At 61.7% G+C, this 55,870-nt stretch carries 55 protein-coding genes (2 of these 55 running past the window's edge); 26 read left to right on the top strand and 29 right to left on the bottom strand.

Annotated features, from left to right (window positions below; translation table 11 throughout):
* On the bottom strand, window positions 1–739 hold the start of the coding sequence (locus OQE56_RS15465) for a beta strand repeat-containing protein (RefSeq protein WP_267225531.1). Its footprint begins 2,624 nt before the window's first position; the window shows 739 of its 3,363 coding nt (coding positions 1–739); it begins with the start codon at window positions 737–739; the stop codon falls past the left edge of the window.
* A gap of 536 nt (window positions 740–1,275) precedes the next feature.
* On the opposite strand from OQE56_RS15465, the gene OQE56_RS15460 reads away from it, so the two are divergent.
* Together OQE56_RS15460 and OQE56_RS15455 are read left to right on the top strand one after the other, a co-directional pair.
* Window positions 1,276–1,821, top strand: a complete 546-nt coding sequence (locus tag OQE56_RS15460) for a hypothetical protein (RefSeq protein ID WP_267225530.1) — start codon at window positions 1,276–1,278, stop codon at window positions 1,819–1,821.
* Between the two features lie 209 nt (window positions 1,822–2,030).
* On the top strand, window positions 2,031–2,987 hold the full coding sequence (locus OQE56_RS15455) for an alpha/beta fold hydrolase (protein ID WP_267225529.1): 957 nt from the start codon (window positions 2,031–2,033) through the stop codon (window positions 2,985–2,987).
* 176 nt (window positions 2,988–3,163) lie between these two features.
* Here the strand turns inward: OQE56_RS15455 and OQE56_RS15450 are convergent, their stop codons facing one another.
* The gene (locus OQE56_RS15450; RefSeq protein ID WP_267225528.1) at window positions 3,164–3,634 is read right to left on the bottom strand and encodes an OsmC family protein; all 471 of its coding nucleotides are present in this window, start codon (window positions 3,632–3,634) and stop codon (window positions 3,164–3,166) included.
* 75 nt (window positions 3,635–3,709) lie between these two features.
* On the opposite strand from OQE56_RS15450, the gene OQE56_RS15445 reads away from it, so the two are divergent.
* On the top strand, window positions 3,710–4,339 hold the full coding sequence (locus OQE56_RS15445) for a GntR family transcriptional regulator (protein ID WP_267225527.1): 630 nt from the start codon (window positions 3,710–3,712) through the stop codon (window positions 4,337–4,339).
* A gap of 40 nt (window positions 4,340–4,379) precedes the next feature.
* Here OQE56_RS15445 and OQE56_RS15440 read toward each other — a convergent pair whose 3' ends face one another.
* Window positions 4,380–5,015 carry a peroxiredoxin-like family protein gene (locus OQE56_RS15440; RefSeq protein WP_267225526.1) on the bottom strand — a complete coding sequence of 212 codons (636 nt, stop codon included), beginning with the start codon at window positions 5,013–5,015 and terminating at the stop codon, window positions 4,380–4,382.
* A gap of 163 nt (window positions 5,016–5,178) precedes the next feature.
* On the opposite strand from OQE56_RS15440, the gene OQE56_RS15435 reads away from it, so the two are divergent.
* From OQE56_RS15435 to OQE56_RS15420, 4 genes are all read left to right on the top strand, one after another.
* Window positions 5,179–5,778 (top strand): TetR/AcrR family transcriptional regulator, encoded by a 600-nt coding sequence (locus OQE56_RS15435; RefSeq protein ID WP_267225525.1) that lies wholly within the window; start codon window positions 5,179–5,181, stop codon window positions 5,776–5,778.
* A gap of 189 nt (window positions 5,779–5,967) precedes the next feature.
* Window positions 5,968–7,494 (top strand): copper-containing nitrite reductase, encoded by a 1,527-nt coding sequence (nirK, locus tag OQE56_RS15430; RefSeq protein WP_267225524.1) that lies wholly within the window; start codon window positions 5,968–5,970, stop codon window positions 7,492–7,494.
* Window positions 7,494–8,267, top strand: coding sequence for a formylglycine-generating enzyme family protein (locus OQE56_RS15425; protein WP_267225523.1), 774 nt, complete (start codon window positions 7,494–7,496; stop codon window positions 8,265–8,267). The genes nirK and OQE56_RS15425 overlap by 1 nt, the downstream gene beginning before the upstream one ends.
* 7 nt (window positions 8,268–8,274) lie before the next feature.
* On the top strand, window positions 8,275–8,841 hold the full coding sequence (locus tag OQE56_RS15420) for an SCO family protein (protein ID WP_267225522.1): 567 nt from the start codon (window positions 8,275–8,277) through the stop codon (window positions 8,839–8,841).
* 144 nt (window positions 8,842–8,985) lie between these two features.
* Here OQE56_RS15420 and OQE56_RS15415 read toward each other — a convergent pair whose 3' ends face one another.
* Window positions 8,986–9,297, bottom strand: a complete 312-nt coding sequence (locus tag OQE56_RS15415) for a DUF2249 domain-containing protein (RefSeq protein WP_267225521.1) — start codon at window positions 9,295–9,297, stop codon at window positions 8,986–8,988.
* A gap of 243 nt (window positions 9,298–9,540) precedes the next feature.
* On the opposite strand from OQE56_RS15415, the gene OQE56_RS15410 reads away from it, so the two are divergent.
* A complete protein-coding gene (locus OQE56_RS15410) occupies window positions 9,541–9,969 on the top strand; it encodes a DUF6326 family protein (protein WP_267225520.1) in 429 nt (142 codons plus the stop codon).
* A gap of 41 nt (window positions 9,970–10,010) precedes the next feature.
* Here OQE56_RS15410 and OQE56_RS15405 read toward each other — a convergent pair whose 3' ends face one another.
* Window positions 10,011–10,394 carry a hypothetical protein gene (locus tag OQE56_RS15405; RefSeq protein ID WP_267225519.1) on the bottom strand — a complete coding sequence of 128 codons (384 nt, stop codon included), beginning with the start codon at window positions 10,392–10,394 and terminating at the stop codon, window positions 10,011–10,013.
* Between the two features lie 284 nt (window positions 10,395–10,678).
* On the opposite strand from OQE56_RS15405, the gene OQE56_RS15400 reads away from it, so the two are divergent.
* Together OQE56_RS15400 and OQE56_RS15395 are read left to right on the top strand one after the other, a co-directional pair.
* Window positions 10,679–12,439 (top strand): aspartyl protease family protein, encoded by a 1,761-nt coding sequence (locus OQE56_RS15400; RefSeq protein WP_267225518.1) that lies wholly within the window; start codon window positions 10,679–10,681, stop codon window positions 12,437–12,439.
* A gap of 254 nt (window positions 12,440–12,693) precedes the next feature.
* Entirely contained in the window at window positions 12,694–13,776 is a 1,083-nt protein-coding gene (locus tag OQE56_RS15395; RefSeq protein ID WP_267225517.1) for a GGDEF domain-containing protein, read from the top strand.
* A 93-nt stretch (window positions 13,777–13,869) separates the two neighbouring features.
* Here OQE56_RS15395 and OQE56_RS15390 read toward each other — a convergent pair whose 3' ends face one another.
* A complete protein-coding gene (locus OQE56_RS15390; RefSeq protein WP_267225516.1) occupies window positions 13,870–14,400 on the bottom strand; it encodes a dihydrofolate reductase family protein in 531 nt (176 codons plus the stop codon).
* Between the two features lie 433 nt (window positions 14,401–14,833).
* On the opposite strand from OQE56_RS15390, the gene OQE56_RS15385 reads away from it, so the two are divergent.
* Window positions 14,834–15,634 (top strand): carbonic anhydrase, encoded by an 801-nt coding sequence (locus OQE56_RS15385; protein WP_267225515.1) that lies wholly within the window; start codon window positions 14,834–14,836, stop codon window positions 15,632–15,634.
* 66 nt (window positions 15,635–15,700) lie between these two features.
* On the opposite strand, the gene OQE56_RS15380 is transcribed toward OQE56_RS15385, so the two are convergent.
* Entirely contained in the window at window positions 15,701–16,882 is a 1,182-nt protein-coding gene (locus tag OQE56_RS15380) for a WD40/YVTN/BNR-like repeat-containing protein (protein ID WP_267225514.1), read from the bottom strand.
* A gap of 385 nt (window positions 16,883–17,267) precedes the next feature.
* Here OQE56_RS15380 and OQE56_RS15375 point away from each other — a divergent pair, with 385 nt between their 5' ends.
* Together OQE56_RS15375 and OQE56_RS15370 are read left to right on the top strand one after the other, a co-directional pair.
* A complete protein-coding gene (locus tag OQE56_RS15375) occupies window positions 17,268–17,675 on the top strand; it encodes a VOC family protein (RefSeq protein ID WP_267225513.1) in 408 nt (135 codons plus the stop codon).
* A 110-nt stretch (window positions 17,676–17,785) separates the two neighbouring features.
* Window positions 17,786–19,060, top strand: a complete 1,275-nt coding sequence (locus tag OQE56_RS15370; RefSeq protein ID WP_267225512.1) for a M24 family metallopeptidase — start codon at window positions 17,786–17,788, stop codon at window positions 19,058–19,060.
* Here OQE56_RS15370 and OQE56_RS15365 read toward each other — a convergent pair.
* Complete coding sequence (locus tag OQE56_RS15365; protein ID WP_267225511.1) at window positions 19,023–19,727, bottom strand: DUF1989 domain-containing protein; 705 nt, start codon at window positions 19,725–19,727, stop codon at window positions 19,023–19,025. The genes OQE56_RS15370 and OQE56_RS15365 overlap by 38 nt on opposite strands.
* Before the next feature lie 487 nt (window positions 19,728–20,214).
* Here OQE56_RS15365 and OQE56_RS15360 point away from each other — a divergent pair, with 487 nt between their 5' ends.
* From OQE56_RS15360 to OQE56_RS15345, 4 genes are all read left to right on the top strand, one after another.
* Window positions 20,215–20,589, top strand: a complete 375-nt coding sequence (locus OQE56_RS15360) for an antibiotic biosynthesis monooxygenase family protein (RefSeq protein ID WP_323748590.1) — start codon at window positions 20,215–20,217, stop codon at window positions 20,587–20,589.
* A gap of 108 nt (window positions 20,590–20,697) precedes the next feature.
* Window positions 20,698–21,555 (top strand): hypothetical protein, encoded by an 858-nt coding sequence (locus tag OQE56_RS15355; protein ID WP_267225509.1) that lies wholly within the window; start codon window positions 20,698–20,700, stop codon window positions 21,553–21,555.
* 346 nt (window positions 21,556–21,901) lie between these two features.
* Entirely contained in the window at window positions 21,902–22,291 is a 390-nt protein-coding gene (locus OQE56_RS15350; RefSeq protein WP_267225508.1) for a hypothetical protein, read from the top strand.
* Window positions 22,292–22,381: 90 nt separating this feature from the next.
* Window positions 22,382–24,340, top strand: a complete 1,959-nt coding sequence (locus tag OQE56_RS15345) for a M61 family metallopeptidase (RefSeq protein WP_267225507.1) — start codon at window positions 22,382–22,384, stop codon at window positions 24,338–24,340.
* Between the two features lie 47 nt (window positions 24,341–24,387).
* Here the strand turns inward: OQE56_RS15345 and OQE56_RS15340 are convergent, their stop codons facing one another.
* The 8 genes from OQE56_RS15340 to OQE56_RS15305 all read right to left on the bottom strand — a co-directional run bounded on the left by OQE56_RS15340 (window position 24,388) and on the right by OQE56_RS15305 (window position 32,813).
* Window positions 24,388–26,646 (bottom strand): nitric-oxide reductase large subunit, encoded by a 2,259-nt coding sequence (locus OQE56_RS15340; protein ID WP_267225506.1) that lies wholly within the window; start codon window positions 26,644–26,646, stop codon window positions 24,388–24,390.
* Window positions 26,647–26,764: 118 nt separating this feature from the next.
* Window positions 26,765–27,292, bottom strand: a complete 528-nt coding sequence (locus tag OQE56_RS15335; protein WP_323748589.1) for an RrF2 family transcriptional regulator — start codon at window positions 27,290–27,292, stop codon at window positions 26,765–26,767.
* Window positions 27,293–27,366: 74 nt separating this feature from the next.
* Window positions 27,367–28,023, bottom strand: a complete 657-nt coding sequence (locus OQE56_RS15330) for a DUF2894 domain-containing protein (protein ID WP_267225505.1) — start codon at window positions 28,021–28,023, stop codon at window positions 27,367–27,369.
* On the bottom strand, window positions 28,016–28,654 hold the full coding sequence (locus OQE56_RS15325) for an OmpA family protein (protein ID WP_267225504.1): 639 nt from the start codon (window positions 28,652–28,654) through the stop codon (window positions 28,016–28,018). Before OQE56_RS15325 ends, OQE56_RS15330 begins: the two co-directional genes overlap by 8 nt.
* Entirely contained in the window at window positions 28,651–30,747 is a 2,097-nt protein-coding gene (locus OQE56_RS15320; protein ID WP_267225503.1) for a DUF802 domain-containing protein, read from the bottom strand. The genes OQE56_RS15325 and OQE56_RS15320 overlap by 4 nt, the downstream gene beginning before the upstream one ends.
* Before the next feature lie 10 nt (window positions 30,748–30,757).
* On the bottom strand, window positions 30,758–31,456 hold the full coding sequence (locus tag OQE56_RS15315) for a DUF3348 domain-containing protein (RefSeq protein WP_267225502.1): 699 nt from the start codon (window positions 31,454–31,456) through the stop codon (window positions 30,758–30,760).
* A 138-nt stretch (window positions 31,457–31,594) separates the two neighbouring features.
* A complete protein-coding gene (locus tag OQE56_RS15310; protein ID WP_267225501.1) occupies window positions 31,595–31,984 on the bottom strand; it encodes a hypothetical protein in 390 nt (129 codons plus the stop codon).
* A 226-nt stretch (window positions 31,985–32,210) separates the two neighbouring features.
* The gene (locus OQE56_RS15305) at window positions 32,211–32,813 is read right to left on the bottom strand and encodes a GNAT family N-acetyltransferase (protein WP_267225500.1); all 603 of its coding nucleotides are present in this window, start codon (window positions 32,811–32,813) and stop codon (window positions 32,211–32,213) included.
* Between the two features lie 209 nt (window positions 32,814–33,022).
* Here OQE56_RS15305 and OQE56_RS15300 point away from each other — a divergent pair, with 209 nt between their 5' ends.
* The 4 genes from OQE56_RS15300 to OQE56_RS15285 all read left to right on the top strand — a co-directional run bounded on the left by OQE56_RS15300 (window position 33,023) and on the right by OQE56_RS15285 (window position 36,962).
* Window positions 33,023–33,475: a thioesterase family protein gene (locus tag OQE56_RS15300; protein WP_267225499.1), complete on the top strand. Its 453-nt coding sequence runs from the start codon at window positions 33,023–33,025 to the stop codon at window positions 33,473–33,475.
* Between the two features lie 276 nt (window positions 33,476–33,751).
* On the top strand, window positions 33,752–35,341 hold the full coding sequence (locus OQE56_RS15295) for a glycoside hydrolase family 30 protein (protein ID WP_425601635.1): 1,590 nt from the start codon (window positions 33,752–33,754) through the stop codon (window positions 35,339–35,341).
* A gap of 168 nt (window positions 35,342–35,509) precedes the next feature.
* Window positions 35,510–36,457, top strand: a complete 948-nt coding sequence (locus OQE56_RS15290; protein WP_267225498.1) for a hypothetical protein — start codon at window positions 35,510–35,512, stop codon at window positions 36,455–36,457.
* A 124-nt stretch (window positions 36,458–36,581) separates the two neighbouring features.
* Window positions 36,582–36,962, top strand: coding sequence for a VOC family protein (locus tag OQE56_RS15285; protein ID WP_267225497.1), 381 nt, complete (start codon window positions 36,582–36,584; stop codon window positions 36,960–36,962).
* A gap of 163 nt (window positions 36,963–37,125) precedes the next feature.
* On the opposite strand, the gene OQE56_RS15280 is transcribed toward OQE56_RS15285, so the two are convergent.
* From OQE56_RS15280 to OQE56_RS15250, 7 genes are all read right to left on the bottom strand, one after another.
* Window positions 37,126–37,878, bottom strand: coding sequence for a GntR family transcriptional regulator (locus tag OQE56_RS15280; RefSeq protein ID WP_267225496.1), 753 nt, complete (start codon window positions 37,876–37,878; stop codon window positions 37,126–37,128).
* Window positions 37,879–38,099: 221 nt separating this feature from the next.
* Window positions 38,100–38,621, bottom strand: a complete 522-nt coding sequence (locus OQE56_RS15275; RefSeq protein ID WP_267225495.1) for a fimbrial protein — start codon at window positions 38,619–38,621, stop codon at window positions 38,100–38,102.
* A 24-nt stretch (window positions 38,622–38,645) separates the two neighbouring features.
* Window positions 38,646–39,161, bottom strand: coding sequence for a fimbrial protein (locus OQE56_RS15270; protein ID WP_267225494.1), 516 nt, complete (start codon window positions 39,159–39,161; stop codon window positions 38,646–38,648).
* 10 nt (window positions 39,162–39,171) lie between these two features.
* The gene (locus OQE56_RS15265) at window positions 39,172–40,137 is read right to left on the bottom strand and encodes a fimbrial protein (RefSeq protein ID WP_267225493.1); all 966 of its coding nucleotides are present in this window, start codon (window positions 40,135–40,137) and stop codon (window positions 39,172–39,174) included.
* Between the two features lie 97 nt (window positions 40,138–40,234).
* Window positions 40,235–43,087 carry a fimbria/pilus outer membrane usher protein gene (locus OQE56_RS15260; RefSeq protein WP_267225492.1) on the bottom strand — a complete coding sequence of 951 codons (2,853 nt, stop codon included), beginning with the start codon at window positions 43,085–43,087 and terminating at the stop codon, window positions 40,235–40,237.
* Between the two features lie 85 nt (window positions 43,088–43,172).
* A complete protein-coding gene (locus OQE56_RS15255) occupies window positions 43,173–43,922 on the bottom strand; it encodes a fimbrial biogenesis chaperone (RefSeq protein WP_267225491.1) in 750 nt (249 codons plus the stop codon).
* Window positions 43,923–43,990: 68 nt separating this feature from the next.
* Window positions 43,991–44,566 (bottom strand): fimbrial protein, encoded by a 576-nt coding sequence (locus OQE56_RS15250; RefSeq protein ID WP_267225490.1) that lies wholly within the window; start codon window positions 44,564–44,566, stop codon window positions 43,991–43,993.
* 922 nt (window positions 44,567–45,488) lie between these two features.
* Here OQE56_RS15250 and zwf point away from each other — a divergent pair.
* The 4 genes from zwf to eda all read left to right on the top strand — a co-directional run bounded on the left by zwf (window position 45,489) and on the right by eda (window position 50,348).
* The gene (gene zwf, locus OQE56_RS15245; protein WP_267225489.1) at window positions 45,489–46,955 is read left to right on the top strand and encodes a glucose-6-phosphate dehydrogenase; all 1,467 of its coding nucleotides are present in this window, start codon (window positions 45,489–45,491) and stop codon (window positions 46,953–46,955) included.
* Window positions 46,956–47,074: 119 nt separating this feature from the next.
* A complete protein-coding gene (pgl, locus tag OQE56_RS15240) occupies window positions 47,075–47,788 on the top strand; it encodes a 6-phosphogluconolactonase (protein WP_267225488.1) in 714 nt (237 codons plus the stop codon).
* 66 nt (window positions 47,789–47,854) lie between these two features.
* A complete protein-coding gene (gene edd, locus OQE56_RS15235; protein WP_267225487.1) occupies window positions 47,855–49,672 on the top strand; it encodes a phosphogluconate dehydratase in 1,818 nt (605 codons plus the stop codon).
* A gap of 34 nt (window positions 49,673–49,706) precedes the next feature.
* Window positions 49,707–50,348: a bifunctional 4-hydroxy-2-oxoglutarate aldolase/2-dehydro-3-deoxy-phosphogluconate aldolase gene (eda, locus tag OQE56_RS15230; RefSeq protein WP_267225486.1), complete on the top strand. Its 642-nt coding sequence runs from the start codon at window positions 49,707–49,709 to the stop codon at window positions 50,346–50,348.
* 81 nt (window positions 50,349–50,429) lie between these two features.
* Here the strand turns inward: eda and OQE56_RS15225 are convergent, their stop codons facing one another.
* A complete protein-coding gene (locus OQE56_RS15225) occupies window positions 50,430–50,792 on the bottom strand; it encodes a putative periplasmic lipoprotein (protein WP_267225485.1) in 363 nt (120 codons plus the stop codon).
* Between the two features lie 171 nt (window positions 50,793–50,963).
* Between OQE56_RS15225 and OQE56_RS15220 the strand changes: the two genes are divergently transcribed.
* Complete coding sequence (locus tag OQE56_RS15220) at window positions 50,964–51,497, top strand: DUF2501 domain-containing protein (protein WP_267225484.1); 534 nt, start codon at window positions 50,964–50,966, stop codon at window positions 51,495–51,497.
* 45 nt (window positions 51,498–51,542) lie between these two features.
* Here OQE56_RS15220 and OQE56_RS15215 read toward each other — a convergent pair whose 3' ends face one another.
* The 5 genes in view from OQE56_RS15215 to cyoA are tightly spaced (at most 54 nt apart) and all read right to left on the bottom strand, a layout consistent with a single transcriptional unit that may run on beyond the window.
* Entirely contained in the window at window positions 51,543–52,310 is a 768-nt protein-coding gene (locus tag OQE56_RS15215; RefSeq protein WP_267225483.1) for an SURF1 family protein, read from the bottom strand.
* 34 nt (window positions 52,311–52,344) lie between these two features.
* Entirely contained in the window at window positions 52,345–52,731 is a 387-nt protein-coding gene (gene cyoD, locus OQE56_RS15210) for a cytochrome o ubiquinol oxidase subunit IV (RefSeq protein ID WP_267225482.1), read from the bottom strand.
* Window positions 52,728–53,366 (bottom strand): cytochrome o ubiquinol oxidase subunit III, encoded by a 639-nt coding sequence (gene cyoC, locus OQE56_RS15205; protein WP_425601634.1) that lies wholly within the window; start codon window positions 53,364–53,366, stop codon window positions 52,728–52,730. The genes cyoD and cyoC overlap by 4 nt, the downstream gene beginning before the upstream one ends.
* Window positions 53,359–55,332 carry a cytochrome o ubiquinol oxidase subunit I gene (gene cyoB, locus OQE56_RS15200; protein ID WP_267225556.1) on the bottom strand — a complete coding sequence of 658 codons (1,974 nt, stop codon included), beginning with the start codon at window positions 55,330–55,332 and terminating at the stop codon, window positions 53,359–53,361. The genes cyoC and cyoB overlap by 8 nt, the downstream gene beginning before the upstream one ends.
* A gap of 54 nt (window positions 55,333–55,386) precedes the next feature.
* Window positions 55,387–55,870: the end of a ubiquinol oxidase subunit II gene (gene cyoA / locus OQE56_RS15195; RefSeq protein WP_267225481.1), read on the bottom strand. Its footprint extends 500 nt past the window's final position; only the last 484 of its 984 coding nucleotides appear in the window; the start codon falls outside the window, past its right edge; it ends in the stop codon at window positions 55,387–55,389.

The raw sequence follows: 55,870 nt of genomic DNA, 5'->3' as shown, positions 1-55,870 counted from the left end.
CGCCACCTTCAAGTAACCCGGTGATTTGCGAACCCGTATAGAGCGTGACTTGATCGCTCGTGCCACGAAGGACCAGGTCGCCATCGACCAGGCCTCGATTTGTAAAGATGACAGTGGCCCCAGGGTCGCCGCTGACGGCGCCAAGGGGGGCCCGAATAATGCCGGTGGCGTTGTTGATCACCGTATTGGTGGTATTGCCGTTCTGGAAGTAGATCGCGTACGCCGAACTGGCCTGGATCAGGCCGTTGTTGATGATCGTGTTATTGGTGCCGGAGGGGTTGATCGCCTCTCCGGTCTGGGACGTTCCGTTGTTCCATACCGTGGCGCCGATCCCGACCGTCACTGTCGAATCGTTGGCAAAAACGATGGTGTTGCTCTTGGAGCCCCCGCCACTTTTGCCGCTACTGATGACCGATGCGTAGTCGCCAATGTTGATGGTGGCGTTATTGTCGAGAGCGATCGCATTTCTGTTCCCCACGGAAATCTGCGCAGCGTTCGCCGTGCTCGTCCCACCATTGATAGTGACCGTGTAGTTATCCTGCTTGCCGTTACCGATGCCGGAAAGGTAGGGATTGGGCGCGGAGTTGTCGCAAGTGGTGGTCGAACCTCGGGTCGCGCAATTGGCATGCGCTGTGGGCGACGCACAGGCAAAGCAGACGGCAAGAAGCACCCATGAATCGAGCACGGACGGACGGAGCGTTGGCAACGCCTTGCGGATAATCTCGCCCAGAGACCTCATGCGCGGATGCCCGGTGTTGTCCCCTGAACGGACAGGTTTAGCGCAAGCTGCATCAAGAAAAGGCGAACTGGCGCGGCATGGGCGACGGGAGCCCGGGCCAGCTTCAATCTCCACCCAACCTTGCCCGGCCACCTGAAAAAAGCAGCGCTGATGCGTCGGAAGGGGTGGCACGAGCTATGCCCAAGCCACCAGGCCAGTTGCCGGCGCTGCCCGGCGCCGATCTGGCATAGTGTTTGTGGCAACAGGGGAGAGGGGCGATGAGAGGGGCAGTGGCCAGCGCAATGTGCGCCGCCGGCCGCTCTGCGAGGTCGAGTCAGTGCAAGTGGCCAGGCACCATGCAGGTACCAGGCACTGGAGTTCTGGTGGCTGCTCCAGCCTCGCCTCGCTCGAGCAACACATGGCGCCTGAACCAAGCTGCCGTACGCGACAGGTCTGCTTCCGATTCGAAGCGGACATCCTGAGCGCATGCCGAGACATGGCCCCAAGGCGCTACATTGAGCGGCGATCGAAAGGCGTTAAAGACGGGAGCTGGATTGATGGATCAATCGAAGAGTCGCCGGGAAGAAGATTCTGACCCTATGGGTTCATCATGGAAGGCCTATGTCTATCACTATCTGATAGCCAGCATGCTTCTGGCTGTGGCTGCACACGCGACGGTAGAGCTTGTGCCTGGTATCCGCACCTGGGTGGAAAGCCCACTATTCGAACAAGACAGTGCGAGCGACACGCACCGGCTTCGTTCTTTGATCTATTTGATCCTGGGATACATATCCATCGTGCCGGTCTACCTCTTCAGGTTCGACAGGCTCCTTCGTGCCTCACCTCAGCCAAAAAAAGGTCTTTCTGACAGGATCTTCCTGACGGTGTTTGGCGCGATCTTTCTGGGGGCGCTCGTACTCTTCCCATTCTTCTTTGTGTTGACGACAAACGTGGCAAGTGGTCGTGCGGGTTTGTTTGTGGCCTCGTTCACCGACTCATTCTTTGGCTTGGTGATCTACGGGGCCTTCCTCCTGTACGCCGTCACTTTTGCGCTATGGCTGTTACTGCGTGGCATTCCTCGGCTTTGGATTGGCCAATCCTGAGCCATGCGCTTAGCAAAGTGCCGCTTAGCTCGCAGCCGCTTTCGACCTAAAAGATAAGAATCAAAGATGGTTAAAAGCCCGGGTCGGATGGCGCTTTCCCCGGGCGAGTCGACAGTGAGGGCGCTGAGACGAAGTGCACTCGGCGCCGGAATTTACGCCCAACCTGCAGGGATAATGAGATGAAGCGTAGACAGTTTCTCGGTTTCGGTATGAGTGCATTGGCTGCCGGAGTAGTTGCCGGCTGTGCATCTCGCGTTACGGCGCATGACGCGGCCTTCGCAGGATCAGGTGGAGTGAGGGAGGAGGCGAAGAACTGGAATGCACAGCGACGCTTTCTCACCACGCGGTTCGGCAATATCGCCTATACCGATCGTGGCAGCGGACAGGTTGCCCTATTCCTCCACGGCTTCCCGCTGAACAGCTTTCAATGGCGAGGCGCGATAGAACGGTTGTCGCCTTATCGCCGTTGCATAGCACCCGACTCGCTCGGCCTGGGTTACACCCAGGTCGCCGAGGGCGTCCACATAACGCCTGCAACTCAGGTTCAGATGCTCATCGCACTGCTGGACGCGCTTTCCATCCGTGACGTCGACATCGTCGCCAATGACAGTGGCGGTGCCATCGCGCAGCTCTTCTTTACGCTTCACCCTGATCGAGTGCGCACCGTGCTCCTCACCAACTGCGATGTAGAAAATAACTGTCCGCCTCCGGCAGTCATCCCCGTCATCGACCTGGCAAGGAAGGGGCGCTTTGCAGAGGAATGGCTTGCTCCATGGGTCGCCGACAAGCATCTGGCACGCTCAGACAAGGGGCTCGGTGGCATGACCTTCACCTACCCGGAGAAGCTCGCCGACGAGACCATCGACATGTATCTCGGGCCACTGGTCGAGTCACCAGCGCGCAGAGCACTCACCAACGCTTACGCCATGGGCCTCGCACCGAATCCACTGGCCGGCACGGAACCGTTGCTCAGGCAGAGTCAAAAACCGGTGCGCATCGTATGGGGCACGGGCGACACCATCTTTTCGCCGAACGATGCTGCCTATCTGGACCACGCGCTGCCGCGGTCACAAGGTGTGCGATGGATGGAAGGCGCAAAGCTGTTTTTTCCTGAGGAGTTTCCGGACGTTATCGCCGAGGAAGCACGCAGGCTTTGGGCTGTGTGAATCGGATGATTGAGAAAACGAAGTGTGAAGCCAGAGCGCACTTCTTGAACTTCGTCGGCGTCGATTCCGCGACTAGCGCATCATGGCTCTGCACCGCCTGAGCGGTGCAGCAACCAGAAGCCGGGTGGAGTCCATGGACGGACGTTGCACTTCGGCGATGCATTCCCGTTTGAGGATCAAACTTCGATAAAGGTCGGCTCATAGCTGATCGGAAAATTGACCGATCGCGCGATGAAGCAAAACTGATGGACCTCATGATGCAGCGCATCGGCCTTTACGAGATCCGCGCCGCGTTCCACGGCAATCTTCGGCCGAAGCACCGCGCTGATGAATCGTCCCTCGCCGCGCGATCCGGTCTCGCCAACCCCAAGTGGCGCGTCCTCATACTGCTTCACGACGATCCCCGCGTTACTCGCCAGATGTAAATACCAAAGCATGTGGCAGGCCGAGAGGCTCGCGAGAAGCAGGTCTTCCGGATTGGGTTTGGAGGGGTCGCCTCCGAGCATTGGATCGTTAGAGCAGGCAATGGGTGCCTTGCCCGGCGTCTCTATGCGCCAGGTGCGGTCGTAGCCCCGATAGGTCTTTGTTCCCTCGCCACGATCGCCCGTCCAGACGATCTGTGCAGTGAAATCATGATGCTTGGTCATCGATCACCCTTGAAGCGTTTGTGTATACATGTATACACTTTGCCTTGGGCGAGGGCAATGACGAGGTGCGCGACGATGACGCCGGAAACGATAGCCAGCGAATTGCGAGGCGAACTGATGGCAGGCGTTCTGCGCCCCGGGACGGATCTTTCCCAGGTCGAGCTTGCCCAGCGATTCGGCGTCAGCCGAATTCCCATTCGGGATGCGTTGCGCATCCTGTCCGCTGAGGGGCTGGTGGAAATCGAGGCCAATCGTGGCGCTAAAACCATCAGCCTGACGCCGGACGAAGTTCGCGAGATATATGACCTGCGCATTCTGTTGGAGTGTGACTGCCTTCAGCGAGCCGCGGCGGCTATGACGCCGGCAGCTCTCGAGGAGATCGACCGCGTGCGCCTCAAGTCCGATCTCGATGCCGGCGGCCCTGACTGGGCGGATGGCGACTGGGCGTTTCACCGGGCGATTTATCAACTCGCAGGCCGGCGGCGGCAGCTTGCCATGATCGAAGCGCTGCGCCGCACGTGTGTTCTGTTCGTCAGCGCTTACGCCACCATGCCCACAAAGAAACCTCGGTGGCTGGGTGACCACGACGCTATCGTGAAGCATCTGCGCCGGGGCGAAACAGAGCAGGCTGTCCGGAAGCTGCAAGGGCATCTGGAAGGAGCAGCGACTCATCTCATTGCGCAGATGACGGCGTCGCTGGGCTAGCCAGAACCGGAAAGCCGGGGTCTTTTAATCCTCGTCTGCATCAATTCCGCGAGAGAGTGCGCGCTGACTCCGTAGTTACGGGTTCTGGAGTCTGTGTTGCCTCGGATGTATGGATGTCTAAAGCAAGCGCACGGGATCGCTCAAGTATCTCGTCGACGGACCAGTGATCGTCCGCATGTTCGCCGTACTTTAGGTCGAGAATGTTTCCGCCACGGCTGATGAGGAAGTCGGCCGGCAACCCCATCGCTGACTCGCCCGCCTTGCGCCCTGCCCCGAAGCGTGCCAATCCTTGAACGATGGCCTTCCATGCGCGTGGATCAAGCACTGATCGCAACGACGCTTCCACGCCAAATTCGCGATAAAGGATTCTGTCCGGATCGGCGACCAGAGCGAAGGGGAGCGCATGGCCGTGTTCGCGCAAGACTTCCGCAGTCGAGTGAAAAACCGCTACCTCGACAATGTTTGCCTTCACCAACTCCTGATGTCGTTGGGCGATGTCGTGCAGATGGAGCTTGCAGATCGGACATCCCGCGAAGCGGCGAAATTGCAAATGTATGGTGCGGTATCCATCGGGTAGGTTGATGCAGTCACCGTGGATCGTGATCAAGTTGCGGAAAGGCAAAGACGCGCCCTTCCGCAGGCGAGGGCTATTGCTGCTTCTTTTCATTGAAGACATGATCGGAGGCATCCGTTGGACATGGAGCAAAACGCTTGCGCTCGAAGTACCGTGTGCTGGCGGGCATAGTGTTTCGCGCCTGGCCAAAGAAGCCAGTACGGTAAGGGTCTAATGTTCAAAGCCGAACAAAACAGGCCGTTTTGTTCGGTATAGAGGGCCTGTTATGGGTATGCCGAAGGACCGAAGGATTCAGCGCACGCGGGCGCTGCTGCGCACGGCCCTTCTGGAGCTGGTGCAGGAGAAAGGGTTCGAGAGCCTTTCGGTGCAGGAGATCACCGATCGGGCCAATGTCGGGCGTACGACGTTTTATGCACATTTTGACGGCAAGGAAGCGCTGCTACTGGCCGGGTTCGATGATCTGCATGAGCAGCTCCACCGCCAGTATCGCGAGGTGCGTGCCAGGTCGCCTGATCGGCGCACCGGATCGTTCGGCTTCGGCAGGGACATGTTCGAACATGTGGCTGCCTATCGCGACGTCTTTCAATACATGGCTGGCAAGCCCAGTGGTGACGCAGTTCTTGTACGACTGAAGCGTCTTCTCGTCGAGCTGGTACGCGACGAAGTGAAGCGAGCTTCATCATCCGTGCGTACCGGGGATGCGTGGCGGGAAGTGTCGGTGCAGTTCATCGCCGGTGCGCTCTTCAACCTGCTGGAATGGTGGCTGCATGAAAGGCCGCCGCTTACCTCGGTGGAGATGGATCGCGTGTTCAGGCAGATGGCCGAGTCGGTACTGCGCGCTGGTCAACTATCCGAGTCCCTATAGCGAGATAAAAACGGGGTAGAGCGAGATGGACCGGGCTTGATCCAGGGCCCGGCGACCCGCGTTGACGGGGCGCACACACCGCCGGGCGCAAGGTTCCCGAAATTTTTATTCACTGCGTTCCTGTGGCCGGAGTCGCTGGGCGGTGGGTATGCCGGGCTGCATGACGTGAATCCAAAGGGGAGCATCACGATGAAGCAGCAGTTGAAGACCATGCTGGTAGCCGGCTGCGTGCTGGCCTTGGCAGCTTGCTCCGGCAAGCCGGCGAGCGATACCGCCGGGAGTACCCCTGCTGCGGCACCGGGCGAACATGCCGCGTCGTCGGTACCCGGGGACTTCGGTCCGCCGCAGGGCGATCCCATCCATGCCGAACTGGGCGTGCCACCGAACGTGCCGCCGCCGATCCATCGCGATCATCCGGCCAAGGTGATCGTGGAGCTTGAAGTGATCGAGAAGGAGATGCCGATTTCAGAAGGCGTCACCTACACCTACTGGACGTTCGGCGGTACGGTGCCCGGCAGCTTCATCCGCGTGCGTCAGGGCGACACGGTGGAGTTCCATCTGAAGAACTCGCCGGACAGCAAGATGCCGCACAACATCGACCTGCACGGTGTCACCGGCCCGGGCGGCGGTGCAGCGTCGAGCTTTACTGCACCGGGCCATGAAAGCCAGTTCACCTTCAAGGCGCTCAACGCCGGCATCTTCGTCTACCACTGCGCGACGGCACCGGTGGGCATGCACATCGGCAATGGCATGTACGGCCTTATCCTGGTCGAGCCGCCGGAAGGCATGCCCAAGGTGGATCACGAGTACTACGTGATGCAGGGCGATTTCTACACCACCGGCAAATATCGGGAGAAGGGTCACCAGCCGTTCGACATGGACAAGGCCATCGACGAGCGCCCGACCTATGTGCTCTTCAACGGCCACGAAGGCGCGCTCACCGGCGACCATGCGTTGAACGCCAAGGTGGGCGAGACGGTACGCCTGTTCGTCGGCAATGGCGGTCCGAACCTGGTGTCGAGCTTTCACGTGATCGGTGAGATCTTCGACAAGGTTTACTACGAAGGCGGTAAGCACGCGCAGGAAAATGTGCAGACCACCTTGATTCCCGCCGGCGGCGCGATGATGGCCGAGTTCCACGTCGACGTGCCGGGCAGTTACGTGCTGGTCGACCACTCGATCCTGCGTGCCTTCAACAAGGGCGCGATGGGCATCCTCAAGGTGGAAGGGCCGGAGAACAAGGCGATCTATTCGGGCAAGGAAGTGGATTCGGTGTACCTGGGTGATCGCGCCGAACCGAACCTGCAGGCCGTGGCCGTCGCCGCCCAGGCCCACGCAAGCGGCACTCTCAGCAAAGACGAGCAGATCGCTGCGGGCAAGCAGTTGTTCACCGGCACTTGCTCGGTGTGTCATCAGGCCAACGGTGAAGGTCTGGAAGGCGTGTTCCCGCCGCTGGCCAAATCCGATTTCCTGGCCAAGTTGAGCAAGGACGATCTGATCGCCATTCCGCTGCAGGGCCACACCGGCAAGCTCACGGTCAACGGCAAGGACTACGACTCGGTGATGCCGCCGATGAGCCAGCTCACCGACGACGAGGTGGCCAACATCCTGACCTTCGTGCTCAACAGCTGGAGCAACCCGGGCGGGCAGATCACCAAGGAAGAGGTGGCCAAGGTACGCGCCAACCCTGCGCCGGCTCCGGCGGCAGGCCATTGATGGGTTCGATCGGTATGCGTTGGGTGTGGCTGATCATCGGCATAGGTGCGACGACGGCGTCGTTGGCGGCGGAGTATGTACCGTTGCCCGGCGGCAGCTTCGCCAGTGTGCTTGCTGCCGACAACAAGAGTGCGCCTGCGCAGATCAAGCCGTTCCACTTGCGTACCGAGCCGGTGACGAATGCCGAGTTCCTGGCGTTCGTCACCGCCCATCCCCAATGGGCGCGCGATCGCGTGGCCACGGTCTTCGCCGACAAGCAGTACCTCTCGCAATGGGCCAGCGCCGACGCGCTCGGCCCTGATGCGCTGCCGCGCCAGCCGGTGATCCGGGTGAGCTGGTTCGCCGCACAGGCGTTCTGCGAAAGCGAACAGGCACGTCTGCCCACGTGGTACGAGTGGGAATACGCTGCGGCCGCCGACACCCATCGCGCCGACGCCCGCAGCGATCCCGCGTGGCGCAACCGCGTGCTGGACTGGTACGGCCGCCCGTCGGGCACCGCGTTGCCCCTGGTGGGCGGCGAAGCGGACGTGCACGGCGTGCGCGACCTTAATGGCCTGGTATGGGAATGGGTGGACGACTTCAACGCCTTGCTGGTGAGTGGCGATGGTCGTGAGCAGGATGGCGCCGACAAGGTGCGTTTCTGCGGCGCGGGTGCCGCCAACATGCAGCAGAAGGAAAACTACGCCACGCTCATGCGCGTGGCCATGCTCTCGGCACTCAAGGCGTCCGACACCACCAACAACATGGGCTTCCGTTGCGCCCGGCCCGAGTGAGGAACCCATGAAGCGTCTGCTGATGTTGTGGTTGTGCCTGCTGGCCGCCGGTCCGTTGCTTGCGGCGACGCCGTTGCCCGGCGACTCGATCTACCAGCTCGGCGCGAAGCTTACCGATCAGGATGGACACAGCTGGCCGCTTTCCGCGCGCCGGGGCCGCGTACAACTGGTAACGATGTTCTATACGTCCTGCACGATGGTCTGCCCGATGACGGTGGACACCATGAAGGCGACCCGCAAAGCAGTGGAAGAACCGGCGCGCGATAAGCTGGATCTTCTTGCCGTGAGCTTCGACCCGGCACGCGACAACGTGGCGGCCCTCCACCAGTACGCGCAGAAGCGCCAGCTCGATGCGCCCCACTGGACGCTGGCACGCGCTGAGCCTCAGGACGTGCGCGCACTTTCGGCACTGCTCGGCCTGCAGTACCGACAATTGCCTGACGGCGATTTCAATCACTCCAGCGAATTGATCCTGCTCGATCCCGACGGGCGCATCATCGCGCGCACCACCATCATCGGACGACTCGACCCGGCCTTCGTGGACGCCGTGCGCAAGGCGCTCGCGTCGGGTTGATGCGCTTCTGGTGCGCATCCTTCGGCGGGAAATCCATCCCATCGAGCGGTGCAGGAAGACTGCGCATTCGAATTGGCCACTTTCCTGCACCGCGCAGGGCACCCGCCGAAAACCAGGTTCAGCGGACCCCTGATCGTCATCGTGTTAACCACAACTCCCGCAACAGCCACCCTCCGCATGCTTGTTCCGACTCGTGGCCGACTCGTCGGTAACGCTGATGTCGATCACGGTGAGCTCAGGATGGGTCTGTCGATAGGTAAACGTCAGCTTGTCGCCAAAACGGTCACGCAGTTGGGCAATGAGCGGCAGCGGGTTATGGTCGTTGAAGAAGCGCATGGTTTCGCCTGGCTGCAAGGCGTCAAGGGCGCCAAAAATGGCTGCGTGACGAAAGCGGCGGGCTACACCTCGGGCATCAAAGGCATGAATGCTGGTATCGAGGGGAGTATCTGTGGGCATGGAAGTACGGTGAGGCCTGTTGACTACGGGAGTTTCAACGTACGCTACCGGCTCGCTCGATGTCGCTGACTTAGGTCAGCACAATCACCCGGCGGGCTGCCGGGATCGTGCAGATTGAAGCGAAATAAGGGATCAACGCGCTTCTTCTGTTCGATGGCTATGGCTCGGTCCACCTGAGATCACTCTGACCCCTTTTTCGGAGAGCTGAACTGGGGGCGCAGCATGGGCAAGCATGGAGAGCACATGAACACCAAGAAGATGGCGCCACCGCTGGAAGATCCGAAAGTCCACGTCAAGCTGAAGCTTGCCGCGCTGTGGACGAGTCTGATGTTCTGCTACATCTATGGTGACTACTTCGGCCTGTATAAGCCGGGGACGTTGCAAAGCATCTTGCAAGGACAGATGGGCCCGTTAGGCCCCGTGACCGAGGGCGTGTTGTTGGGAACTGCGGCGCTGCTGGCAGTTCCGGGCCTCATGATCTTTCTGTCGTTGGTGCTGAAGCCTGTACTGAATCGTCTTGTGAATATGGTGCTCGGCGCGTTCTATGCGGCCATCATGTTGGTTTCCATGCCGGGCGCCTGGATGTTCTACATCTTCCTCGGCGTCATCGAGATCGCGCTCTCGCTGCTTATCGTCTGGTATGCGTGGCGGTGGCCCAGGCAAGCCAGTTGATGGCGTGGCCTCGCGCGTTCGCTGGCGACCCCTGGCCGACATCAGCGGTTGGCGTCTCTGAGGGCAACTTCAGTGCGCGCAAGCGTGCGCACCGCCTGGGCGGCCGTGTGGAGCATGGCGGTAGCGAGGTGTGGCGCGTTCTTCTGAGTCAGGTTGTAACTCACGGCCAGTCCCGCCAGTTCGGCGAGGGTTTCCAGGTCGGCGACGCTCTCCCGTACCGCGGTGAGCAGTTCAGGCGAAAACCGATGACCGGCGTTGGCGATGACGTTCCGCACGAGCGCCGCGCCTTCGGTAGCGGCTTTCCCCATGGTGACCGCCTGCACCCGTGGTAAGGCGCCATCACTGACTGCTTCTCTCGCCAGCTCCCAATACGCCTTGGCCGTACTGAGAGCGCTCGCGATTGCGCTATCCAAATCTGTCTGCATAGGTCCGGCCCCTTTGGGTAGACCTTACTTTCGGGCGCGTCTCCCCGGCCCCCACTTTGTTGGGGGGATGGGCCGGCCCTTAACCACTGCGCTCATTGGAAGAGGCCCCGAGGGCCTGCTTGATGCGCCGCCAGTGCAAAGGCGAGGTGCTATCGGTTGCCGGGGCGTGGGTGTTGCCAGAAGATTCACCAGGTCCGCAGATCTGTTAGGGAACTATGATCCTTGCGCCACTCATTGCTAAACGACTATCTCGCGGCCATGGAAAGCAGGGATTGATGATGCGCATGTCGCGGCTTGTCTCTATCGGTATGGGTCTCTTGATCGCAGGTCAGGCCATGGCTGACGGCTGCCATCTGCAGAGCTACGGCACCCTGCCCGTGGAAATGGCCGGCAGTCGAGCGACGACCATGGTCAAAGTGAATGGGAACAACGCGCGCTTCATCATCGATACCGGGGCGTTCTTCAACATCATGTCGAGCGCCAACGCGGCCTCGCTAGGGCTCAAGCTGGAACCTGCGCCGTTTGGCTTTCGCGTTCACGGTATTGGTGGCTTTGCCGACGTCCAGCAGGCACATGTCAAGCAATTCGGCATACTCGATACGACGCTGAAAAACGTTGATTTCATCGTTGGCGGTACCGATGCCGGCGATGGATTTCTCGGCGCCAACTTGCTCGATATCGCCGATCTGGAAATCGATCTCGCGCATGGCAAGCTGACCTTGTTCAAGGTGGAACACTGCGAAAACACGTCGCTGGCGTACTGGGTACAAGACGACAAGTACAACCTTGCCGAGATCGAGCCGTCACACAATGCGTTCGACCGGCGCACGTTTATCAGCGTGATGGTGAACGGCAAGAAGGTGCATGCGCTGCTCGATTCGGGGGCGTCGGCCACGGTGCTGAGCCGCAACGCCGCGGAGCGAGCCGGCATCGACCTGCATGGGCCAGATGCCATCCCCGGCAGCATCAGCATTGGCGTTGGCGCCAAGCCGGTCAAAACATGGACGGTGAAAGTAGATTCGTTTTCGGTCGGTACGGAAACGATTGAGCACAGTCAGATGCAGGTGCTCGATGGAATGATTGGCGACAACACTGACATGTTGCTGGGCATCGATTTTCTCCTCGCCCATCGCATGTTCATCGCCAACAGCAAGAAGAAAGTCTATTTCACTTATAACGGCGGACGCGTTTTTACCTTTGCCAACGCACCGGAAGACGGCGGCAAACGAAATGACGCCGATGTCTCAAACGACAACCGTGCCGCACACAAAACAGCGGGCGATTACGCTCTGTCGGGCCAGGCACACTTGTCGCGCGGTGAACCGGTCGCTGCGATAGCCGATCTGGATGAGGCCATCCACATGGCACCCGATCAGGCGGCTTACTATGTCGCCCGCGCGGGAGCCCATGAGGCAAACAAACAGGCCGATGCCGCGCTTGCTGATCTGGACAAGTCGCTGAGCCTGGATCCGAACAACGCCGATGCGCTGCTGATGCGCGCCGGGCTTCGCATCAGGGCGAAGGACCATGCCGGCGCCGTTTCCGATGTGGCAGCGGCAAGCGTTTTGGTCCCTGCGGGATCCACGCGAGCACGGTCGGTGGCCATTCTTTATATCGAACTCGATCAGCCGGCTGCGGCATTGCCCTTGCTCGACGAGTGGATTCGCTTGCATGGTGACGACGCCATGCTTGGCTCCGTACTCAACGAGCGCTGTTGGGCGCGTGGATTGAGCAATCAGTTGCTTGATGATGCTTTGAAGGATTGTCGCAAGGCGATACGGCGCGACGGCGCCAACCCGGCGTACCTCGACAGTCTGGGTCTGGTCGAACTGCGGCTGGGTCACTATCCCGAGTCGATCAAGGCCTATGAGCAAGCCGTGGCGCAACGGCCGCATTCCGCATGGTCGCGCTATGGACTTGGGCTGGCGAAAATTCGGGGTGGGCAGCCGGATGCCGGCCATGCCGATCTGGCGGCCGCGCGCGCCCTTGATCCGCAAATCGAAGCCCGCGCTGCCAGGTACGGGCTGACGGCGGCGGAGCCCTAGGGCGAGCCCCATGAAGGACGATCCCCCTCGCCCATGCTTTCGACAGAAAGGCTGCGAGTGGGCGAGTGGGTCCACGTTCGACCCCGGAATGACGGTGCCCCAAGGCGTCGATGCTTGCCCTTCTGGGTAAGGTGGTAGCCCCGTCTCAACCGCATGGCTACCCCATGAAGCGGCAACAGTCCTTAGTTTGAGGCGCGTGGCATCCATCTTGCTGCATAGCAGTAGCCGTTCGAATTCCGCGCCCCGGGGCCAGCATGGATAACTGGTTAGCCAAGCAGCAGCGAACTGACGATCTGAGCCATCGACGTGAGTACACGCAGTACCTGGCGCACCGCATGGCGCCGGCCATTCATGCGCTGACGTTGTTGGCCGTACTTGCCTATTTGTTGGCGGCCGGAGGGCGTGCGCTTGTCACCGCTTCGCCGGTGCCTCTGCTGGTGCGCTTTGCTCCCTCGGTGCCGCTGGCCCTGTTGGCCCTGGTCGCTCGCCGCGAGAAGCGGCCAGTGCAGCTCAGCCTGCTGGCGCTGTCGTGCGTGCTGTTACTGGAAGTGGGCGTCAATCTGAATGGCATCGGGCAGGCGCCCGGTCAGCGGCTGGTGTTGCCAGGGCTGCTGCTGCCAGTGGCTTCATCGGTTATCTGGATTGGGCGTTGGGATTTCATCGTTGCGATGATCTTGTGCGCGCTCGGTCCGCTGCCATTGCTGTTGGTCGACGCCACCGATGGCGTGCCGATTTTCCAGTACGCGGTCTACATGATCATCGCCATCTCGGTAGCAACGGTGTTGCGCGCGTTCATGACGCGCACACTGTTTGAACAGTTCAGGCTGGAAAAGAAACTGCGAGAGCAGGCCCATACCGACGGCCTCACCGGGCTGCTGCAGCGCAACCGTTTTCTTGAGCTGGCGCGCTACGCGTTGAACGACATCTATCTGCAGCAGCTTCCCGCAGCGGTGCTCTATCTGGATGCCGACCACTTCAAGCAGCTCAACGATGCGTTCGGTCACGCCGCCGGCGATGAGGTACTCATCAAGCTGGCGCAGGGTCTGCGCGCGCAGATGCGCGATTCGGATCTGATAGGAAGGATTGGTGGCGAAGAATTTGTCGTACTGCTGCCTGGTCTCAGTCTCCAGCACGCGCACTGGCGGGCGGAGCAGCTACGCGAGGCGATGCGTGTCGTACACCGTCCGGATCGGCTTTTGACCGTTAGCATCGGCATCGCGCAATGTGATCGTCCGGGCGAAAGTATTGAAAGCCTGATGTCGCGCGCCGATCAGGCCATGCGTCAGGCCAAGAGCAACGGCCGCAACCAGGTGGCTATCGACTATTCCCCTGCGTAGCCGCTTGCATGTTTCATCTTGCAGGGCCAGCGTCGCCTTCCGATCCAGTCGTGTACTGATGTTTCAGCGTCGTTCGTAGGACACACCGCGCCTTTAAGCGGGAACGTACGTCAATCGGATCACGTCATCGCCCATCAATTCGCTGGCCACGAGGTGGAGCGGCGGCGGAGGACCTGCAAAGAAGGGTTTGCCGTGACCAAGCACTACGGGGTGGAGGTAGAGCCGATACTCATCGATGAGACCAAGGTCGGTCAGGCTTTGCGCCAGCGCCGGTCCAGCGACTTCAATCTCGCCTGCAAGCTCGGCCTTCAACCGCCGTATCACCGCTTCAATGTCATCGGCGACGAGGGTGGCGTTCGGGCCGACTGACTTCAGTGTGCGCGACACGACCCATTTCGGCTGGTCCCGCCACACCGCGGCGAAGTCGTGTTCCTCGGTACCCCATTCCGGAGAGTCTTCGTCCCAATAACGCATGACCTCGTACATGCGGCGACCGTACACACTGCCAGTCAGGTCTCGCGCGTGTTCTATGAAGTGACGAAAGAGCGACACGCTGGGCGAAAATTTCTGGTGGTCGATGTAGCCATCCAGAGACACGTTCAATCCGAAGACAAGCTTAGCCATGGAACATCCCCACGCCAGAGTCTTGCGGATAGCGTGAGCTGCCAGTGTGAAGATGTAAAGTTGGATCGGGTCTGCGCAACGATTTGTCGGTGTGATCGATGAGGCGTGATCTGCTTTTGATCTGCCGCTTCAGCCAGTCGACGCAACACGCTTCAGACGCGCAAATGGAAGAGGTGTTGCGTTAACCGGCTGAGCCGAAGTTATCGGCCCCTGACGGACGTCAAACCGTCCTTCACAAAAGCGCGAGGGTCAGCGCGCGAAGATCCCCACACTAAGCCGGTTTTCAACGGACCGCGGGTATGCGGCGCAGGGCACTCGCGGCTCAATGTTGAAGCGGATATCGGGGAGCTGGCGACATCAAGCGCAGCACCGATGCCCGGGTAGTCATGGGCGCAAGGCCATGGTGGCGTTCCATAATCATTGGGGAATGATCATGCATAGCTTCAAGCGGCACCTCACCGGTTTGACCGGGTTGTCGGTCATGGTGGCCTCCGTTGGCGTTCTGGCCTTGCCGCTGTCATCGGACAACTGGGCGTCGCCGCCACACTGGTCGTACGCGGGAGAAAGCGGTCCATCGCATTGGTCAGCCATGGACCCGCGGTTCGTGGCGTGTGGCCAGGGCAAGGCTCAGTCACCCATCGACCTCGAGTCGCGCGATGCAAAAAGCGGAAAGGCCGGCGAGTTTCATATCGACTATGAGAAGGGCGCGGTTGCCCTGGTAAACAATGGCCATACCGTCCAGGCCAATGTCAGCGATGCCAAGGACACCGTGGTTTTCGATGGCGACACGTATCGCCTCTCCCAGTTCCATTTTCATGCGCCCAGTGAGCACGTCACGGACGGAACGCGCTTCCCCCTGGAAATCCATTTCGTCAATGAAGATGGAAAAAAGCGCGTCGCTGTCGTTGGCGTCATGGTGAAGTTGGGCAAGCCGAACGAGAGCCTCGCACCGGTGCTCAAGAGCCTTCCGGCCACGGAGACAGAGAAATCGACCAACGCCAGCCCACCGGTCACGGTGGACCTCGCCTCCGTGCTTCCCCACAATCACAAGGCTTACGTCTATACCGGGTCGCTGACCACGCCTCCTTGCACGGAGGGCGTGCATTGGATTGTGCTGACGGAGCCGATTCAAATGTCCAGCGATCAGATCGCGACTTTCACCCGGCTTTTCCCCGACAACCATCGGCCTCTGCAGAAGGCCAATGGACGGGAGATCGACAACGAGTCCGATTGAGCGGCGTGGAACATCGCCGTCGCTGAATCAGGAGCCCGATCAGGTGCGGCGTTATCGCCCTGCACGCTACGGCTTGTCGACCTTGACCGGTACCGGTGCCGCTGGCACAGCGGGCAGCGCCTCACTGGTGTACTCGTAGACATCCGAGCCGATGGCATAGGCGGTGAAGTGCTGGTCATCGGGCAGAACGCGGATCTTGTTGACGACGCGCCCCATCTCCACGGGTTCCCAGTGTTTGCCACCATCTTTGGTTTCGAAGCCGCCCTTGGTGGTGCCGACCCAGCCAAGATCGGCATTGGCAAAGCCAACGCCGAACTCAGTGACTTCTTTGTCGTCCACCAACGGCAGCTCTTTCCATGTCGCACCGCCATCGGTGGTTTTCGCCACATAGCGTTGGGTCGACTTTACGTCCGTGTCGTAGCTCTGGATGGTGGCGTAGCCCACGCGCCGCGTTGCAAAGGCACCCTTCCAGATCAGTTCCGATGGCCGCTTCGATTCGTACACCCGGGTCCAATGCGCGCCGCCATCGTGGGTGGCGATGATGACGGCATGCGACTTCGACAGGTCTGCGTCCGAACCGCCGTAGATCACGCCGTTCTTGGCATCAAAGAATTTGACATCCACGATCATGGCGATCCATGGCGTCATGTCGGTATTGGTCCAGGTCTTTCCGCCGTCCAGCGAGCCGAGCAGACGGGCGGGACCGTTCACGCGTCCGGCCGCGTGAATCACTGCAGCTGAGTTGCCGTGCGCGCCACCAGCGGGATGAAGAATGTCGATGCCGCAGACGCCCTTCATGGCCGGGCCGGGAATGTTCGTTACGGCATGCCAGTGGTCGCCGCCATCGGTCGTTTCGTAGAGCGGCGTGCTATCCGTGACGTTGGGGTAATAGCCCGTGCCGATGTTTCCTGCGTAACCGTGCTGCGCATCGACCATGCCGATGGAGCGGAAGTATGTGCCAGGCTGCTTGAGGACATTGTCCCAGCGTTGACCGCCATCGGTGCTTCGCCAGATGTTGCCTTTGCCGTTGACGTAGAAGGCCACGTCCCGGTTCACGATATAGATATCGTCCTGCTTTCCTTTGTACGGCTCCGTCGGCAGCTTCTGCCAATGACTACCCGCCTGTGGCGTCAGTGCCGCGTCGTTGGCGAAAGCGATGCCATGCAATGACGCAAGAACCATTGCCGTGAATGGCAAGGTCTTGCGGACGAAACGAGCCATTCCGGAAATACGTGTGTCGTTGGGCATATCCGTTCGCCTGGCAAGAAGTTCAACGCATAAAGTGGACAAGCATTCCGCTGCCGATGACAGCCATTCCTTGCGCGCACCTTGCGACGTGGCGCGGCACGGCGGCATGTCTCATGCAAATCGAGCGGCAGCTTATAGAACGCGCGATCCACGAGCTCGTGTCGATTGGCACATGACCGATGGCATAGTGCGGGCGACGAAATGCAGAAGAACGGCGCCGCTTGCAGCGCGCGAAGCCTGGCGAGCACCGAAGCTGCGTTCGGTATGTACGCTTCCGGCCCAAAGCGCACATACCTAAGGTCAACATGGGCGAAACGCCACACGAACCGGGAGCACATAGATGGAGCGGCGATCGATTCTCTCGCTATGTTTGATCTTGCTTTTAATGGCTGGCGCTGCGACGGCTGCGTCCGCACCTCCCGCCGGACACATCACGGGTGTCGGCGGTGTCTTCTTCAAGGCGAAAGATCCCAAGGCACTCGCAGCGTGGTATCGCGATGTCCTTGGCATGCCGGTCGAAGCCTGGGGTGGCGCGGCTCTCCGCTATGACGCACCAAAGCACCCTCCCGCGCTGGCATGGAATGCGTTCCCCGCATCGACGAAGTACTTCGCGCCATCGGAAAGCGGATGGATGATCAACTACACGGTGGACGATATGGATGCCCTGCTCGCGCGGTTGCGATCCAAGGGCGTTACGGTTCTGAAGCGCGACGACAGCGATCCGAACGGCCGCTTTGCGTGGATCGTGGATCCCGAAGGCAACAAGGTCGAGCTCTGGGAGCCCAAGCACTAGTGGGCGGATGCGATGTGGGCCGGGTGATGCGACACCCGGCCAGGTAGTAGTCGCGTCGCCAACTCTGGCCTCATACTGCGATGCATCCTTGGTACCGGCCCGGAGTTTTCATGCGTCGTCGCGACTTTCTCACTGGCGCTGTAGCTGCCACCGCCGCAGCGTCCACCGCCCTTATGCTGGCCGGCCGGTCGGCGCAGGCCGCACCTGCTGCACCTGCCGGGCTGGCCGGATTGACCTCCATGACCGCCGGTGCCAAGCCGATTTCTGCGGAAGAGCGCCTTGCGCGAATCGCCAGGCTGCAAAAGCTGATGGTCGATCAGAAGATCGGCGCCCTGATCCTGGAGTCGGGATCGAGTCTGGACTACTTCACAGGTGTCCAGTGGCACCGCTCGGAGCGCACGACGGCGGCTGTGATTCCGGCCCGGGGTGACATTGTCATTGTCACTCCAGCCTTCGAAGAACCCTCGATTCGCGAAATGCTGGCGGTGGGCGGCGATGTGCAGCCGTGGAACGAGCATGAGAGCCCGTTTGCCCGCCTTGTTGGCGCGCTGCGCGACCGCGGCGTTACCTCCGGCGCGATCGCCTTTGAATCCACCACGCGCCTGTTCATCGTCGACGGGGTGCGCGAGGCAAGCGCCGGGGCGTACCGCGTGGTTTCCGGCGATGCCCTGGTAAAAGCCGTTCGGCTGATCAAGTCCCCGGCCGAACTCGCGCTGATGCAAACCGCCAATAACGTCACCCTGGCGGCGCTGCGCTATGTCCATGGCAACGTCCGCGCCGGTATGCGCCCCGACGAGATCGCCACCATGATGAACGCCGCCACCGAGGCCCTGGGCGGTGCGCCGGAGTTCGCCCTCGTGTTGATCAACGAGGCCAGCGCCTATCCGCACGGTTCGCGCCAGCCGCAGACGCTGCACGAAGGCTCGGTCATCCTGATGGACGTGGGCTGCACCGTGCACGGCTATCAATCGGACATCTCGCGCACCTGGGTGATGGGCCAGCCGACCGCGAAACAGCGAAAGGTCTGGGACACCGTCAAGCGCGGCCAGGAGCTCGCGTTGGCCACCGCCAAGCTGGGCACCCCGGTGGGCGCCATCGACGACGCCGTGCGTGCTTACTACGAAAAGGAAGGCTGGGGCCCCGGCTACCACCTGCCCGGTCTTCCCCACCGCACCGGTCACGGCATCGGTCTGGACGGCCACGAGCCGCCCTATCTCGTTCATGGCGACGCCACGCCGCTGGCAGCCGGCATGTGTTTTTCCGACGAGCCGGGCATCTACATCCCCGGTGAATTCGGCATCCGTCTGGAAGACTGCTGGCACATGACCGAGGCTGGTCCGAAGCTCTTCACCGAGCTCGCCAGGTCGATCGAAGACCCCATTTGACCGGTGCCGGCAAGGGCATCAGATAGGAACGTTTATCTGACCGGCTGAGCCGGTCATCGCTGTGCGCGAGCGACTGAATCGGTACTGCAGGTGTGTGGCGTGAAGGAAGTCCCTTGCCTATCGACAGCGCGTTGCGAGGGTAGGCGGATACCAGAACGATCAGGTCGATTTCTGCGCGAAGCTGGATGGTGGTATCCGCCGGCTTTGCGGGAAGCCTGTCCATCGTGTCTTGGTCATCGCCATCATCACGTGCAAAGAGATTCAGCGGGCAAGGTGCTTTTGCCGGGCCGAAGATGCCGTATCCGACCGCGTCACGAAATCGATCTTCACAACGGCCCGGCTGGTAGTGTCCGTGTCGGCTCCAGCGGTCGTCGTCACAAGCGGCACCCAGCGCCGTCTGAGTGTCTAGTGCCGGGCCATCGATCCAGGTGAGTACGGCGCGGCCACGGTTTGACACCATCGTGTCGCCGTTGCGTAACAGGGTGCTACCGATATGCATGCGACTGTGCTGCACGGACAAGTATTCGCTGAAGTCACGTTCGCATATCGCCCACAGCCCTGCCATCAGGCCGGCTAAGAGAAGCTGGATGTGAAACTGTTCGCCAGCGGCGACGTGCATGGTCGTTGCGCTGTGGGCGTGCAGCGTTGTCAGCCCGGACTCATGCATGGAAAAACCTGCGGTGATTGCAGCGCTATGTGGCTATGGGTTGTGATGTCGCCAGTCGCGTGCGGATGGCACGGACGACAACACCCTCCGCGATCAGCCATCAGGGCTTTCGCGAAGCTGAGCTGCGGTACTTCTCGTCGGTGGTGCGGGGAAGATCACGCTGGCGACACGCCTGGGGAAGCGTGAAAAGTCGCAGCGTTTAAACGGGTTGCCACAAAACGGCCAAAACGATTTTCTATGTATCCATGCGTTTGGCCGACAGGGTGTATTTGGCACTTACGTCCGCCGGTTTACATGTGACATTGGTAAGGGCGTGACCTGCATAAGGCCTTGCTTGCTTTGCTGAATGCGTCATCTGTGACGCATAGTGCATAAAGCCAGGATCAGAACACGCTGGGTCGTGCGCACGATGAGCCGTGTAATCTGATGTCTGTTTCGCAGAGCGAACGGCATCGTCTGATGACATGCGTTGCCTTCGGACGCGCACATGAACGCGCGAAGACAGAACGACCACTTTCGGAATTTGACTATGGATAACGCTAGTCCTGCCTTCTGTGCCATCTATCGTTGGCGCCTTCATCCCGGGTCCGAAGCATCTTTCGTCGAGGCCTGGTCACGCGTGACGCAATTGCTGCGGTCCGAACGGGGATCGTTGGGCTCACGTTTGCACCGCGGACCCGACGACATTTGGTACAGCTATACGCAGTGGCCATCGGCGGCGGCGAAAGCTGAAGGTCTGGCGCGTCCGTCGGTTGACCCGGAGGCATGGCAACAACTACGAGCGGCCATCGCCGAGAGCTTGCCGGAGTTGATCCTTGAGCCCGTGTCCGACTTCCTGGCCCCTCTTCCACCACTTGCCTGATGAGCAACATGCTTTTTGCGCCATCCATGCGATGGATGGCAAAGATTCCCGGTACTCGTGGCGATAGATGGAAGCAAGGCTGCAAACAACTCACTTAGGGAGAGGTCCATGTTTGTACGCAGAGGTTTTTTTGGTTTCATGGCTGCGGTCGGTCTGGTTGCCACGAGTCATGCGCAAGCACCTGCACCGGCTTGGGTGATTCCGCTGAAGTCTTACCTCGGCGCCATTCCTTCCATGGAGCTGCAACTTGGCGGACAGCCATCCACCGTTCTGCTGGATACGGCGGGTGGGCTGACGGTGCTTATGCCCAGCGGCGTCGCCAAGGCCGGGTGCCAACCCTGGGGACGTGTGACCGGCACGCGTATGCGCGGTGACCGTCTCGAGCTTCCACGGTGCGATAGCGTGGTTGCACAGATAGAGGGGCATGCGCTGCACATTCCCGAAGCGGGCGTCTGGGATTTCTCGAAGATGTTGCCGAAGGACGCGCCGCCGCTGGATGGTTCGGTGGCCCTCGATGCGTTTGCGGGGAAGCTGATCACACTCGATCTGTCGGGCAACCGACTCATCGTTGAAACGCCCGCCAGCGCTCGTGCGCGTACCGCACATGCGGTGGAAGTACCTATGCGTCTGGCACGCGAAGTCGGCGGCGCATCGCTTACACCCATGATGGCCGTCCAGACACCCAAGGGTAAGCTGTGGTTTGAGCTCGATTGCGGCAGCGATGCCGACATCATGGTCAATCGCGCGGTGGCGGACGTCATGGGCCTTGATCCGTCATCCAAACAGGGGCAGCCGCTGGACATGGCCTTGGTGCAGGGTCTTCCCGTGAAGGGACGTGCGCAGGTGCTCGATCTTGTCGTGGACGGCAATATCGGCGCCCCGGTGTTGCGGCAATGGATTATCACGATGGATCTTGCGCACGAGCGCCTCTGGCTATCTCCGGTGGCCTCGGCAAAAGACAGATAGTCCACTGCAAACCGGGGCCGGCCTTACGCTCCCATGCCGGAGCGAGGCTGGCCCCATCTCGCCGCTTTGTCTCCAAAGGCATCCCGCTCGCCAGTCGCTACAAAACATTGCAATGCCACAGCGGTGATCGACGTCGTCACCTCTGACGCACCGGATGCATGCCTAAGCCATTGCATCGGTGACAAGGTCGTTTGCCGTGACGAACGGCCTATGACCTTGGTTTAACCGCCGCAAGTCATGTTCTCTGCGAGCAGGCGTAGCGTTAGATTCGCCGTTCTGCAAAGCGCTCGCGAAGCGCTGGGTATGTCAGGCCCACATCGCGACGCTTCCATCGAGGAGAATCGACATGACCGATAACGCTCGCAGCCGCGCATGGTTTCGCATGGCAGCTGTTTACTTTGCCGTTGCCGTTGCGCTGGGCATCACGATGGGCGCATCGGGTGACCATTCGCTGTTGACTGTGCATGCGCACATCAATCTGCTCGGCTGGGTATCGATGTCGCTGTTTGGCTTTCTGGGATTGGCCTACCCGGCGATCACGACGGGCCGTCTGGCCACCTGGCAGTTCTGGCTGCACAACGTCGGTGTGCCGATGATGCTCCTGGGGCTGGCGGCGCAGCTTAAAGGTGTGCCGGGGGTGGATCCGGTACTCGGCATCGGCACCATCGCGGTAGGTCTGGGCGTAGCACTGTTCACCTGGCTGGTGCTTACACGGATTACGGCGCGGCCGTCGTAAGGGCAGCAGCAGAGGGGCTACGGTGCTGGCGTTACCGCCTGGCGATAGTGTTAAGTTGCCGCACCATTCACTTGCCTGCCGGAGTCCCTCATGTCCCGTGTCCCTGCCGCCGTCGGTGCGGTTGCCACGCGTCGTACGTTTTCACGTCTCGCCCTGGCGGTGGCGCTGGCGCTTGGCGCCGGCCATGCCACTGCGCAACAGGCCTATGCAGACAGCGTACCGCCGCCGCAGGACGTGAAGTATCCCGGCACGGTGACGATTCATGTGGATGCCAGCGACACGGTGCAGGGCATCTTTCGCGTCAAGCAGACGATGCCGGTCAAGGCGGGTGCGCTGACGCTGCTGTATCCGCAGTGGATTCCGGGCGATCACTCGCCGACCGGACCCATCGCCATGCTCGCCGGCCTCAAGCTCAGCGCCAACGGCCAGCCGCTGAAATGGCTGCGCGACAAATACAACGTGTACGCCTTCCATGTGGACGTGCCCGAGGGCGTTTCCTCCCTCGATGTGGAGTTTCAGTACCTGTCGGGCCGTACCGAAAGCGAAGGTTATGAAATCACCGATCGCATGATGGACATGGAGTGGAGCAAGGTCGCGTTGTATCCGGCGGGCTACTACACGCGAGGCATCACGTATGCGGCCAGCATGACCCTGCCCAAAGGCTGGAAGTTCGGCACGGCGCTGGAAACCGCCAAGCAAACCGGCGATACCGTGACCTTCAAGCCGGTGACGTTCAACAACCTGGTCGACTCCCCGGTTTACGCGGGTCAGTTCTTCAAGCGGGTTGATCTCAACCCGGGTGGCGATGCGCCTGTGTATCTCGACGTGTTTGCCGATGCGCCGAAATTCCTGGAGATCAACGCGGAGCAGGAGAAGGCGCATCGCAATCTGGTCACCCAGGCCGTGAAGCTGTTTGGCTCGCATCACTACGACCACTACGACTTTCTGTTTTCGCTGTCGGACCAGATGGGTGGCAACGGCACCGAGCACCATCAGTCCAGTGAAGATGGTCTCGACGCCGACTACTTCACGGCGTGGAAGGAAGCCGCGCCAGGACGCGACCTGCTGGCGCACGAGTACGTGCACTCGTGGAACGGCAAATTCCGCCGCCCGGCTGATTTGTGGACGCCCAACTTCAACGTGCCGATGGGCGACTCGCTGCTATGGGTGTACGAAGGGCAGACACAGTACTGGGGCTACGTGCTGACCGCACGCGCCGGTTTGTGGTCGGCGCAGGAATTCCGCGATGCACTGGCCATGACGGCGGCCAACTACGAGCGCAACCGCCCGGGCTTCCAGTGGCGCACGCTGACGGATACCACCAACGACGCGACCATCGCTCGCCGTTCCAGCCTGCCTTACCGCAGCTGGCAGATGAGCGAGGAGTACTACAGCGGCGGCCAGATGATGTGGCTGGAGGTGGACGCCAAGCTGCGTGCCCTCACGCGTGACGGTAAATCGCTGGACGATTTCGCGCGTGCATTCTTTGGCGTCGACAATGGCAGCTACGTCACCAAGACGTACACCTTTGACGACGTGGTGGCGGCCCTGAACAGCGTTGCGCCGTATGACTGGGCGGGCTTCCTGAAAGCGCACGTCGACACGCTTGAGCCGCCGCTGCAGAACGGCCTCGCCGCCACCGGTTGGAAGCTGGTCTATACCGAGCAGGAAAGCGACTTCGAGAAGCAGTACAACAGCCGGCAGCAACCCTCGCGCCACCTCTACAACTTTGCGTGGTCGATTGGACTGACCATGGCCGATAAGGGTGTGATCAACGACGTGCGCTGGAACGGTCCGGCGTTCAAGGCTGGCGTCAGCACTGGTGCCACGGTGGTGGCGGTGAATGGCGAAGACTATTCAAGCGACGCGCTGAAGAGTGCGATTACCGCAGCCAAGAACAGCAAGACGCCGATTCAGTTGTTGCTGAAGTATCAAGGCGGCTATCGCACGGTGTCGGTGGATTATCACGACGGCCTGCAGTATCCGCATCTGGTGCGCGTGAATGGTACACCGGACTATCTGAGCGAAATCATCGCGCCGCGCAAGTAAGCAAAACAGAAGGCGGCGCGCCCTTGCGGGGCGCGCCGCGAAGACCATCAGGCGGTTTCGGTCGCCAGACGTCGACGAGCAGGTGCGATGAGCTTGACCGCAAACGTGGCGAAGCAAAGCACCCCGAGCGTGAACACGATATCGCCGGGTACACGCAGCCAGACCAGCGTCTGCATCAGGCTCGAATGCACCACCTCCGGCGAGCGGGCGTACCACAAGCCGTATTCCACGCTGGCCCAGGCCTGGTAGATGCCCGAGGGCAGCAGCGAGATGAACACCATCATCGCCAGGCCGATGTTGAGCAGCCAGAACATAGGCTTCAACCAATGGTCAGGCCACTGGCCATTCGGGGCCAGTCCGCGCAGGCAGAACAAGCTGAGGCCGATGCCGAGCATGCCGTACACGCCGAACAGTGCCGCGTGGCCATGGGCCGGCGTCAGGTTGAGACCTTGCACGTAGTACAGCGAGATGGGCGGATTGATGGTGAAGCCGAGCAGGCCGGCACCCACCGTGTTCCAGAAGCCCACGGCCACAAAGCAAAGGATGGTCCAGCGATAGGACGCCACCCACGGCGCGGCCTTGCTTCGCTGGTAGTTGCGATAGCCCTCGAAACCCACCAGAGCCAGCGGCACCACTTCAAGCGCAGAGAACATGGCACCGAATGCAATGACGGCCGTGGGCGTGCCGGTGAAGTACAAGTGGTGCAGCGTGCCGAGAATGCCGCCGAACAGGAACACGATGGTTTCCAGAACGATGGCGGTATTGGCCGTCGACGCGCGAATCAAGCCGAGCCGCGAGAAGATCAGCGCAATCACGGCGGTGGCAAACACTTCAAAGAAGCCTTCCACCCACAGATGCACCAGCCACCAGCGCCAGTACTCGATCATCGAGTAGTGCGTGTGCTCGCCCCACGCCAGCGAGGTGGCGTAGAACAGGCCAATGCACGTTGCGGAAACAAACACCATGGCGATCAGGCCGCGGCTTTCCGACGGACGCGTCAGTGCCGGCCACAAACCACGGCCCATCAGCAGCAGCCAGAACATCAGGCCGATAAACAGCAGGATCTGCCACACGCGGCCCATGCTGGTATACGCCAGGCCCTGATTGCCCAGCCAGAATGCGTAGTGGAAGCCCAGCTTCTGCATGGTGCCGATCCAACCGAACACCAGCGATCCCACCACCACGAACAGCAGTGCGCCAAACAACACGTTCACGCCAAGCCGTTGGTACTTTGGTTCATGCCCCGAAAGCGCCGGCGCGATGTACAGACCGGTGGCCAGCCAGGCGGTGGCGATCCACAAAACGGCGAGCTGCGTATGAATGGTTCGGCTGGCGACCCACGGCAACACCGTGGCCAACGGAATACCGAAGAAGCTGTTTCCTTCCACTGCGTAGTGCGCCGTTATCACGCCCATGGAGATCTGCAGCAGCATCAGCCCGATCACCACGTAGAAGTACTTCATGGTGGCGCGCATCGACGGCGTCGGCTTCAGGCTGAACAGTGGATCGGCCTTCGGCACCGGCGGGTCGGATTCGTCGTGGTGCGACACGTGATACCAGACCATGCCGGCGATACAGGCAATCAGGCCGATGATGCTGGCGATGGACCACATGCCGTTGGCGGTGGTGGGCACGTTGTCGATCAGCGGCTCATGCGGCCAGTTGCTGGTGTAGGAGAGATGGGTCTCGCCCGGACGGTCGGTCGCGGCGGCCCATGACGACCAGAAGAAGAAGGCAGGCAGCGCTGCCAGGTCGTCTTTGTTGGTCAGCGACGCCGACACCATCGCGTATTGCTCGCGCAGCTTGTCCAGCGCTGGATCGTCGCCGAACAGGCCGGCGTAGTGATCTGCCGTCGCAGCGATCACTTTGGCGCGATCGGCGCTGACAGTCAGCGTGCCGGTAGCCTTGTCGTAAGTGTTGGTGCGCAGCTCCGACTTCAGTTTGGCGGACAGTGCGCCTTGCTGTTCCGGTGCCAGCTGATCAAACGGCTTGTGGTACTGCTGCGAGGCCCACGCTTCGCGAAGAGCGATAGCTTCGCGATGCAGCCAGTCGGCCGACCAGTCGGGCGCGACATAGCTTCCGTGGCCCCACACGGTGCCCATTTGCTGGCCACCCGCCTGCAGCCAGGCTTGCTGGCCGCGCTGAATCTGTTCGCCGGTAAATATCAGCTTGCCATCGGTGGTCACCACGCGTTGGGGAATCGGTGGCGCCTCAAGATAAATTTCCCGCCCCAGCCAAACGAGGACGGCAAAGGAAGCGAAAAACATGATGGCGAGCCAGCGCCATAGCTTCCGTGTTGATTGCATGGAATGTCTCCTGCCAGTGCTGCGTCAGTTCGCTACAAAGATGTATATAGAATGCAACTTATGAGGTAGTGATAATCGATATCCACGCGGAATGATTCCAATGGGTGTGTTGGGGGAGTTAGGCGATGCGCAGCACCGCCGCGAGCGGCCGCGGCCTGGTCAGCAGGTCGGCAAGCGTATAGCCATCGAGCACCTTGTACATGGCCTCCATCGCCTCGCCGAGAACGCCCTTGAGGCGGCACACGGGAGTGATGCGGCAGCTCGATGTTTCAGGGTCAAAGCACTCGACCAGCGGCGTGGACGCCTCGCAGGCGCGAACGATTTCGCCGATCGAGATGGCACTGGGTTCGCGCGCCAACTGCATGCCGCCGCCCTTACCGCGAACCGTTTCGATATAGCCTTCACGGCTCAGCCAGTTCACCACCTTCATCAGGTGGTTGTCCGAAATGTCATAGGCGGCGGCGATGTCGCCACGGGTGGAGAGCGCTCCCTCGTTCAAACCCAGATACATGAGGGTGCGCAGGCAATAGTCGGTGAAGACGTTGAGTCGCATGGCGGAATGAACATGTATGGTGAATGCATGTTTATGTTCGCGCAGAAGCCGTTCGAGGCGCAAGGGGCGCAGGCGGGCGATTTCGAGGATCACAACCCGTCGTGACAACGTGCCGCATGGTCGGGGCACCCCAACCTTGGCGACGAGGTAGGCGTGGGCGCTGAAGGCTACTCGCGCCGCGCGCGCGACCGGCTTCGGGGCTTCTTGGCGGTAGCGGCCGCCTGAGGGGCATCGCCGGCCGTGACGGCACTGATGCCGCCCAGCGGTTCCAGCGACGACAAGTCGTCGACATAGGAGAGAAAGTGCTGGAGATAGCCCGGTGACAGCTCGCGCATCAGCGCAATCGACCGGTGCACGAGGGCGCTCGAGTTAAGCGGGCCCGCATTGGTGGGCGCCGGTTCCATCGACTGCCGAAGCTGGCTCTCCGTGCGAAGCCTGGACCAGATCTTTCTGAACTCGCCGAGTGCTTCCAGCGTTGCAGGAACGGCAGGTTGAGCGGTCACATGATCCGGCACGGAGACGCCCACGCGCGCTGACGCATGGCTGGCGATGAGATCGACCAACCCGACCAGGGTGGTATTCGTGGCTGCGTCCGGCGCTTCCACATCGCCGCCGCGGGGTGCGGCGCGGGCGAGATCACCGGCATAGGCTTCGACGAGCACGGACAGTTTGCCGTCCAGCAGTCGTCGCGCCTCGCCTTCATGGCGGGCGACACGCCGCTCCAGCGCTTCCATGAGATGGAAGCGAATGGGATCCAGACGATCAGCCTGTTGCTCACGCCACGCGTCGAGCGCAGTCCGCGCCGTTGTCTTGCGATTACTCATGCGGTGTCGTGGAGGGCTTCGGAATCGGCGCAATCTCCACGCGCCGATTTTGGGCGCGCCCGTCTTCATTGCCATTCGGCGCGACCGGTTGCTCGGAGCCGAACGCCGCCGCGAACACCGACGAGGCGGGCACGCCATCGGCAATCAACGCGCGGGTGACCGTCAACGCGCGCTCGGCCGACAGTTCCCAGTTGTCGGCAAACTGGCGGTTGCTGTCGCGTACCTGTTGGTCATCGGTGAAGCCACTGACCATCAGGATTTCATTGCGCGACTTGAGGTAGTCGGTAAGCGGCCCGGCCAGACTCTTGAGCACGTCGCGTCCTTCGGGCTGAAGCTGATCGGAGTTGAGCGCAAACAGGACGCTCCCACGAATACCGATGCGTCCGTTCACCAGCGTCACGCGGCCGCTGGCCAGTGGCGCGGCCAGCGCCTGCTCCAGCGTCACGCGGCGTTGTTCTTCCGCTTGCCGCTGTTTGACCTCTTCGTCGAGACGGCTCGAAAGCTGTAGTTGCACGGCGATCACGCCGACCAGAATGAGCACGAATGCACCCAGCAGCACCGACATCAGGTCGCCAAAAGCGGCCCAGATCGGCGCGGTCGATTCCGTTTCGACCTCCATCTCGTCAGTCATGCCGTCTCAGCCTCGGCGGCGGTCTTCGGGCCACCGATCTGTTGCAGCTCTTCGATGATCTGCTTCTGCGACAGCACACTCAGATCGACCACTTCGCGCGCCTGCGCCACGTAATAGGCGAGCTGATCATCGCTGCGCGCCAGCGCCTTATCCATGGCCTCTGCGATGTGCTGCAGGCGCTCCATCAGCGCTTCGTTCGACTGGCCGTACTGGTGCACGGCTGCGCCGAACGCATCGCCGAGGCTGGCCACTTCCACCGCGCTGCTGGTGACCTGGGCGGCCACCGCGCTGAGCTTGCCGGTCTCGCCTTCGATATGGTCAGTGAAGCGCGTGCTGACGCGATCCAGCAGATCTGCCGAAGTGACCACCAGCGCATCGACCGCGGTGCGCTGCTCGGTGGATGCGTGATTGACGGCATCGAGCAGGGTTTCCAGCGTGGCGAGCAGACGGCTGCGCTCCTCCAGCATGGCCGTGTCGCGGACCATACTGTCGGAAAGTTTCTGACGCAGCTCGGCAACCACTTCGGCCGCAGCCTTGGGCGCTTCCGAGGCGGCTTGCACCAGACGGGAGATTTCGGCGATGGTGTCGCGGGCGTGAGCCTGCGCCTGTGCCGATATGTCGTTGGCCGTTTGCGTCAGCGTCTCGCAGATCTGCTGCTGGCGGTTCGCCGCGTGCTCGCCCGCCTGTTCCCATTGCTGGTTCAGCGCCGTGGTCATCGCGTCGAACGATGCCGTCCAGGTCGTAAGACGTTCCTGATCCCGTGATTCGAGCGCGGTTTGCAAGTCGGTGTGCGAGGTCTGCACGACCCGAACGAGCGACGCTGCATGTTCCTCAAACGTGGCGGCAGCGGCGGACAGCCCGTGCTGATGGCGCGTGGCCATGGCCTCGTTGGCGGCTGTCTGCTGCGAGAGTGCCTGCTGCCAGGCGTCCGCCGCGCTACCGGCGGCGGTATCGAGGCGTGTTGCGATGCCTTCGATAAGACGGGTGGAACCTTGCTCGAAGGTACCGGTGAAAAGCTCAAGCGAGCTGCGAAGATCCTGGGTAAGCGCTTCGTTCGACTGCTGCTGCGTCGCCAGCGCCTGGTTCCAGATATCCGCGACGGTGGCGGTAGTCGCTTCAAAGCGGCTCGACAAGCCGTCCATCTGTTGCTGCACGGCGTGCGTAACGGTGTCGCGCAGCGCGGTAGCTTCGTGTGCCAGACCCGCCATGGTGGCGTCCACCACCGGTTGCAACGCTGCGCTGGCGGCATGGGCACTTTCAGCCACGCTGCTTTTCAACGACTGCTCCACCGAAGAGGCAAGGCGTGCATAGATGGCCTCGGTCTTGCCGTGGAACGTTTCCTGGCTGGCCATCTGGCGCTCATGGGTGGCCATGCTGTGCTGCTCGATGGTCGCCATCATGGTTTGCAGGCGATCGACCAGGGCCGGCATCAGTTCGGTCTGCTGCTGCAGCAGCTTGAAGGCTTCCTCGCGCTGATAGGCCTTGGAGTAGGTGCGCAGCGTCGTCGCGATCCGGGTGTCCAGCAGCTGCACCGCTTGCTGGCGCTCGCGCCTGCACAGCGCTGAAAGCAGCCCAAGCATGGCCGAGCTGGCGACACCGGCAATGGAGGTGCCGAACGCGAAACCGAGTCCTTTCACCGGGGCGGCGAGCGAACCACGCATGGCCTGCAGGTCGGTCGCGCTTTCCAACGCCAGTCCGGTGCCGCGAAGCGTCGCCATCATACCCAGCAAGGTGCCCAGCATGCCCAGCAGCACCAGCAGGCCGACGAGATACGGCGTCAGGGCTGGCGTCGGCAGGGCCACGCGTTCGCCCTCAACGCGCAGACGCACCGCGTTGCGCAGGCTGGGATGCAGGCGCTCAAGCCAGTTGCCAAGGCTGGCGGGCGTGGTCGACAGCTCCGCCGCCGCGCCTTGCAGCGTGGCAGTGGCCTGCCGGTAGCGATGCAGTTCCAGCCCGCCGGCGAGATAGCACGCGCCGATGACTGCTGCCACGGCCGCGCCGAGCGGATTCGAACCGATGTAGCCCGCGCCGATCCAGCACACAGCGGCAAGGCCCACAACGAACACAGCGTAGTTGAGAAGATTTCTAGACATGACGTCCCAGTTAGCGGGTGCGAAGCGCTGCAAGCAGGCCTTCCACCGGTTGAAAACGAACATCCAGTTCGGCGAGCAACACGCTCTGCATATCCCTGCAAAACACATCCAGCCAGGCGCTTGCGGCGTTATCCGCTCGTTGCGCGTCGGCCTGGCGCAATCGTTCAAAGTGGTCCCCGAGCACGGTGGGTACGGAGGCCAGTAGCGTTTGCTCGCGCGGGCTCAGCGCGCGCTCCATGACGGCGTCCACTTCCGCCAGCCGGGCCATATCGGGCGACTTCCCGGCGAGCATGTCGCGCAGGCGGCCACGCAGATGGCCGGTGGCCGTCTGCATCCGTCGTTGCATGGCGAGATAGCGCTGGCGAAAGGGCGTGTAATCCACGGCGACGTTATCGCCGCCCTGCCTTGCCTCCTGCTGCTTCAGGGCAGCCAGCTCCGCGTCGTTGCAGATGGCGTCAGCCAGTGCGCTGCGCATACGCGCGCACTCGTCTTCCTCGGCGCTGCCGAAGGCATGCCCATCGGCAGCGGGCGCGGACGGCCTGCCATCCAGCGCCGTGGAAAGCGCAATGGCCTGCGTCCAGTCCAGCCAGTGACTCAGCCGGTCCGACAGCGATGGATTGGATTGGGTAACGCCGACGTCCGTCAGGCGAGCAAGCAAGCGAATGAACGTCGGGCCACGGACTGTCGTCCGTTGGGAGGCCTGCACCATAACTACTGGCTAAAAAACGACCATTTTACACGCTAATGGGGGGCGGCTGCTGCCCGCGGGGCCGCGACCTGGGCCGATGGCGGGTCTCAGGGTGGGTCATACAGGCCCCTACCGCGTCGTGGCTGGTGGTGAACGCGGTTAACGAGAGCGGATGCGCACCCAGTTCAGGAAGAGCTCTTGCTGCCGGTCTTCCGCGCGGTGGCCTTCGCGTTCTTCCACCACGACGCCGGAGCGCGTCCGCAGGTTGCCACCGGTCTGGCAGCTCACTTCGACCTCCACACCATGCGGCAGCGGGATGCGGGTGGCCAGCACCATGGCGCCGTCGATCTCGGCGATAAGCAGCGCGGATTCGCTGGCGTCGCCTGCGCTCCATCCGCAGGTGATCCGGATCTGAACCTCTTGCGGGTGCAGGTGACTTCGCTGGTCGATGTTCCAGCCATCCGCCTTCTTCAGCAGATCGCTCAGCTGCGGACTGCTCCAGTCCACCTCGCCAATCGAAACGCTGGAGCGTGTCTTGTCGTGTCCCATGCTGGTTCCCCCTGGTTCCGGTCAAAACTGACGCGATCACGGGCGATCCATGCGGGCAACCCCACCGCCTAGTGCGGGCAACAGAAACGCGTTGCGGGGCAGCCATGCCTGGAAACCAAGCTAGCACGGCGGCCAGCAGCGCGCATCGGAATAAAGCGCTAGTGCCAACGGTCGGTGTCCGGCCGGGCGCGGAGGTGTAGCCCTCTGCAACCAGGTGCGGCAGGGGTTAACGGCGGGTTGCCAGCTGGGCGGCGAGCCGGGCGTACACGTCTGGCCATTCCGCACGCACGATGCTGTAGAAAGCCGTATCTCTGGGCCTGCCGCCAGGTTCCATCTTGTCCTGCCGCATGACGCCTTCGAATGTCGCTCCAATCTTCTCCAGCGCGCGGCGGGATCTGGCATTGTCCGCCTTGGCCCGAAACTGCACCCGGTTGACCTCGAGGGTGTCGAAACAGTGCTCAAGTAGCAGCTGTTTGCCTTCCATGTTGATGCCGCTGCCCCAGCACTCGCGCGCCATCCAGGTCACGCCAATCTCCACCTTCTTGTCCTGAGGCTGCATGTCGAGCAGCCGGGTGGTGCCGATCACGCGGCCACTGTCGGCCAGGCACATCAGAAAGGGGTAAGCCTTGCCCAACGCCCGATCGCTCAGAGCTAACTCGAAGTTGGGGTAGAAGATGGCCGGGTCGGAATAGTCCACCGAAGTCAGCCGCCAGATCTCCGGATCACTGGCGACGTGAAACAGTTCGTCCAGTGTTTCCTTCTCCAGCGGACGAAGTTCGACCAGGCGGCCCCGAAGGGTCAGCGGATGTTGAAGCCATGAGGTAAACAAGAGGACACCTGTTGTCTGCGCAAACAAGAAACGGAAGTGGCGGTGTATTGCACGCTTAAAAGCTGACTTTTAAGGGGCGCCATGGAGGCAACGGCGAGCACAGGCAAACGAGAAATTCGCGTGAAGGAGAGCGCCATTTCCTTGGGGCCGCCGCATGGCACGGCCGGTATAATCCACGCCCAGCCATTCATACCCGCTGGAGCACGTGCATGTACACGAAGACCCTCTATGCAGGCTGGGGCGACATGGACTTCAACTCCCACATGCGGAATACGGCGTACCTGGATAAGACCGCCGACGTGCGACAGATGTTCTTGATGGAACATGGCTTTCCCATGGAAGAGTTTGTGCGCCTGAAGATCGGCCCGGTGGTCATGAAGGACGAAGTGGAATACTTCAAGGAGATCGGCCTGCAACAGCAGATCACTGTGACTTACGCGATTGCTGGCCACTCTGACGATGGCAGCCGGTTCCTTCTGCGGCACGAGATATTCCGGCCTGACGGAAAGCTCAGCGCGCGGGTGACAAGCGCTGGAGGATGGTTGGACCTCAACGCGCGCAAGCTCATCGCCCCGCCTCCGGCACTTCTTGCGGCGATGGAGTCCCTGGAAAGAACACACGACTTCGTCGTCCTTCCTTCAAGCGTCAAAGCCCGCGACTGATGTCTTGCGCATCCATGTATTCAAATGCGCGACGTGATCACAGATCCGGTCGTGGGCTTCCTCAGGGCGACGTGCGGCGGGTCGCGTGCCGATAAAGTCTGGATGCCACGCAACACGCCTCGCACTCAGGCGTCTATAGTGGACACGCGGAAAGCGCGTCCGGGCCGCCGATGATTCGGCTCCGAGTGTTGGACGTACACCCTTTTTTGAAGCGGAAGCCCGGTAGCTTTGTGATGCAAGAGAACAGCCATGTGAGCGATGGGCGACGTGCACGACATGGATGAGCGTAGTTCAGGCTCCAGCCGCGCCACTGCTGTTTTCGTCGCGCTGCTCTCCTTGATCACGCTGGCTGTCTTTTTCTTGCCGCGCTTTGAACATCCTGCGATAGCGACCAGGGCTATTCCTTCGGCGCGGCCACTTACGCCCGCCGTGGCGCTGTGGGTTAGCACGGGCGATCGCAGGCTGAAACTTATGCGGCAGCCGGATATTGCGTTGAGCGCCCGAGGCACGTTGCCCGCCGATGTGGTCATCGATGTCAATCGGACCTATCAAACCATGACCGGTTTCGGGGCCGCGATGACGGACTCATCGGCGTGGTTGCTGCAGAACAAGCTGACCGCGCAGCAGCGGAGTGCCTTGTTGCACGAGCTGTATGGTCCGCCGCCCAGCCTCAATCTCAACATGATGCGTCTGACCATCGGGGCCTCGGACTTCTCGTTGAAGCCCTACACCCTGGATGATGTTCCCTTTGGCCAGACCGATCCGTCATTGGCCCATTTCAATGTCACCGCCAATCTTGCCGACGTGATACCGGTCGTGCGTGAGGTGCTCGCGATCCGTCCAGGGCTGCTCATCATCGCGTCGTCGTGGAGCGCGCCCGCGTGGATGAAGACCAGCGAAAACCTGATTGGCGGGGAGTTGCTGGAGCAGTACGAAAGTACCTATGCGGACTATCTCATCAAGTACCTCGACACGTATCGTGGGTATGGCATTCCCATCGCCGCGCTGACCTTGCAGAACGAGCCCAGCTTTACGCCGGTGACGTACCCGGGTATGGAAATGCCTGCCGCAACGCGGGCGCGCGTCGTGGGGCAATACCTTGGCCCGAAGCTGGCAGGCCGCAAGCCAGCGACACACATTCTGGAATGGGATCACAACTGGAATCAGCCCGAGCAACCGTTGAGTGTGCTGGCCGATCCCGACGCGGCGCGCTACATCGATGGCGTTGCGTGGCATTGCTATGAAGGCAGTCAATACGCACAGAGCCGCGTGCATCGTGCGTACCCACGGAAAGATGTCTACATCACCGAGTGCTCGGGCGGCGATTGGGCGTCCAGCAAGAACGGCGAATTGCTCTGGTTTTCACGAAACCTGTTGATTACAGGCATCAGGCAGTGGGCGCGCGGCGTGGTGTACTGGAACCTTGCGCTCGATGAGAACCACGGGCCGCATTTCGGAGGCTGCGCAGCCTGCAAGGGCGTGATCACCATCGACTCGGCGACGGGAGATGTGAGCCGCAACGACGAGTACTACGCGTTGGCGCACTTCAGCAGCTTTGTCTTGCCCGGTGCCGTCCGGGTGGGCTCCACCGAAACCGACAATGGCCTCGACAATGTGGCCTTTCAGAACGCCTCCGGCGGATCCATCGTGCTGGTGATGGCGAACAGCGCAACGGACGCGCGCCAGGTGTCGGTGGCCGAGGGACAGTTCCGCTTCGAGTACACCATGCCGCCACGAAGTGTGGCGACCTTTGTGTGGAACCCGCACCAGGCAGGCGCGTGGTTGCAACGTACCCTGCAGTGGCTGGAACAGCGTCGTACCAAGGGCGCCGCTCCCGCGGCCAGTACGGCTTTGCCGTCGGGTTGACGCGAAACCTGGCCGCTCGAGACGCAAGGCGGCCCTCGTCGATATTCATCAGCCTCATCGTGTCGGTACTTGCCCCTCTTTTGCGCTGTATAGGCAGATGGTGCCGTTTTGAACGGCCGCAGACCCTGGGAATGCCATCGCCCGTCGCATCCATAGAGGACAGAGATCATGTCGAATCATCGTGCCAGGTACGGTCGCCTCAGCAGGGCCGCGGGTCTTGTGACGTTGGCCTTCGCCAGCCTTACCGGTGTTGCCATGGCAGGCGATAGCCCTGCCGCATCGCCCGTCACCCCTGCCGCTTACACCTTTCAGTCACTCGACTACCCCGGTTCGTCGCAGACGATTTTCTGGGGCATCAACGATTTCGGTGAGCTGGCGGGCCAGTTCGCCATGAACGGCGGCACGTCGCACGCGATGGTGTATCGCCATGGCCATTTTGAAATGCTCGACCCCGCCCAGTTGGGCACGTACTTCAGTGCCGCCGGTGGCCCCAATGATCGGGGTGTGACCTACGGCGCCTACGCAGACGCCTCGGGTATTCAGCACGGTTTTATTTCGCGTAGCGGTCACCTCAAAACCGAGGACTTTCCGGGCCACCTCAATTCGAACGTCGACGGCATCAACGAGTTCGGCACCATTCTGGGTGTCTACTGGGATGCGGATGGCGCCTTCCACGGCATTCTGCGTCGCGGCGAGAACTGGGATACGCCCTTTGACGTCGCAGGCGCAGCCGAAACCTATCCGCTGGGGCTCAATGATCTGGGCGAATCCGTCGGCTACTGGGACACCAACCCCAAGGCGCCCCAGCCGCACGGCTTTTTCCGCGACGCGGAAGGCAAGATCACCACGCTCGACGTACCTGGCGCGGCCTATACGGTAGCTTTCGCGATCAACGACGTGGGTCAGATCGCCGGCTACTACTGGAGCCCCAACAGCCCACTCCATTCGTTTGTCGAGTCGAACGGCAAGTTCCAGTCACTTGATATGCCGGGCACGGTGGAGGTACTTGTCACCACCATAAACAACTTTGGCGTGGTCTCCGGCGAATACATCGATACGAAAGGCCAGCGACACGGCTTTATCGGCACGCCTACACCGGCGGAGCAGAAGCACTGAGTGAACCAGAGGCTCCGCAGCGATGCGGAGCCTCTGATCTGCTCAAGGCGTTCGAGCGATGGTGAATCAGTCCCCGGTGGCCGCGTCGTTGCTTTCTTCACGACTCAGCTCGAAGGAGGACGTTATGCATCACTCTCGTCTTTGCGCGTTGCTCATCGATTGCAACACGCCGGATATCGACGAGGCGGCCCGGTTCTGGGCCGATGCGTTGGGTCGTCCGGTCGACATGGATCACCCGGGTACGCGCGGCAACTACCGCATGCTGGCCACGCCGGACGACGAACCCATCGTGCAGATTCAGCGCGTGTCGCACGAAAGCCGCGTCCATATCGATATCGAGACCGATGACATTCCGGCCGAAGTGGCTCGCCTGGAGAAGCTGGGTGCGCACGTGGTGAATCGTCTTGAGCGCTGGACAGTGATGCAAGCGCCCAGCGGGCAACGGTTCTGCGTGGTCCGGATACAGCGGCCAGGATTCCCGAAGAATGCCAATCGCTGGGATTGAAGGCGTCACCGGATGCCGGGTCAGCTATCCATCAAGCCGCATCGATCGGCCAGCGAACGTATCGACTACCACCACCAGCCAAAGTCGTGGTGACTGAAAACGCCGCCGGCCAAGGACGGTAGCTGGGGGCAAGTGTGGCAACACCGCAGTGCCGCCGCATGCATCAATCGGTTTGCAGCTCGGCCACGAAGTCGTAGATGTCGCCGCGATACCAGGAGGTAGTGAACTCCACCACGCGGCCGTCGTCGAGAAAGCTGCGGCGTTCGATGTTCAGACCAGCGCTGCCGGCAGGCACGTGCAGCAGGCGCGCTTGTTGTGCGCCGAGCGAAACAGCACGCAGGCGCTGCAGTGCGCGGCGAGGGCGAGCGCCGAGCGTTTCGAGCACCTGATACAGCGAGTCGTGCACGATGGTGGGGTCCGGCAGGATGCTGGCGGGAACCACGCTGCGCTCGATGGCGAGCGGCTCTTCCTTGGCATAACGCACGCGATGAAGGCGTGCCACCAGCACGCCGGGCGAGAGGTTGAGCGCCATGGATTCTTCCGGCGTCACTTCGCCGACGATGCGCTCGGAGAACTCCGAACGCGGATTCAGGCCGCGTGCGCGCAAGTCTTCCGTGAAGCTGGTGAGGCGCGACATAGGCTTGATGATGCGCTCGGCCACAAACGTACCGGCGCCATGACGCTGGTTGAGCAGGCCCTCTTCCACCAGGCCGGCAATGGCCTTGCGTACTGTCACGCGCGACAGCTGCAACAGGCGCGACAGATCGCGTTCGCTCGGCAACGCCTGCCCTGGCTCGATGTCACGGTGCTCCACCACGTTGCGAATGGCCCGGCGCAAGCGCAGATAGGCCAGCGGCTGGCTGGTGGCGGGGTCGCGGCTAAGGCGGCGGTATTCGTTGACGAGGGCGGTTTCCATGCCAGAACGATACCAATGACCATACCAGTTTGGCAATTGGTTGCACGGCCGCCGATATCTGGTGTTACCAGTTTCGCGGGCTAGTTCCTAAGCTGAAGCCGCGTATGGCGGGATCAGCGGAAAACTGGTGTGCTCTGGTATGAGACTGGTTCGCCCACCAAAACCCTCACGTGGTATGCATGCCATTGGCAGGCATGGCGGTCGACAGGGCCGGGCGGCCATCAGTTGTAACTGATGGATACCGTGGCCACCGACTTCACCGTGCCGGCGCTAACGCTGGCGCCACTCACTCTCCAGTAGGCAGCGCGCAAGGGAAGTGAGGTCGTACCCGCACTGATCGCCGTGGTGCGCGTGCTGTTGGCGCCATTGGCACCGATGGTGAGGCCGTCGGTCGATTGCAGTTCGACCGCAACGCCGGATGCCGTGCCGGAGTTCTTGTAGCGCAGCGGGTCGCGTGAATCGGGGGTGCCGCTGAATGAAAACGTTGCGGTGCTCAAACCTGGATCGCATTGGTCCAGGGTGAGGCTGAATGCCTTGAATCCTGTCGCGCCACTCGCCGGCAGCGCGGACGCCTGGATCGGGTCCAGCGCCACCGTACGATCTGCATCGGAAGCGACGGACCATTGGCATGTGCTGGGCGAAATGGTGCCTGACACGTTGAATGTCGTTGACTGTGCATGCGCACCGCCACCTATGACAGTAAACGCAAGCAGCGCAAACAGCGGTAAGCCGCGGCGTTTCATGGGATGCACGTCTCCTGATGGCTATCAGTAGTAGGTGAACTGCACGGTGATAGGAGTTTTCACCACGCCTGGCGTCACGCTGGGCTTGGTCTGAGTAAAGCGGGCATGGATGCTGTACGAGTTTCCAAGTGTGCCAAGTGGCCAGTCCAGCGAACTACCTGGGTTGATCCCGGCGGTTAAGAGCGGGCCGGCTTGGCCGAGTTCGATGGCCACACCCGTGACATTGCCCGACGTGCTTACAGGCGCAAAGTAGCTGCCGTTGCTGGTATCCGGCGTACCAATGAATGTCATGCGGATGTTCTGAATATCAGGCGAGCAGCTTACCGCCTTGATGACAATGGGATTGGACCAGGCGGTTACGCGGCTGCCGGTAAACCACGAGACTGGATGAGTGCCAAGGTCGCCGTCGGGAATCGTGAAGTTGCACGTGCCCTGGGTGATGTTGCCCGTAAGGTTGAAGGTCACTGACTGCGCATGGCCTGGCGATGCAGCAACAAGCAGCATCGAGGTCAGCAGGCCATAGAACGATTTCCGTTTCATCGGATGATGCTCAGTTATAAGTGAACTGGATGGTGATCGGCGTTTTCACGACACCGGCAGTCACGTTGCCTAGCGTCTGCACGAAGCGTGCACGGAGGTTATAGCTGTCGCCCACCACGGACCGCGACCAGTCCAGGGTGCCACCGGGAATCGCCGGTGCCATGAAAGAGTTCGCAAGCTGGATGGCGATACCGGTGACATTGCCCGAGGTGCTGATGGGGGCAAAGTAGTTGCTATTGTTGGCATCCGGTGTACCCAGGAACTTCATGTGGATGTTGTCGATACCCGGCGAGCAGCTCACGATCTTGACTTTGATCGCGTCCGACCAGGGCTTGGTCGTGCTTCCTGTGAACGACGCGGCCGTATACGTGCCCAGGTCGGTGTCGGGTACGGTAAACGAGCAGGTGCCGGATCCATCGTTGATCTGCACCGATCCGGCCAGATGGAAAAGAAACATGCCGGCACCATCCGTCAGGACGGCGCCATCGTCGTAAACGTTCGATTTTCCGATAGGACCGGGTGCCAGCAGGCCCGCAGTGATGGGCCCGGTTTTGACCAGGCTGATCTCGATCTTTACACCGATATTGAACACGCCCATGGTCCTGCAGGCGGTCCAGCTATAGCCATTGGGTACCACGTTAATCGGGAAGGACACCCAGCCACCACAGCCGGTGTTGTACATGGTGAAGGAGAGCCCATACCCCACCCCGGGAACATTGGTGCTGTACACCACCATGGGGTTTCCTCCAATGGTGTAGGTGTCGACATACGTGCCGCTCGTGCTTGCGACACCCACCCCCGTCTGGGCGAGGGCGCCATGCGTGTCGCATGACCAGTAGCCACGCGCCCCTGTATCCAGAGTGGCTGTCGCTAGCACGAGGCCTACGGGCGCGTTGGGTTGCACGGTCACCGTACCGGGAAACGTGATGGCGAAATCGTCCGGGCCTACCGGCATAAGGTGCCTGCAGTAATTCATGGGTCCTGCCCAGCACGCGCCCGAACAGATCAGCAGGAGCAGCAACGTCAGAAGCCTGATGCCTAAGCGGAGGCGAGCGGATGATGTGCTGTGGATGTCATTCATAAAGACGACCTGAGTTCTCTTGCGTGCCTGCCGTCGCGTGACCCGAGGATGTTTTCATCGAAGGGGAAAAACGGTCAGATTCGCGCGATGCAGGCAACGCGCGCTGTTCATCGGCCTGGATGCCCGATGGACCGCCAACTGACGGTTCGTTGGGCGGATGGGTAGTGCTGGTGGCTTGGCCAGTGTTCGCGGACGTGCCCTTGCAGGCGACCTGTGCCCACTCCAGATCGCCGCGATGCGCCTTGTCCAATGGGGGAACATTCACCGCAATGCGGCAACTGTCGGTGGGATCGTCGCTCCAGCGCACGGTGAGCACGCCCGACTCGGGCATGTTGCCGATGACCAGGCGGCTCGCCTGACCGGCGACGCCAATCTTGTTGCCTTGCTCGTCGAAGACATCCGCACCGAAGGGCACGGGACGTCCGTCCGGCAGCATGGTTTCCACCATGAAGGCGCGACCATTCGATGTTTCGTAGCGCAGGCGAACGACCGAGTGCGCACGTGGCGCCACGCTCTGCGTGGTTTCCTTCAGCTCCACACCTGCGGCGGTGCCCTTGGGGTCGAGCGCGACAGTATTGAGTTCGTACGGCGCCAGGTACGGGACCACGGCGTAGCCGCGTGAATCCACCACCGCGCCCTGCGCGCTGGAGACGCTCGCACCGGCGGCATCGGGTGCGTCGACCACTCCCACCGTATCGCCCAGCGACGGCGACAGCGTCACTCCGCCGGCATGCACGACCATGCCGCCGGTGAGGCCCGCATTCCACTGCTGGTAGCCGCCGCCCTTGCTGTAGCCCGCGGCTACATTGCCCTTGCTGCCGTTGTACTGGCCGTTGAGGCTGTAGGTGTTGCTGCCATTCGCATGGCTCATGGTCGCGCCATAGGCGAAGCGGTTGTCCGCACCGGCCGTACCGCTCAGCGACGCCATGGTCGAGCTGCCACTCGCCTCGGAGTGGTTGTACATCGCGTTGAAGGACGGTGCGCGTAGCGTCTGGCCCAGCGGCATCGAAACGCTGAAGAACACGCTGGTGTCCCGGCGCGTTGGGATGACAGGCACGATGTAACCATCCGGCGCACCCGGGATACGGTTCGACAGGTTCGACATGGTGAAGCCCTGCACGCTGTCGCGCGAGCGCTGCACTGAGAGGTTGTAGCTGATCGAACGCCACCGGTTGCTGTAGCCGCCGGAGAAGTCGACCTGACGTCCCGAGCGGTTCCAAAAGTCGCGCACGGAACCGGCAACGTAGAGGTAGCCGTAGCGGTCACCCAGTGTCTGGTTGATGCTCAGGTCCAGACGGCTGCGCTGGCGCTGCGTGAGGGCGTTGCTGTAGCCGCGTGCAGCGGCATCGCGAAGCACCACGGCATCGCTCAGGCCAACGAAGCCCGGTGTCGAATAGCGATACGCCGCCACCGCAAAATTGGTGCCGGTCTCGATGATGTTCTTGTTGTAGCCAAGGCGGAAGCTGGCGCCATCGGTGGAAGGCTGGCCGGGCAGGGAGTTGCGTGCCAGCGTAACGTCGGCAGAGAAAGCGCCAATGTTGGTATTGAGCGCGGCACCGGCCAGTGCCGACACGTAGCCACTGGCGATCACCACGCCGGTATACCCGGTGATACGGTTGTTGAGGCCACGCTGATAAGTGGCCTGAATCAAGTTCGGCTCGTCCTTCAGGTTCTGCTGGTGAATCTTGCCGGCAACGATGTTCCATTGGCTTTGGCCTGCACGCAGCAGCTGCGGCACGGCGGAAAACGGCACGGAAAAACTTTTGATGCGGCCGTCAGCTTCCGTGATATCGACATTGAGGTCGCCGCCATAACCGGTGGGATACAAATCGTTGATGGAGAACGGGCCCGGCGCGACGCTGGTTTCGTAAATGATGTAACCGCGCTGGCGAATGGTGACTTTGGCGTTGGTTTCCGCCACGCCGTGAATAACCGGCGCATACCCTCGCATGGATTGCGGAAGCATGCGGTCATCGCTGATCAGGTTGACGCCGCGCAAGCGCACGCTGTCGAACAGCGCACCCGTCGTATACGTATCGCCAATGGCAAGCTGGGCTTGCAGCGAAGGAATGTCGTGCTGCAGATAAGTGGCTGTGTTCTGGTAATGCGTGCCACCGCGACTTGCCCAGTTCAGCGAGCCGAGCTGCGTCAGGTGCCACGAACCGACATTGAGCGACGCGTTGATGCCAAGGTACCCGGAGGTCAGTCCGCTGCCGCTATGGTTGGAGCGGTAAACGTTGGCGTTATAGGACAACGTGGCAGCGGTAATGCCAGCATCCCATTGCGACGGATCGACATAGCCACGCGCGGCCTGTCGCGTATAGAACTGCGGCACCGACAGCGACAACTCTTGGGTACTGGGATCGAAGCTGGAGCTGGCGTCCGGAATATAGTCACTCAACGGACCGCAGAACGGGCCAGCAGGCACGGCCTTGAGCGCCGGGCGCTGTGTATCCGCCCTGACTTTCTTCCAGTCGACGCCATAGCGCGCCAATGCGTCTGCGTCGAAGCACGGCAGGGAATCGTCCTGTCCGGGAACGGATTGAAAGACGATGTCGGTACGTGCGCGCCATTCACCGTTGAACAGCACATCGCCGCGATAGGTGCCCGGCGCGACATAACCGCTCTTTTCAAAGCGGGAAATATCCATCTTGGGCGCCATGCCGGTCGGAAAGAAATCCGTATCAAAGCTCGCCGCACCTCCTATAGGGGATGCGGGTGCCGCTGCGGCAGCCGCATGGGTGTTCTGCGCCAGAGCGCCGAGTATCGTCATCGGCAACACGGCCAGGCGCAGCATGGTCCACGCAGCACGGCTTGTTTGTGATCCGATGACACGGCGGCCCATGCACAACTCCTGTAAACGAGGCAACGTAGAGCCCGCGCCTCACGCGTCGCGAGGCACCTGCAGATACGAACAAAGATCGAGGCGTTCAGGGCGACAGCGGCTTGACCAGATCCTTGATGGCGCCGTAGTCGGTGATCACCCCGAACGAAGCTTTCACCTCGCCTGAGGGGCGCGTCGTGACGTCCTTGAGCGGAAACGTCGAGGTACCACCCGGTGCGACCATGCCACCACCGTGGTTACCCACGTCACGGTCGCCGACGCGAACGTCCACGCGGGCAAAGTTCACGTAGTAGGGCGTGGGATTGGTGACTCGCAGTGCGAAACCCTTGCCGTCTTCGCCGGGCACCCATGTCCAGCTCAGTTTGTCGGGGGCGTCGGTGACGTCACCCGGCAGTCCGGCCGGACGGAACAGCAACTTGATGCGCGTGCGAAAGGCAAATTGCAGCAGGTTGCGGCCTTCGCTGTTGTCCGCCTTGGGCGGAACCTCCAGCACGTTGACCCAGAAAAGGGTTTCCTTATCCGTAGGCAGCGGTTCCTTGGTGTACATCACGCGCACCGCCTGGCCTTTGCCGGGCTCCATGCGGAAGATGGGTGGAGCTACCGTAAACGGCACCTTGGCTGTGTCGGGCGTCGATCGCTCATCACCGTCGTCGAGCCACACCTGCACAAGCGCCGGTCGGCTGCTGTCATTGGTGAGCTTGACGGTGATTTCTTTTTCCCGGGCGGGATAGATGACACGGGTGCCGCCAATCACCACACTGGCTTCGCTGCGCGCGGCGAACACCCCTGCCATCACCAGCATGCCTGCCATGGCATAGCGCAAAACGTTGGACATACATCACCTGATGAGAAGAGTGCACCGGCGGCGATAAGCCGCCGGTGCACGACAGATCCGCAAGCGGATTAGTTGTAGACCACCGAGTACACGACGCTCGTGCTGACCTTGCCCGGCGTGGCGGGGCCGTTGACGGCCAGGTACTGGGCGAAGAACGACAGCTTGCCGGTGTTCGCGGTGGTGGCACCAATGAGGGTCGACCAGCTCTGGCCCGGGTTGGCCAGGTTAATCGCCGTCTTGCTGCTGTCAGCCAGCTGGATCTGCACGTTGGTGGCTTCGCCGCTCAGCGCGTTCTTCAGGGCGCCGGTGCCGGCGTCGATCTGCGGGCTGGAGAGCATGTAGGACATATAGGCGGTCTTGCCGCTCGCGCAGTTCGGACCACTGAAAATTACGTCGAACTGCTTCTGGTTGGCGGTGGCGCCGACGGTGGCCAGCTGGTTGGCGTCTGCCGGGTCCAGCGCAACGATGAAGTTGCCGGTACCCTCGTTGGTGCCGGTGCCGCCAGTCACGGTACAGGTGGTGTCGTTGATCTGGCCGGTGAAGGTGATGGTGCCGCCGCTGCCTGCCGGGGCAGCGAACGACGAAGCGGAGACGGCAGCGCCCATGACAAAGGCGATCGCGGAGGCAAGCTTGATGTGCTTCATAGTAGACATTCCTTGAATACAGGTTGGTTTGCAAACATCCGCCCTCCGGCGAATGTCTTCGCTTCAGTCGAAGTCGACCGAAACAAAGCCGATGTCGGTGGCAACCTGGCGCGCGAGCATGCTGGCCATGCGGATAACCGTGACCCTTCAAGTCCATCGCGTTGTGTGGTGTGAGTGAGGCTTGGCTTCGATGCCTGCTGGCTGCGTGGCGGGGCCGCGCGCACGATGTGCACCATGTGGAGCTTCGCCACGAACTGCTACTTCCAGGGCTTTGCACCGCAACTTCTGACGTGAAGTTGATTACAGGGATGGTAGGTGGCGCATAGAGAGGGGACTATCAGAAAGATCTCAAACTTGCGCTGCGTAGTGAGTAGGACACGAAGACGTGCGCATCACCGACCGTTGTCGGTTTCGTGGTTGCGATCATGGGATGACACGGCGTGTCGAGCGCATGCATCGGTTGCACTCGAGATCACTGGTGCATCGTTCGGGCAGTGGCTGAGTGTCGCCATGACTCGGCACGTCGACCGCAGGTGGACTCGGGCCTGCCGGTGCCGGGTTGCACGTGATGGATACGACGTTCGCGGCATATTGCCGTGGTGGTCTGGTATCGCCATTGCGAGCGGCGCCGGCCCAGGCACAGGATGCGCCAGCCGGGGGCGGAGGCCCGCGTGGGGCGGCTCCCTCACACGTCGCCACGCACTCCAAAAAGATACCAGTAGGCATACCACTTGCTGTATGGGCCGTTGTGGCGCGGCTTTTTGGCGGTACCAGTTTTTGGTCGTACTTTGGCCTTGCGCCTCGCTTGCGAGGACTTAATGAACAACTGGTGTTGTCTGGTATGACACTGGTACGATCAGCGAGCACTGCACGTGGTATGCATGCCACGTGCCGCTCCCCGCATCGCCTTGAGGTGACTGAAGTGACTGCTTCTCCCCAGCCGGTCGACCCTTTTGACCTGGTGATTTTTGGTGGAACCGGCGACCTCGCCGTACGCAAACTGCTGCCCGCGCTGTATCACCGCTTTGTGGACGGGCAGATCCCCGGATCCAGCCGCATCATCGGCGTCGCGCGCGAAGGCCTCGATGACGACGGCTACCGCACCACGATACGCAAGGCGTTGCTGGAAGGCGGTGCAGACGCCTCCAAGGTGGATACGTTTTTGCCCCAGGTGAGTTATCGCTCGCTCGATGCGCGCAAAGACGACGGTTGGGACGCGTTTGCGACACTGATGGGCGAGCAGCCCAATCACGTGCGCGTGTTCTACCTCTCCACCTCGCCAGACTTGTTTGTTGATATCTGTAACCGCCTTGGCAGCTACGGCCTCAACAAGGGCGAGGCGCGCGTGGTGCTGGAGAAGCCGATTGGCCGCAATCTGGCGAGCGCCAATCAGATCAATGACGCTGTGGGCCGCGTATTCGACGAATCGCAGACCTTCCGCATCGACCACTACCTTGGCAAGGAAACGGTGCAGAACCTGTTGGCATTGCGCTTTGGCAATGCGCTGTTCGAGCCGCTGTGGAATGCCGAACACATCGATCACGTGCAGATCACCGTGGCCGAAACGCTGGGCGTGGGCCAGCGCGTGGCGTACTACGACCATGCCGGCGCGCTGCGCGACATGGTGCAGAACCATATTCTGCAGCTGCTGTGCATGGTGGCGATGGAGCCACCCTCGTCGCTGGCGCCCGATGCGGTGCGCGATGAGAAGCTCAAGGTGCTGCGCTCGCTCAAGCCGATTGATGGCGGCAACGCGGCGCAGCTCACAGTGCGCGGCCAGTATCGCGCGGGCGCAGCGGATGGCCAGGGCGTGCCGGGCTATCTGGATGAGCTGAAGGACCACAAGTCCAACACCGAAACGTTTACGGCGCTGAAGGCCGAGATCGCCAACTGGCGTTGGGCCGGCGTGCCGTTCTATCTACGCACGGGCAAGCGGTTGCCGGAGCGTGTGTCCGAGATCGTGGTGGTGTTCAAGGAAGTGCCGCACTCCATTTTCGATCCGTCGGCGGGCGTGCTTGCGCAGAATCGTCTGGTGTTGCGACTGCAGCCGGACGAGAACATCAAGCTGTGGGTCACCATCAAGCATCCGGGCCCCGGTGGCTTGCGCCTGCGCTACGTCTCGCTCGACATGAGTTTTGCCGAAGCCTTTGGCGTACAGCAGCCCGACGCTTACGAGCGTCTGCTGCTGGATGTGGTGCGCGGCAATCCCACGCTGTTCATGCGCCGCGACGAAGTGGAAGCGGCCTGGCGCTGGGCCGACCCCATTCTGGCTGCCTGGGCGGATAGTGGCGAAACACCGCGCCAGTACACGTCGGGTACCTGGGGGCCGAGCGCCGCGGTGGCGCTGATCGAGCGCGACGGCCGCAACTGGTACGAGGACAGTGAGTAAACGGCAGCTTGCCGTCACTCGCCGCGATGCACAGTCGCTTCACCTGTGCATCGCCTGTTCGTGCCTAAACTCCCTACCCCGCGCGCGTGTCGTCCGCGTAGCCCTGCTCTCTTCACACCATGCCTGAGATTCTGAACGTCACCACGCATAGCTTTAGCGATTGCCAGGCGCTCGCCGCAGCGCTGGCGGAGCGGGTAGCGGAGCGTTTGCGCGAAAGTATCGATCAACGGAATACGGCGCTGCTGGCCGTGTCCGGTGGCAGTACGCCGCGTCATTTCTTTGAGCGGCTATCGCGCCAGATGCTCGATTGGTCGAAAGTGCAGGTCACGCTGGTGGACGAACGCTGGGTGCCTGAAAGCCATGAGCGTTCCAATGCGGGCATGGTGAAGGCGTTGCTGTTGAAGCACGCAGCTACCACCGCGCAGTTCGTACCTCTGTACGCGGATGCGCCGACGCCCGAAGCCGGGCTGGCTGTGGTGCGTGCACGCATGGCCACCTTGCCGCTGCCGTTCGATGCGGTGGTGCTTGGTATGGGCAACGACGGCCACACCGCGTCGTTCTTCCCCGGTGGCGACCGCCTGCCGGAGGCGTTGGATCTGACCAACGCCGCACGCGTATTGCCCATGCGCGCGGAAGGCGCGGGCGAGCCGCGCATTACCTTCACCCTGCCCGCGCTGCTCGACACGCGTGCGTTGTTCCTTCACATCGAGGGCGAAGCGAAGCGTCAGTTGCTGGCGGATGCGCGCCTTGGCCTGGGCGAAGCGGCAGGCTTTCCTGTGCGCGCCGTGCTTACCCAGTCGCGAGTGCCCGTCGCCGTCTACTGGTGCCCGTGAGTCGCTGGCGTCACCTGCATGAATGGCGCGCATGGTTGCGTGCCGCCTGATTATCGGAGTTCGAACATGAGCGTGCTTCACCCCGTCGTTGCCGAAGTCACTGAGCGCTTGCGTGAGCGCAGCGGCGAGTCGCGCACGGCCTATCTGCGGCGCATCGACGCCGCTCGTGGCAATGGTCCGCATCGCGAGCGTCTTTCCTGCGGCAATCTCGCGCATGGTTTCGCAGCGTGCGGCGGTACCGACAAGCAGCGCCTGCGCGAGGGCCATACGCCCAATCTCGGCATCATCAACGCTTACAACGACATGCTCTCGGCGCATCAGCCGTACGAGCGTTACCCCGAGCTGATTCGCAACGTAGCGCGCGAGGCAGGCATTACTGCGCAGATGGCCGGTGGCGTGCCCGCGATGTGCGATGGCATTACGCAGGGCCGTGCCGGCATGGAATTGTCGCTGTTCTCGCGCGACGTGATTGCCATGGCGACGGCCGTATCGCTGTCGCATGACATGTTCGATGGCGCGCTTTACCTGGGCATCTGCGACAAGATCGTGCCCGGCCTGCTTATCGGTGCGTTGAGCTTCGGTCACCTGCCCGGCATGTTCGTGCCCAGCGGCCCGATGCCGAGCGGCATCAGCAACGAGCAGAAGTCGAAGGTCCGCCAGGCTTACGCAGAAGGCAAGGCCACCAAAGCCGAGCTGCTGGAGGCCGAGGCGGCGTCCTATCACGCGCCGGGCACGTGCACGTTCTACGGTACCGCCAACTCCAATCAGATGCTGATGGAGATTATGGGCTTGCATCTGCCGGGTGCGAGTTTTGTGGCGCCGGATACGCCGTTGCGCGACGCGCTGACGCGCGAATCGGTACTGCGTGTGGCCGAACTGAGTGCGCCGGGCAGCTCGTATCTGCCGATGGGTCACATCATCGACGAGCGCGCCATCGTTAATGGCGTGATCGGTTTGCACGCCACCGGCGGCTCCACGAATCACCTGTTGCATCTGGTGGCTATTGCGCGCGCGGCGGGCATCGAGCTTCGCTGGGACGATTTCGATGCGCTGTCGTCGGTGATTCCGCTGCTGGCGCGCGTGTATCCCAACGGCTACGCCGATGTGAACCAGTTCCATGAAGCAGGCGGCATGGGTTTCCTGATCGATCAGCTGTTGAGTCAGGGCCTGATGCATGCCGATGTGCGTACGGTGTTCGGCACTGGCATGGACGGCTACGCACAGCTGCCGCAGCTGGATACGAACGGCGCGCTGGTGTGGAAGCCGGTGTCGAAGGAAAGCGGCAATCGCGGCGTGTTGCGCGGCGTGGCCGAGCCCTTCCGTGCCGACGGCGGCTTGCGCATGCTCGACGGCAACCTGGGCCGTGCGGTGATCAAGGTGTCGTCCGTGCCGGACGATCGTCTGGTCATCGAAGCACCGGCGATTGTGTTTCACGATCAGGACGATGTGCGCAAGGCGTTCGAACGCGGCGAACTGAACCGTGATTTTGTGGCGGTGGTGCGTTTCCAGGGTCCGCAGGCGATCGGTATGCCGGAGCTGCACAAGCTCACTCCGACCCTGGCGGTGTTGCAGGATCGCGGCCATCGCATTGCGCTGGTCACCGACGGCCGCATGTCGGGCGCTTCCGGCCGCGTGCCCGCCGCCATCCACGTGACTCCCGAGGCGCAGGACAACGGCGCCATCGCGCGTATCCGCGACGGTGACATCGTCCGAGTGGATGCCGTGCATGGGCGGCTGGATGTGCTGGTGGAAGCCGGTGAGTTCGCGGCGCGCGTGCCGGCTACGGCGGATCTTTCCTCCCATCGATTCGGCATGGGCCGCGAGTTGTTCGGCTTGTTCCGGAACAATGCGTCGTCAGCCGATCTCGGCGCCGGCGTGTTCTGAGCGAACGCCACACTTTCAACATTGACGGAACACCATGAGCATCGAACAGAAGCAGAAGCTGATTGAATCCACCCTGCGCCTGGCGCCCGTGGTGCCGGTGGTGATTATCGAAGACGCACGGGCCGCCGTGCCGATGGCGCGCGCTTTGGTGGCTGGTGGTACACCGGCCATCGAAGTGACGCTGCGCACGCCTGCGGCGCTCGATGCCATCAAGGCCATTGCTGAGGAAGTGGAAGGCGCCGTGGTGGGTGTCGGCACCGTACTCAGCGCGAAGGATCTGCGCGCAGCCTACAAAGCCGGTGCGCGTTTTGCGGTATCGCCGGGCGTATCGCCCGGGTTGCTGGATGCGGCTGACGACAGCGAGCTGCCGCTATTGCCGGGCACGGCTACGGCGAGCGAAGTCATGGCGCTGCTGGAGCGCGGCTATCACCACGTGAAGTTCTTCCCTGCCGTGCCGGCCGGTGGCCACAAGCTGATCGGCGCCTGGGCCAGTCCGCTGCCACAGATGAAGTTCTGCCCCACCGGCGGCATCACTCTTGCGACAGCGCCGGATTTCCTGGCATTGCCAAACGTGGTGTGCGTGGGCGGCTCGTGGCTTACCCCTGCCGACAAACTACATAGCGGCGATTGGGCCGGCATCGAGCAATTGGCGCGGGAAGCGGCGGCGTTGCGCTGACCATCTTCATCGCGCCATGCCGGTTCGCACCGGCATGGCAGACGGGACCAGCGGCTGGTTATGCCTTCAGCCGCAGCCTGTTCATTCCGCGGGCGCTGAGATCTCCACGCACTGTTCGACCTGCCTGAAGTACCAGGTGTCGTCCTCGTCGAAGTTCGAGTAATAGGTGGCCACCGTACGATCGGCGACCGGTTTGATATCGACGAGCGCCACCGTGGGGCTCTTCTCGGTCTTGTGAATCTCGATGGTGGTGCCGGTGTAGAGCACGTACGACTCGAGGTGCACGGGCTTGGTGCCCCAGGCTTCCGATACACAGGACGCAATGTTGGCAACGCTGCCCCGGCCTTCATAGGCGGCGGTGGGCTTGGAGTTGCGCAGACTGCCGGAGCTGGCACAGCCGGACAGAAGTGTCGCCAGCACGGCGAGGGCCACATAGTGTTTCATCGGACAGAGCTTCCATGGGTCGGGTGAATGATCGCGCAGCGCCACGACGGCGCATACCTGAACCGCAAACGTACACCACCCTCGCCGCGATGACGCAAACGTAACGATGTGAGGTATTGAATGCGCGGGTTACGGGAAGACGTAATCAGGTTCTTAGACGGAGGGAAACTCATGAACAAGCGCATTGGCAGCATCGGTACGGCCTGCATGGCCGTCGCTCTCAGCCTCGTCTGCAGCGCCGGCAGCGCGCAGGACCTGGGCAAGCTCGGCAGCATGATTCCCGGCGGCAGCTCCATGACGTCCGGCAGCATGGGCAACGTGGCCGGCCTGCTCGAGTACTGCGTGAAGAACAACTACCTCGGCGGCAACTCGGGCGCCTCCGGTATCCAGAACCAGCTGATGGGCAAACTGGGCGGCGGCTCCGGCGCGACAGCGAGTAACGCAAGTCACGGCAGCAGCGCCTCGGACATGCTTGGTGAGCTGACCGGCAGCAAATCGAAGTCGCACAGCGGCGCGGCCGCCCCGGGCGGTGCTACCAACGACCCGGGCTACCTCAGTGGCGCCAAGGGCATTCTGCAGGGCGGCAATGGCGAGAGCATGGATCTCAATTCGCTCGGTGGCGGCTCCAGCGACCTGAAGTCGCAGCTCACCACCAAGGTCTGCGATACCGTGCTCAAGCAGGGCAAGTCGTTCCTGCACATGTAAGCGCTTCTTGTGTAGGAGCGCACAAGTGCGCTCCTACACGCAGCATTATGGCTTTCGGCGCTGGCGATACTCGTCGCGCGCCACGTAAAAGCCCGCGCCCAACACCATCAGCGCCAGCGCGTACCAGGTGATCAGGTAGCTGAGGTGGTTGTTGGGAAACGCGATCACGGTGAGGCCGCCCTGCGGCCAGGCGGGTTTGCCGGCGTCAAGCGTGCCCGGCGCCGCGTCCTCGTCGACAAAGTAAGGCGCAGCATCCTTCAGCCCCCGGGCATTCGCTATCGCGGGCACGTCGCGGGTGTACCAGCTATTGCGCGCAGGGTCGTTGTGACGGATGAGGCCGGAGGGTTCGCTCATGCGCAGCAGGCCCGTCAGGGTCGTTTCGCCCGAGGGGCCCGGGGCGCACTGGTCCTTGGCGCCACACCAGTCGGCCGGCGCAAAGCCGCGATTCACCAGCACGACCGAGCCGTCGGCCTGTTGCAGCGGCGTCATCACCCAGTAGCCGCTGCCCAGATCGGTGGCGGTCCATACCAGTGTCTGGCGGTCATACAGGAACGTGCCGCGCAATTGCACATGCCGGTACTCCGATGATGCTGCGTTGACGTCACGCCATTGCGCCCGCCCGGGCGCGTCCACCGGTGCGGCATGAACGCGCGCATCGACACGCGCGATCAGGTCGCGCTTCCACGCCAGTCGGTAAACCTGCCACGTGCCCAGCGACACGAATCCCGCAAACAGCACCACGCCAAGCAGCGTCAGCAGGCCCAACGCTACGGGGCCGCGCGGTTGGCGGCCGGATTCATCAACAGCATTCATCGGCGTTACACGTATGGAGGTTGCGCGAAGACCGTCAAGGCAGGTTCGACGGATCCATCATGGTCGGCATCATGTTGCTGTTGAGGTGATACATGATCCATATCGACCCGCTCAGCGTGATAACCACCAGCACGATGGTAAACACCAGCGCGAGCATGTTCCAGCCGCCTTCGGATTTGGCGTTCATGTGCAGGAAGTAGATCATGTGCACCACGATCTGCACGGCGGCGAGGCCCAGCACGAACACCGCCGTGGTGCTCGACTTGGCGAAGCCGCCGCTCATCACGATCCAGAATGGGATGATGGTGAGGACACAGGCCAGAACGAAACCAGTGAGGTAGCCCTTCAGGGTGGCATGGATACCCAGGTCGTCGTGGCCGTGATCGTCGTGGGCAGGCTGCCCGCCGTCATGCGCACTCATGGCAGCACTCCCATCAGATAGACGAAGCTGAACACGCCCACCCACACCACGTCGAGAAAGTGCCAGAACATCGACAGGCACATCAGCCGGCGTTTGTTGGCGGGAATCAGTCCCTTCTTGAGCACCTGGATCATCAGCACGATGAGCCAGAGGATGCCGCAGGTCACGTGCAGGCCATGCGTGCCCACCAGGGTGAAAAACGACGACAGGAACGCGCTGCGTTGCGGGCCCGCCCCGATCGAGATGAGGTGTGCAAACTCCCGCAGTTCAATGGTGAGGAAGCCGGCTCCGAGCAAACCGGTGATGATCAGCCAGACCAGCATGGGATTGCGCCGGTCACGCTGCATCTCCAGCACCGCGAAGCCATAGGTGATCGACGAAAGCAGCAAAAGCGTCGTGTTGAGCGCCACGGTAGGCAGCTCCAACACCTCTTTGCCGGTGGGGCCGCCTGCGTATTCGCGGCCGAGTACACCGTACGCGGCGAACAGGCAGGCGAACACGAGGCAGTCGCTCATCAGGTAAATCCAGAAGCCCAGCAGCGTGCCGTTCTCTGGGTGATGATCCTGCGCTTCGTGGAAGACCAGCGGCTGCGCCGGACCGCCGTCGGCGGGCATGGTGGTAGCGATATCAGACATGGCGGGCCAGCAGCTCCGTACGGGATGCCTCGACGCGATTCACCTCGTCGGCCGAAAGGTAGTAATCGCGGTGGTAGTTGAAGGTGTGCGCGATGGCTACCAACAACAGCAGCGCAAACGACACGGCTGCAATTAGCCACATGTACCAGATCATGGCGAAACCAAAGACGAAACTCAGGCCGGCGAGCATGATGCCCGCGCCAGTGTTGAGCGGCATATGGATGGGCAGGAAGCCGCTCAGCGGACGTTGATAGTGGTGCTTCTTCATCATCCACCACGCATCGTGGTCGTGCACACGCGGGGTGAAAGCGAAGTTGTACGGTGGCGGTGGTGATGAGGTGGACCATTCCAGCGTACGCCCGTTCCATGGGTCGCCGGTGACATCGCGCAGCGCCTCGCGGCGGCGGAAGCTCACCACGAACTGCGTGATCATGCAGCCGATGCCAAGCAAAATCAGGAAGGCGCCGAATGCCGCCAGCAGAAACCAGATCTGCAGCGTGGGATCCTCGAAGTGACTCAGGCGGCGCGTCACGCCCATCAGGCCCAGCATGTACAGCGGCATGAAGGCGAAATAGAAGCCCACCACCCAGAACCAGAATGCGCACTTGCCCCAGAAGGGGTCGAGCCGGAAACCGAACGCTTTGGGGAACCAGTACGTAATGCCGGCGAACAAGCCGAACAGCACGCCGCCGATGATCACGTTATGGAAGTGCGCGATCAGGAACAGGCTGTTGTGCAGCGAGAAATCGGCCGGAGGCACGGCCAGCAGCACGCCCGTCATGCCGCCGATCACGAAGGTGACCATGAAGGCCACGGTCCACAGCATCGGCACTTCGAATTCCACGCGGCCCCGGTACATGGTGAACAGCCAGTTGAAGATCTTGGCGCCGGTGGGGATCGAAATGATCATCGTCGTGATGCCGAAGAACGAGTTGACGCTTGCACCCGAACCCATGGTGAAGAAGTGGTGCAGCCACACCAGGTAGGACAGCACCGTGATCACCACCGTGGCGTACACCATCGAGGTGTAGCCAAACAGCGGTTTGCGGCTGAAGGTGGCGGTGACTTCGGAGAAAATGCCGAACGCAGGCAATACCAGGATGTAAACCTCCGGATGGCCCCAGATCCAGATGAGGTTTACGTACATCATGGCGTTGCCGCCAAGCTCGGTAGTGAAGAAGTTGGTGCCCACGTAGCGGTCCATCGCCAGCAGCGCCAGCACCGCGGTGAGTACTGGAAACGCGGCGACGATAAGCACGTTGGTGCACAACGCCGTCCAGGTGAATACCGGCATTTTCATCAGTGTCATGCCCGGCGCACGCATCTTGACGATGGTGACCAGCAGATTGATGCCCGATAAGAGGGTGCCCACACCTGCTATCTGTAGCGCCCAGATGTAGTAGTCCACGCCGGCATCGGGGCTGGAGACGATGTCGGACAACGGCGGGTAGGCGAGCCAGCCGGTGCGAGCGAACTCGCCGATGAACAGCGACGCCATGACCAGCATGGCGCCGGCCACCGTCATCCAGAAGCTGAAGTTGTTGAGGAAGGGAAACGCCACGTCGCGCGCGCCGATCTGCAGCGGCATCACGAAGTTCATCAAGCCCGTCACCATGGGCATGGCGACGAAGAAGATCATGATCACGCCGTGCGCGGTGAAAATCTGGTCGTAATGCTCAGGCGGCAGGTAGCCCATGTTGTCGCCAAACGAGATCGCCTGCTGCGCGCGCATCATGATGGCGTCGGCAAAGCCGCGAAGCAGCATAACGAAGCCAAGAATCATGTACATGATGCCGATCTTCTTGTGATCGATGCTGGTGAACCATTCGTGCCACAGGTAGCCCCATAGCTTGAAGTAAGTGATGGCGCCGAGCACGACGATGGCGCCAAGAGCCACCACGGCGAAGGTGCCCAGCACGATGGGCACATGCAGGGGCAGCTCCTCCAGCGTGAGGCGTCCGAAGATCAGCTTGGCAAGGTCGGGATGGGCGAGCATCGTGGACACCACCGGTGGTAGAGATCAGTCGGAATGAGGTTGCGGCATCGGGCTATCGGCCATACCGGCCGAGCCCGCGTTAACGTGCATGGTCCTGGACGCGTCTGCCGATTCATGGGGACTCAGATCCACGCGGGTCATGCACGAGCGGCTTTCCGGATCCACGCAGCGCGTAAGAATGGCGCGGTAGAGCCCCGGCTCGACGGTGGCGTAATACGTCACTGGCACGTTTTCGCTCGGCTGGGCCAGCTTTACATAGGCATCACGACTGAGGTCGCCACCGCTGGACCTGGCCTTTTGCACCCACTGCGCAAACTCTGCCTCGCTCACGCCGTGAAACACGAAGTGCATGCCGGAGAAACCGTTGCCGCTGTAGTTGGCTGAAAAGCCCTGGAACTCGCCGGGCGCATTGATCACCGCCTGCAACTGGGTCTCCATGCCGGGCATGGCGTAGATCTGGCCGGCCAGCGCGGGAATGAAGAACGAATTCATCACCGAGGTGGCCGTA

Origin of the sequence: Dyella silvae, assembly GCF_026421305.1 — a bacterium.
GTDB classification, from domain to species: domain Bacteria; phylum Pseudomonadota; class Gammaproteobacteria; order Xanthomonadales; family Rhodanobacteraceae; genus Dyella; species Dyella silvae.
This window is presented reverse-complemented; position numbering and strand designations above follow the sequence as displayed.

Excerpts from the sequence above, each read along its gene's own strand:
- OQE56_RS15405 (WP_267225519.1), bottom strand. The coding sequence starts at position 10,394 with ATGCAGACAGATTTGGATAGCGCAATCGCGAGCGCTCTCAGTACGGCC.
- OQE56_RS15445 (WP_267225527.1), top strand. The coding sequence starts at position 3,710 with ATGACGCCGGAAACGATAGCCAGCGAATTGCGAGGCGAACTGATGGCA.
- OQE56_RS15420 (WP_267225522.1), top strand. The coding sequence starts at position 8,275 with ATGAAGCGTCTGCTGATGTTGTGGTTGTGCCTGCTGGCCGCCGGTCCG.
- OQE56_RS15385 (WP_267225515.1), top strand. The coding sequence starts at position 14,834 with ATGCATAGCTTCAAGCGGCACCTCACCGGTTTGACCGGGTTGTCGGTC.
- cyoD (WP_267225482.1), bottom strand. The coding sequence starts at position 52,731 with ATGAGTGCGCATGACGGCGGGCAGCCTGCCCACGACGATCACGGCCAC.
- OQE56_RS15325 (WP_267225504.1), bottom strand. The coding sequence starts at position 28,654 with ATGACTGACGAGATGGAGGTCGAAACGGAATCGACCGCGCCGATCTGG.
- OQE56_RS15450 (WP_267225528.1), bottom strand. The coding sequence starts at position 3,634 with ATGACCAAGCATCATGATTTCACTGCACAGATCGTCTGGACGGGCGAT.
- OQE56_RS15380 (WP_267225514.1), bottom strand. The coding sequence starts at position 16,882 with ATGCCCAACGACACACGTATTTCCGGAATGGCTCGTTTCGTCCGCAAG.
- nirK (WP_267225524.1), top strand. The coding sequence starts at position 5,968 with ATGAAGCAGCAGTTGAAGACCATGCTGGTAGCCGGCTGCGTGCTGGCC.
- OQE56_RS15410 (WP_267225520.1), top strand. The coding sequence starts at position 9,541 with ATGAACACCAAGAAGATGGCGCCACCGCTGGAAGATCCGAAAGTCCAC.
- OQE56_RS15250 (WP_267225490.1), bottom strand. The coding sequence starts at position 44,566 with ATGAAGCACATCAAGCTTGCCTCCGCGATCGCCTTTGTCATGGGCGCT.
- OQE56_RS15260 (WP_267225492.1), bottom strand. The coding sequence starts at position 43,087 with ATGGGCCGCCGTGTCATCGGATCACAAACAAGCCGTGCTGCGTGGACC.
- OQE56_RS15290 (WP_267225498.1), top strand. The coding sequence starts at position 35,510 with ATGTCGAATCATCGTGCCAGGTACGGTCGCCTCAGCAGGGCCGCGGGT.
- OQE56_RS15300 (WP_267225499.1), top strand. The coding sequence starts at position 33,023 with ATGTACACGAAGACCCTCTATGCAGGCTGGGGCGACATGGACTTCAAC.
- pgl (WP_267225488.1), top strand. The coding sequence starts at position 47,075 with ATGCCTGAGATTCTGAACGTCACCACGCATAGCTTTAGCGATTGCCAG.
- OQE56_RS15220 (WP_267225484.1), top strand. The coding sequence starts at position 50,964 with ATGAACAAGCGCATTGGCAGCATCGGTACGGCCTGCATGGCCGTCGCT.
- OQE56_RS15415 (WP_267225521.1), bottom strand. The coding sequence starts at position 9,297 with ATGCCCACAGATACTCCCCTCGATACCAGCATTCATGCCTTTGATGCC.
- OQE56_RS15360 (WP_323748590.1), top strand. The coding sequence starts at position 20,215 with ATGAACGCGCGAAGACAGAACGACCACTTTCGGAATTTGACTATGGAT.
- OQE56_RS15215 (WP_267225483.1), bottom strand. The coding sequence starts at position 52,310 with ATGAATGCTGTTGATGAATCCGGCCGCCAACCGCGCGGCCCCGTAGCG.
- edd (WP_267225487.1), top strand. The coding sequence starts at position 47,855 with ATGAGCGTGCTTCACCCCGTCGTTGCCGAAGTCACTGAGCGCTTGCGT.
- OQE56_RS15425 (WP_267225523.1), top strand. The coding sequence starts at position 7,494 with ATGGGTTCGATCGGTATGCGTTGGGTGTGGCTGATCATCGGCATAGGT.
- OQE56_RS15365 (WP_267225511.1), bottom strand. The coding sequence starts at position 19,727 with ATGCATGAGTCCGGGCTGACAACGCTGCACGCCCACAGCGCAACGACC.
- eda (WP_267225486.1), top strand. The coding sequence starts at position 49,707 with ATGAGCATCGAACAGAAGCAGAAGCTGATTGAATCCACCCTGCGCCTG.
- OQE56_RS15340 (WP_267225506.1), bottom strand. The coding sequence starts at position 26,646 with ATGCAATCAACACGGAAGCTATGGCGCTGGCTCGCCATCATGTTTTTC.
- OQE56_RS15270 (WP_267225494.1), bottom strand. The coding sequence starts at position 39,161 with ATGAAACGGAAATCGTTCTATGGCCTGCTGACCTCGATGCTGCTTGTT.
- OQE56_RS15435 (WP_267225525.1), top strand. The coding sequence starts at position 5,179 with ATGGGTATGCCGAAGGACCGAAGGATTCAGCGCACGCGGGCGCTGCTG.
- OQE56_RS15390 (WP_267225516.1), bottom strand. The coding sequence starts at position 14,400 with ATGGCTAAGCTTGTCTTCGGATTGAACGTGTCTCTGGATGGCTACATC.
- OQE56_RS15330 (WP_267225505.1), bottom strand. The coding sequence starts at position 28,023 with ATGAGTAATCGCAAGACAACGGCGCGGACTGCGCTCGACGCGTGGCGT.
- cyoC (WP_425601634.1), bottom strand. The coding sequence starts at position 53,366 with ATGTCTGATATCGCTACCACCATGCCCGCCGACGGCGGTCCGGCGCAG.
- OQE56_RS15350 (WP_267225508.1), top strand. The coding sequence starts at position 21,902 with ATGACCGATAACGCTCGCAGCCGCGCATGGTTTCGCATGGCAGCTGTT.
- OQE56_RS15275 (WP_267225495.1), bottom strand. The coding sequence starts at position 38,621 with ATGAAACGCCGCGGCTTACCGCTGTTTGCGCTGCTTGCGTTTACTGTC.
- OQE56_RS15400 (WP_267225518.1), top strand. The coding sequence starts at position 10,679 with ATGTCGCGGCTTGTCTCTATCGGTATGGGTCTCTTGATCGCAGGTCAG.
- OQE56_RS15285 (WP_267225497.1), top strand. The coding sequence starts at position 36,582 with ATGCATCACTCTCGTCTTTGCGCGTTGCTCATCGATTGCAACACGCCG.
- OQE56_RS15310 (WP_267225501.1), bottom strand. The coding sequence starts at position 31,984 with ATGGGACACGACAAGACACGCTCCAGCGTTTCGATTGGCGAGGTGGAC.
- OQE56_RS15295 (WP_425601635.1), top strand. The coding sequence starts at position 33,752 with ATGGATGAGCGTAGTTCAGGCTCCAGCCGCGCCACTGCTGTTTTCGTC.
- OQE56_RS15255 (WP_267225491.1), bottom strand. The coding sequence starts at position 43,922 with ATGTCCAACGTTTTGCGCTATGCCATGGCAGGCATGCTGGTGATGGCA.
- OQE56_RS15370 (WP_267225512.1), top strand. The coding sequence starts at position 17,786 with ATGCGTCGTCGCGACTTTCTCACTGGCGCTGTAGCTGCCACCGCCGCA.
- OQE56_RS15460 (WP_267225530.1), top strand. The coding sequence starts at position 1,276 with ATGGATCAATCGAAGAGTCGCCGGGAAGAAGATTCTGACCCTATGGGT.
- OQE56_RS15345 (WP_267225507.1), top strand. The coding sequence starts at position 22,382 with ATGTCCCGTGTCCCTGCCGCCGTCGGTGCGGTTGCCACGCGTCGTACG.
- OQE56_RS15280 (WP_267225496.1), bottom strand. The coding sequence starts at position 37,878 with ATGGAAACCGCCCTCGTCAACGAATACCGCCGCCTTAGCCGCGACCCC.
- OQE56_RS15265 (WP_267225493.1), bottom strand. The coding sequence starts at position 40,137 with ATGAATTACTGCAGGCACCTTATGCCGGTAGGCCCGGACGATTTCGCC.
- OQE56_RS15355 (WP_267225509.1), top strand. The coding sequence starts at position 20,698 with ATGTTTGTACGCAGAGGTTTTTTTGGTTTCATGGCTGCGGTCGGTCTG.
- OQE56_RS15395 (WP_267225517.1), top strand. The coding sequence starts at position 12,694 with ATGGATAACTGGTTAGCCAAGCAGCAGCGAACTGACGATCTGAGCCAT.
- OQE56_RS15315 (WP_267225502.1), bottom strand. The coding sequence starts at position 31,456 with ATGGTGCAGGCCTCCCAACGGACGACAGTCCGTGGCCCGACGTTCATT.
- OQE56_RS15440 (WP_267225526.1), bottom strand. The coding sequence starts at position 5,015 with ATGTCTTCAATGAAAAGAAGCAGCAATAGCCCTCGCCTGCGGAAGGGC.
- OQE56_RS15225 (WP_267225485.1), bottom strand. The coding sequence starts at position 50,792 with ATGAAACACTATGTGGCCCTCGCCGTGCTGGCGACACTTCTGTCCGGC.
- OQE56_RS15320 (WP_267225503.1), bottom strand. The coding sequence starts at position 30,747 with ATGTCTAGAAATCTTCTCAACTACGCTGTGTTCGTTGTGGGCCTTGCC.
- OQE56_RS15455 (WP_267225529.1), top strand. The coding sequence starts at position 2,031 with ATGAGTGCATTGGCTGCCGGAGTAGTTGCCGGCTGTGCATCTCGCGTT.
- OQE56_RS15375 (WP_267225513.1), top strand. The coding sequence starts at position 17,268 with ATGGCTGGCGCTGCGACGGCTGCGTCCGCACCTCCCGCCGGACACATC.